Raw genomic sequence first — 57,671 nt, forward strand, 5'->3', positions numbered from 1 at the left:
TGCTCGACAGAGGACATATCAAACCTCATTCAAAAAGATCAAAAAGGAGCTACAGCTAAGTTGCAGCTCCTCACGATGAGACTACTCGGCTTTCTTATCTGCAGGGGCAGTGCTCTCAGAAGAGAGTGGTTTAGACTCCGCTTCTACCTTGCTTGTCTCTGTAGCCTTTTGAGCATAGGGACGCTGCACCTCTTGCGCCGCTTTCTTGAGTTCATCCACCGAAGACTTTAACTCTGGGGATAAATCTTCCATCCCCATTTGTTCAGCTTTGCGAAGGTTCTCTTGCAGCTCTTGGATCTTGAGTTCGTGACTGATTTCATCTTTCACGTTGTTTGCCATGCTTTTCGCAGATGAGATAAAGCGCGACACACTACGAATGGCGTGTGGCAAACGTTCAGGACCAAGCACTACGAGCGCGACGACAGATATTAATACCAGTTCCCAAAAACCGATATCAAACACGTGTTATGCCTGCTCTTTGTCTTTCTTAGTTTCAGCAGTTGCGTCTGTCTTCTGCTGCTCTAAATTTTTCGGTTCAAAGTCAGCATCTTTCTTCTCTTGCTGAGCTTCCTCTTCACTCATTGCTTTCTTGAAGCCTTTAACAGCACTTCCTAAGTCACCACCAATATTACGTAGTTTCTTTGTACCAAACAGCAAGACAACAATCACGGCAATAATAAGAAGTTGCCAAATACTAATACCACCCATTCTTTTTACCTCGGGTTCTATTAAACAAAATTATCGTTAAAGTCTAACGCCTAGCGGCGATAAGCTCGCCAACTGAACAACCAAAATGTGACACCAGCGATAGCACTGTAAGTCGATAGTTGTTCATAAGTGCTGTTGACCAATATTGCCGAGCATACGACTAATGTGGCACCAACACCAAATAAAAATTTACCAGTCGCTTGTTGACGCTTCGACTCTCGGTAACCTTGGTAAAGCTGATCCATACGCTGATTCATTGCTTTACCTTGTCTTAAGCTGTCATAAAGCAGCTCTGGTAACTCTGGTAATTTTTCTGCCCAAAACGGTGCGCGGTCTTTAACTGCATTGATCACCGCTTGAGGCCCAACTTGATTCATCATCCATTCCTCAAGGAATGGCTTAGCTGTTGCCCAAAGATCGAGCTGAGGATACAACTGTCTACCCAAGCCTTCAACGTACAACAGTGTCTTTTGTAATAGAACAAGCTGCGGTTGCACTTCCATTTCAAAACGTCGGGCAGTATTGAACAAGTTTAACAATACATGACCGAATGAAATTTCACACAATGGCTTAGCAAAAATCGGTTCACATACAATGCGAATAGCGAACTCAAACTCATCAATATTGGTTTCACGTGGAACCCAACCCGATTCGACGTGTAACTCGGCAACACGGCGATAATCACGGTTAAAGAAGGCTAAGAAATTTTCTGCTAAGTAACGTTTGTCATCGCTATTTAGGGTGCCAACAATGCCGCAATCGAGACCAATCCACATCGGATTATCAGGATGGTCAGGCTTAACAAACACATTGCCCGGGTGCATATCAGCATGAAAGAAACTATCACGAAATACTTGCGTAAAGAATACGCTCACACCACGCTCAGCTAACAGCTTCATATTGGTGCCATTAGCTTCTAATCCCTCAATATCAGAGACTTGAATACCATAAATGCGCTCAGACACCATCAAAGATTCACTGCTAAAATCAGGAAACACTTCGGGTACGTATAGCTCTTCACTGCCTTCAAAGTTGCGACGCAACTGAATTGCGTTCGCTGCTTCTCTTCTTAAGTCTAGCTCATCAAGTAGAGTCTTTTCGTACTCACGAACGACTTCAACGGGTTTTAAACGACGTGCTTCAGGTAATGCCCTCGCGACTATACGCGCCATGCGATACATCAGTTTTAGATCTGCATCAATCACAGGACGAATATCAGGGCGAATCACTTTTAAAACCACTTCTTGCCCGCTCTCTTTTAGACGAGCAGTATGAACCTGAGCAATGGATGCTGAAGCCAGTGGCTTGATATCGAAATCGCTAAACCAATTTTCTAGTGGTCCGCCAAGCGCTTTTTCCATGTGTAGCTTAGCCAGTTCACCATCAAAAGGAGATACTTGGTCTTGCAGCAGGGCGAGCGGATCGGCAATGTGTGGCGGAAAAAGGTCACGTCGGGTAGACATCATCTGACCAAACTTAATCCACACCGGACCTAGCTCTTGAAGGGCAAGACGCAGCCGATCTCCAAGCTGCTTATCACTATGCTGATTCTTAATCCAAAACAGTGCCTTACGAGCAAGCAACGGGGCTTTAGTCAGTTGATGATTTGGTAGTAACTCATCCAAGCCGTACTCAAGCTGGACTTTAATAATGCGATATAGGCGACGAAGTTCAGACGGCGTCATGCACGCTCCAGCAATTGGTTCAATCTAGCTTCAAGACGAGATGCGTGACTTTTCACATCATCCACTTGGTCGCAGAAGTAGGCGACTTCTAACGGGGCTGGGGTGAGTTTCCACTCTTCGGTAATCACCTGACCTAGCTGGTTTTGACGTTTAATCGCCTGCGACTTCATAAACTGACCAACTTGAGTCGCACCCTTCACTAAGGAGTGTGCCACCACATCACCTGTTGCGCGAGATAACCACTCTTCAATATCTGGCTTGCAGTCTGTCATCAGTTGAGCAAACTTTTGCGCAAGTTGAATATCACCTTCTAGGGTTAGCTTATCTTGCTTGATAAGCTTGGTAATATTGGCTTGCTCACGCAACTCGGGCAATACAGAGAGATTTAGCGAGAGGTAGCAATCAGGCTCACCTTCATAGTTAGCCAGAACATCAATTTGCTGACTAAACACAAAAGTTAGCGTCTTGTTGACCTCTTTTAGATGCACTTGGATCACTTGCCCTTTTAGGCGAGCAAGACGGCGACCCAACTCAGGATCGTCTTTGATTAAGGTGTTGAGCGTCGTTTCAATAACGGCGGTCACTAATGGTTCAAATGGCATAGTCACCCTATTTAGAACTTGTAACCACGGTGTAATGCAACAATACCGCCAGTTAGGTTGTAGTAGCTCGTCTGTTCAAAACCCGCGTCATCCATCATGCCTTTCAGCGTTTCTTGGTCAGGGTGCATGCGAATTGATTCAGCAAGATAACGGTAACTATCGGCGTCGTTTGCAACGAGTTCACCCATTTTTGGCAATAGGTGGAACGAGTATGCATCGTAAACCTTTGATAGTGGCTCAAGAATCGGCTTAGAAAACTCTAGCACTAGCAAACGACCACCAGGCTTAAGCACACGGAACATTGAGCGTAATGCCTTATCTTTATCGGTCACGTTTCGCAAACAGAAACTGATGGTAATCACATCAAAATAGTCATCTGGAAACGGCAGTTCTTCAGCGTTTGCTTGCACGTAGTGTACATTGCCCACTACACCAATATCACGCAATTTATCGCGTCCAACGTTCAACATTGAGTTGTTAATGTCAGCCAAAACCACATGACCTTTATCACCAACGATGCGTGAGAACTTCGCAGTTAAGTCTCCCGTACCGCCACCAAGATCAAGGATACGTTGACCAGGGCGAGCGCCACTGCAATCAATTGTGAAGCGCTTCCACAAGCGATGCACACCACCAGACATTAAGTCATTCATAATGTCGTACTTGGCAGCTACCGAGTGAAATACTTGAGCAACTTTGGCTACTTTTTCTTCTTTGGCTACGGTAGTGAAACCAAAGTGAGTGGTTTCTGTTGTTTCTAAAGCTGTATTTGACTGCACGCTTGTATCCGTCATGATGATTCCTCTTCGAGCAACTCAATAAAACTCTTAATACGTCATAGGTCTGAGCTGCGGTCGATTAGTTTACTTTATCCTCTGCCGGATGTCTTTCTAACTGCGGTGGATTTTCCGCCAAATATTCATTTTCTGACACATCTTGTCCGTGGGCAAGTTCCGCAATGGTTGGCGAGATTGGACGCTTCACTTCAACACCAAGTTGTTTAAAGCTCTCCGCTTGACGGATCACATTACCTCGACCTGTCGCGAGTTTGTTCATTGCACCTTGATAAGTCTGGTTCGCTCTATCTAATGCACCGCCGAGCCCTTCCATATCGTCAACGAATAGACGCAGCTTGTCGTAAAGTTTGCTGGCCCGCTCAGCAATAATCTGTGCATTTTGGTTTTGCCTGTCATTACGCCATAAGTTATCAATCGTGCGCAGAGCCACCAGCAACGTGGTTGGGCTGACAAGAATGATATTTTGCTCCATCGCATCTTTAACCAAACTTGGATCGGCCTGAATTGCCACTTGAAATGCGGGCTCAACGGGAACAAACATCAATACGTAATCAAGGCTGCGAATACCTTTAAGCTGATGGTAATCCTTATTACTTAGCCCTTTAATATGGTTACGTAGTGCAAGTAAGTGGTCACTTAGTGCGCGTTCACGCTCATGATCAGTTTCCGCATTGAAGTAACGCTCGTAAGCCACCAACACCATTTTTGAATCTATGACAACCTGCTTGTCTTGCGGTAAGTGAACAATCACATCTGGCTGATAGCGCTTACCTGCTTCATTTTGCAAGCTGACTTGAGTTTGATATTCATGCCCTTCACGCAACCCTGACTCTGCCAACACTCGCGCCAGAACCACTTCCCCCCAGTTACCTTGCTGTTTATTGTCGCCTTTAAGCGCTTGGGTCAAATTCACTGCCTCACGAGTCATCTGCTCGTTTAAGCGTTGCAAGTTTTTTAGTTCATGAACTAGGGTATGACGCTCTTTCGCTTCTAGGTTAAAGCTATCGTTAACTTGACGCTTAAAGCCTTCCAACTGCTCTTTTAATGGGCTAAGTAAACCTTCCAGACTCTGGCGGTTTTGCTGATCGACTTTAGCCGTTTTGGCCTCAAAAAGCTGATTAGCCAAGTGTTCAAATTGTTGCTTTAATCGCTCTTCCGCTTTTTCCAACAGTTGTAACTTTTCTTGGCTCGCGAGTTGCGCTTGTTGATGGCGCGCTTCTTGTTCACGCAATTGTGCTTCAAGTTGTGATTTTTGCTCACGCACTTGGGTTAAATCATCGGCATACTGCTGACGCTCTTGCTTTACCGCCTCGAAATAACGCAGTTTCTCCATCACCGCCATCAACTTGCCGTGTGATTGTTTGAGTTCATAAGCCGCTTTATCGCGATCTTCATCTAATTCATCCAGCTCTTGCTGCGCCTGACTAAGCGACTGTTTTAACTGGCTTATCTGTGAGTCTGCCAATTGCTGATTAGATTCCAATTGTTGTTCGAGCAGTTGGCTTTCTAAACCCAGTTTCTGTTTAACCCACCAACCAACTGCCACTCCGCTAATCGCGGCGCCACCAAGGGCACTAAATAACACGCTTTGGTTCTCGATAATCCATTGCATAATAAGGCGTTAACTCTTTTCTATTGCTTGCAAATAATGGTATTTCACCACTGGATAAATGTCCAGTTTGTCGGTTAGATAATCAGCAGATACACTTAGCTCCCCGTACACTGTGCGAATGGTTCGCTGGGTGCGTTTTTGCTTGCTATATAAAGGAACACTATGAACGAGCGCCGCGCGTTGGGGTTTGGTTTGTCTGCAGTTTTGCTCTGGTCGACAGTGGCAACCGCATTCAAGCTAACTCTAGCTGAATTTACCCCTATCCAGATGCTGACAATCGCCAGCATTGTTTCTGCTCTAGTCTTATTTATTATCTGTGGTGTACAAGGAAAGCTCACCTCCCTCTCCGCCATTTTTTTCTCGAATCCTTGGTATTACCTGCTGCTTGGCTTAATTAACCCATTGGCCTACTACATCATTCTGTTTAAAGCTTATGACTTGCTCCCTGCTTCACAAGCACAAGCAATCAACTACAGTTGGGCAATCACGTTGACTTTGATGGCCGCGGTCTTCCTTGGTCAACAGATCCGCAAGCAAGATTGGATAGCATGTGTGCTGAGCTATTTTGGTGTGGTGGTCATTGCAACTAAGGGCGACATTTTAGGGCTCAATTTTGAAAGCCCGCTTGGTGTTGGGTTAGCGCTACTTTCCACTCTACTTTGGGCAGGTTACTGGATTCTCAACACCAAGAATAAAGCTGACCCTGTGGTTGGGGTGTTATTGGGTTTCTTGGTTGCTATCCCTTTTGCTATTGGCTTAAGTATTTGGGAGGGCGCTAACTGGGAGCAAATTTCTTTTTCAGGTTGGTTGGCGGTGACTTACGTTGGGCTTTTTGAAATGGGGGTGACTTTCGTATTGTGGCTCACAGCATTAAAACTGACTCAAAATACCGCCCGTATCAGCAATCTTATTTTTGCTTCCCCTTTTATCTCGCTTGTTCTGCTCGCGACTGTGATTGGTGAAAGTATTCACCCTACGACTTTGCTTGGTTTAGTCCTAATCATCGCCGGACTCGTAATTCAGCAAATCAAGTTTAACAACAGAAAGACTGCCGAGCAGTAAATCTCGATTAAGGGTACATCATGTACCCTTATCCATTGCAAACAGAAACAAACTCTCCATCGTTCCCCAAGCAAGCCTTCGCCGATTCTTTCCATTTCCGATTACCCTTTTCAGATCACACTAAAACCACCTCAAACGAAAAATTTGCACTTTACCATTCACAAACCCAAAAGTTACGGGTAACATGTTACGCATAACAAAGAGTAATCTCTTTTTTGCTTACGAAGATTGATTCAGAGAATCAGTGAAAGGAACACTTATGCTAGGTAACTGTATTATCGTCATGGGCGTAACCTCGTCAGGGAAGTCTACTGTTGGCGATGCACTTGCAAAGGCAATTAACGCAAAGTTTATTGATGGTGATGATCTACATCCCAAGAGCAACATACTCAAAATGGCGAGCGGTCATCCGCTTAACGATGACGACCGCGCCCCTTGGTTAGAGAGGATTCGTGATGCGGTATTCAGCTTAACCAAGAAAAATGAAAGCGGTGTGATTGTGTGTTCTGCACTGAAGAAAAAGTATCGCGACATTATCCGGGAAGGAAATCCAAATGTGCGCTTTGTTTATCTTCGAGGCGATCAACAACTGATATTGGATCGCATCAAAGCGCGTAACGGTCATTTTATGAAGGAAAGCATGGTGGCGAGTCAGTTTGATGCGTTGGAAGAGCCAAATGCTGAAGAAACCGACGTGATTACAACCAATATCGCCGATAGCGTTGAGGATATTGTTGTTGGAGTGGTTGATCAAATCGCGTGTCGAAGCCAGAGCTTGAAATCACAACAGGGGTAGTAGTAATGATCCATCCGGTAGTACAACAGGTAACCAATGCCATTAAGGCACGCAGTGAAGCCTCTCGCCAAGCATTTGAACGGCGTATAAAGCAACAAAGTGGTCAGCCATCGAGTCGCAGCACACTCTCTTGTGGCAACCTCGCTCATACCGTCGCCACAACCTGTGGCTCAGAGCGGGAACGTATATTAGATTTAACCAAGTCTAACATCGGCATCATCTCTGCTTACAATGATATGGTTAGTGCTCACTTTCCTTACCAGTACTACCCAAACATCATCAAGGAAGAACTCGCTAAATTGGGCCATACCGCACAAGTTGCTGGCTGTGTACCTGCTATGTGTGACGGTATTACCCAAGGCCAAACAGGAATGGACCTCTCTCTGTTTTCACGTGATGTGATTGCTCAGGCAACGGCTATCTCATTGAGCCACAATGCTTTTGATGGAACGCTACTGCTAGGTATTTGCGATAAAATCGCCCCAGGCCAGTTGATGGGCGCTCTCTCTCACGCTCACCTTCCAACCGCTTTTGTCCCAGCAGGTCCAATGGCTACCGGGCTAAGCAATGAGGAAAAGGTCGCTGCACGACAAAAATACACGTCTGGAGAAATAGATAAAACTGAGATGTTAAACGTTGAGTGCCGCTCTTATCACTCTAGCGGAACATGCACTTTCTATGGCACTGCCAACACCAACCAACTGGTGTTTGAGGCCATGGGATTAATGCTTCCAGGTTCTGCATTTGTCTCCCCGCACTCATCACTCCGCGAAGCATTAACCAAAGAAGCAGCGCGTAATATCAGTTCACAGACCAAGCAATCCAAACAGTTCAAACCGCTTTATCAGGTGCTTTGTGCCGAAAACTTGGTCAATGGTGTCATCGCGCTACTCGCCTCGGGCGGCAGCACTAACCACACGATTCATATGGTTGCGGTGGCGCGCGCGGCTGGTCTCATTCTAACTTGGGATGACATTGACCAACTCTCGACAGTGACGCCACTATTGGTAAACATCTACCCTAATAGCAGTGCTGATATCAATGACTTTCAAGCAGCAGGTGGCGTTCCAACTCTATTGCAAGCTTTAGCCCAGCTCAATTTACTCCATCAAGATATCACGACTTCATTTGGCGATTTCCAATCGCAATTGATGATGCCTAGCCTAAAAGATGGCCAGTTAGTTTGGCAGCAAAATTGTGGTAGCAAAAACATCGATGTGCTTGCCGAAGCAACAACCCCTTTCAGTACCAGTGGCGGTATTAAAGTTTTAAAAGGCAATCTAGGCCAAGCTGTTATCAAGATATCTGCGATCAAAGCTAAGCATCAATTTGTTCAAGCCCCTGCCGTCGTTTTTGATAGTCAACACGATGTTGAAGCCGCTTATCATCGCGGTGAACTCGACAAAGATTGTGTTGTGGTTGTGCGCTTCAATGGTCCAGCTGCGAATGGAATGCCAGAGTTGCACAAACTCATGCCAATTTTAGGCAATATCCAAAACAAGGGGTTTCAGGTTGCGCTGGTCACAGACGGCAGGCTCTCTGGAGCATCTGGTAAAATTCCAGCAGCCATCCATGTCTCGCCAGAAGCGAAAATGGATGGAGCAATAGGCAGAGTTGTAAACGGAGATATTATTACTGTTGACTGCGTAACGGGTTCGTTAACCACCAGCCAAACTTATCCTCAAATAGCGATTGACGGTGACGAGGCACTGGATTCGGAACAAGGATGGGGACGAGAGCTCTTCCAAGTCGCTAGAAACAATGTCTGCGGCGCAGATCAGGGAGCAACATTCCTATTTTGATCTTACTCGAGCGCATTACGATAACTTTGCAATGCGCTCCTTTTTTACTTAAAGGCTATCGCCACTAGTGATAGTAAAGCCCAAATCAAATTTACGCTGAGAGCTGATATTGCCTTCAATTTCATTAAGTAAGACTTCAGCACTCTTCTCGCCTATCTCATACCTTGGTGTGTAAACACTTGTCAGCTTAGGTGTAATAGCTTGACCAATATTCAGAGCGTTATAACCAATCACACCTAATTGTTCAGGGATAGCAATTTGCCTATCTTGGCAGCCGAGCACCACACCGATTGCGATATCATCGTTAGTACAAAGAACGCCATCTAAATCCGGGCATTCGGTTAATGCGCGATCCAGCAACTCGCGTCCAAGGGTATAATTTGAAGGTTTATGAGTTAGAAAATGGTGCTTCTCTAAGCCATGCTCGACCATGGCTCGATCGTAACCGCGCATACGCATTTTGGTTCGGCTATCTAAGCGAGCACCAAAATAGCCAATATGTTTTTTACCCTTACTGATCATAAGCTTGACCGCTTCATAAGCGGCAGCTTCATGATCTAAGCCAACCATAAGGTCGATAGGATCATCACACAACTCCATTGCTTCAACCACCGGTACATTAGCGGTTTTTATCATTTGCAAAGTACGGGGAGTGTGAGATGTTCCTGTTAATATCAATCCATCCACTTGATAAGAAAGCAAACTCGCCACCTTACTTTCCTCAATCTCATCACTGTAGCTATAGTGGGTGATTAGCACTTCATACCCTCGTGTATTCGTCACCGCTTCAATACCTTGAACAAAATTTGCAAATACTTGGTTAGAAAGAGAAGGCAAAAGAATTCCAATCGATTTGCTCGAAGCTTTTGATAGCATTTGAGGGGCGCGATTATGTATGTATCCCGTTTCCTCAGCGACCGCAGCGATCTTTTCTCGAGTCGCCAGCGAAACAGATTCTGGATTACGCATATAGCGGCTGACCGTCATTTTTGTCACGCCGACTTTATCGGCAATATCTTTTAGGGAAGGACGCCCCTTCTTTTTACTCTGTGGCATTGTTTTCACACCAAAATATTGAAATTCACTGTTACTGTAACAACAGTTTAATCTAATTGCTCCGCCCTTGTCTAACCTGCAACAACGCATTTTGTCACTGATGTATCGAACCAGCGACAAGTGTCTCACAAAACCTCAAAAACACGCCAACCCACTCTCTAGAATTACGCAACAAACCTATGTTTATAAAAGACTTAAAGGATGAATAAGCTCTAAAAAAACAGATTTATCATTAGCCAAAAATGACGATCATGATCCAAGGCACACTTTTACACCAATTCAATTGTCATAAGCAAAAACTGGGGTAAACTCACCAATAGTTACCAGTAACATGTTCTGCGTAACATTATTAATGAATACTCGTTAAGGTAATTTTATGGAACTAGTAAATAAAGGAGTATCAGTCGCGACTAAAGCCTTAGAGCGGCTACTGGTAATCTTTATGTGGTTAATGGTGTTTGCCGTTGTTTGGCAAGTATTTACTCGATTTGTCATTAACTCACCCTCTGTATTTACAGATGAGCTTTCTCGCTATCTGATGATGTGGGTCGGTATTCTTGGTGGCGCCTATGTATACGCATTGAAGCGCCACTTAGCGATTGAAATTCTCAGTGAGAAAGTTAATCCGCGCCAGCAGTTAGTTCTTAATATCGTCATCAGCGGCTTCGTCATTCTTTTCTCTGCCATTGTTCTGCTTTACGGCGGAGTACATGTTGTCACGACAACTCTTGAATACAACCAAGTTTCTCCAAGCTTATCGCTGTTTGGTAACAATATTCCAATGGGATACATCTACATGGTCGCACCAATTTCAGGCGCGTTTATTGTCATGTGCGCGATTGCGGACATTTTGAATGCTATCACTGCTTTAAAGAACAAATAATACGAGCTAACTATGACGCTAATAGATATTTTATTCACCGAGAACTATATCGCCATAATGCCAGATATAGTTTATGACTCGCTGCCTGTTGCCATGCTCTTCGGCTCACTATTGGTTTTCTTAATCATTGGTATGCCTGTTGCGTTTGCGATTGGTTTCTCAGCACTACTGACTATTTTCCTAAACTTTCCAATTGATAAGTCCGCCATCTTAACGACCCAACAATTGCTTGGTGGCTTGGATAATTTTGGTCTACTGGCACTGCCGTTCTTTATCTTTGCCGGTAACTTAATGAACTCAGGGGGTATCGCTAAGCGTTTGATCAATTTCGCGATGCTTATCGGGGGCAAACTGCCAGGTTCCCTGTGCCATGTGAATGTAATTGCTAACATGATGTTTGGCTCACTCTCTGGTTCTGCAACAGCGTCTGCTGCCGCTGTAGGTGGCTTAATGGGCCCTCTACAAGAGGAAAAGAAATACCCTCGCGCATTTTCCAGTGCAGTCAATATCGCGTCTTGCCCTGCGGGTTTGCTTATTCCACCATCAAATGTACTTATCCTATACGCGTTGGTTAGTACAACTTCGGTGCAATACCTATTCTTAGCTGGTTATGTACCAGGCATCATTATGGGTCTTTGTGTCATGGTAGGCGTCTACCTGTTTGGTAAACGTTTTGGTGTGCCAGCAGAAACGATTAAGTTAGAACAGTCTGTATTTAAAACCGTGATCGACGCGTTACCTAGCCTATTTATGATTTTCATCATCATGGGCGGTATTGTTGGCGGCATCTTTACTGCAACGGAAGCTTCGGCAATCGCGGTTGTCTACAGCTTGATTCTTGGCTTCGCATACAAAGAAATCAAAGTAAAAGATCTTAACCGAATCGTCGTCGATAGCGTCATTATCACAGCCATCGTTCTGATGATGATCGGTACTTCTTCTTCGATGTCATGGGCCATGGCAAATGCGGATATTCCATCGTTTATCTCAAGCTTTGTACTTGAGTTTTCAGATAACCCTATCGTTATTCTGATTCTGATTAACCTTATTTTCTTGGTGGTTGGCACCTTTATGGATATGTCACCAGCCATTCTTATCTTCACACCAATCATGCTACCGATAGCCACGTTCATCGGAATGGATCCTATTCATTTTGGCATCATGATGGTTTTCAACTTATCGATTGGTATTTGTACGCCTCCTGTTGGTACTGCGCTTTTTGTTGGATGTAGCGTTTCAGGAAGCAAATTAGGTGAAGTTGTTCCAAAACTAATCCCGCTGTTCTTACTTCTAATCGTAGGTCTAGCAATTGTTGTCGCTTTCCCAAGCATTACTATGTGGCTGCCAAAACTGGCAGGTTACAACGGATAATTGAGAGTTTAATTATGAAAAAATCTGCCTTAGCAATTTCTATCGCATTGATGTCCGCGTTTAGCGTAAACGCTCAAGCTAAAGTTCTTAAGTTAGCTCACGCAATGCCTTTGGACCACCCTGTTCACAAATCACTACAGTGGTTTGCTGATCAAGTCACTGACCGTACCGACCATCGTGTACGTGTTTACCCAAACCTAACCTTGGGTAAGGAAGAAGCGACACTGCAAATGCTGCAAAACGGCACTCTCGCATTTACTAAAGTTGGCGGTGGTTTAACGGCATCATTCTCAGATCAATACAAGATTCTGTCTTTGCCTTACCTATATGACGATGAAGCAGACTCTAAGCGCGTTCTGCGTGGCCCAATTGGCCAAGAGATTCTGCAATCTTCAGAAAAAGATGGGTTTATTGGCTTAGCGTATCTATCGAGTGGTTCTCGTGGTTTCTACTCGAACACCAAGATCGAAACACCGGACGATCTGAAAGGCTTAAAGATCCGCGTACAGAACTCTCCGATCGACATCGACACAATGAAATACCTAGGCGCAAGTCCAGTGCCGATTTCATCAGGTGAAGTATACTCAGCTCTACAACAAGGTGTTGTAGATGGTGCGGAAAATAACATTCCGACTTACTACTCAACTCGTCACTATGAAGTTGCCAAATATTACTCTTTGGATCACCACTCAATGATTCCTGACATTTTGGCAGTATCAACTGAGATCTGGAACAGCCTATCAGAAGAAGATCGCAAAGTTATCAGCGAAATCGCTGTTGAGACTCTCGATGTTCAAGACAAATACTGGGACGAATATGTTGAAGAAGCAAAAACGCAAATCACCAAAGCAGGTGGTGAAATTGTTAATGCAGACGTGCATTCATTCCAAAAACTCGTTCAACCGGTTTATCAAAAATTCGCTCAAGACAACCCTCAACTAAGCGATCTATTAACACGACTACAAGCATACTAAGGAACAATCATGGGTCATTTAACAGGTAAAAAAGTATTTATTACAGGCGCAGAACAAGGGATCGGTTTTGCATCAGCAAAATCCCTAATTGAAGCTGGTTGTGATATTTACATTCATTACTTCAGTGGAACAGAAGGTCCTGAACAGCTTGTCGCATTAGCCCACTCTCTAGGACAACGTGCATCATTTGGTCAAGCCGATCTAACCAATCGTCAAGACTCTGAACAATGTGTTCAAGCTGCTGCTGAGTTCTTAGGTGGCATCGATATTCTAGTCAACAACGTAGGTGGCATCATTGCTCGTAAATGGCTGGGTGAGATTGATGAAGCATTCTGGAACACGGTTATCGATGTCAACATGACGACGATGCTCAACGTTACTCAGGCTGCACTTCCATTCCTCAAAGAAGCAAGCGCGGGTGCAAGTATTGTCAACCTAGCATCACTAGCAGGCCGCTCTGGTGGACACGCGGGTTCTTTGGTTTACTCCATGACCAAAGGCGCAGTACTAACTTGGACGCGCTCACTGGCAGCAGAGTTAGGCGGTGCAGGTGTTCGTGTTAACGCTGTCGCTCCTGGATTAATTCTTGGTACTCGCTTCCACAACCAACACACAACAAAAGAGTCCGCAGACGAAACGGTGCGCGGTATTCCTCTAGGCCGTGCTGGTACTTCTGAAGACGTAGCGGATGTCATCACCTTCTTAGCATCACAATATGATGGCTTTGTCTCTGGTGCGACGATTGACGTGAATGGCGGCGTGTACCGCATGTAACCAACCTAGGCAGCACACCTTGTGCTGCCTACTTTCTAGGATTCGTTATGATTAAGTCGAAAGTAATTCACCCTGAACTGCTGTTCCACCTCGCTCGTTGTGGGCACAAAGCGCAAGTTTTGATTGCCGACAGCAACTACTCTTTTGTGACTAACTCTGGTCCTAACGCCAATATCGTCTACCTCAACTTCCAACCAGGCATGATCAGTGGCACCGATATTCTAAACGGTATTAAAGAGACGATTAATGTTGAGTCTGCGACGATGATGCAGCACCCAGCTGATTTCGACAACACGATTCTGAGTGAGTACCAATCCATCTTACCGGCAGAAACTCCGTTTGAATTTCTTGAGCGTGAAGATTTTTACTCTGCAGTCAAGTCAGATAAAACCTTGCTGGTCATTGCCAGCGGAGAGCAACGACGCTTTGCGAACATCTTGCTCACCGTAGGTGCAGTCTTTTAATTCTTAACAAAGAGATAGCGTATGCCTTCGATCAATGAACAGCTTAGCGCATTAAAAATCATTCCTGTTGTATCTGTTGATAACGCACAAGACATTATTCCACTTGGCAAAGTATTGGTAGAAAACGGCTTACCCGCTGCAGAAATTACTTTTCGCTCCGATGCTGCCGTTGAGGCGATTCGTTTACTGCGTCAATCACAACCAGATATGCTGATTGGAGCTGGCACAGTTCTCAACCGTGAGCAAGTTATTGCCGCGAAGAACGCTGGAGCCACTTTTATCGTCTCTCCGGGTTTTAACCCAAACACGGTCAAAGCTTGCCAAGAAGTTGGGATTGATATCATTCCCGGCGTAAACACCCCAAGTGCCATTGAAGCTGCGTTAGAGATGGGGCTAACAACCCTCAAGTTTTTCCCTGCAGAGGCATCTGGTGGGGTAAACATGGTAAAAGCGCTACTTGGCCCCTACACCGATATTCATTTTATGCCTACGGGAGGCATAAGTCCTGCAAACGTTGAGCAGTACCTCCAGATACCACGAGTGCTTGCTTGTGGTGGGACATGGATGGTCGATAAAAAACTTATCGAAAATGGTGAATGGGCTAAGCTAGCACAACTCACTCGTCAAGCTGCAGATTTAGTCAGCCAATAATAAAAAACCTCTCGTATAGAGAGGTTTTCCGCTTAAGCGTGCTGACCCGCGACGAAACCGGAACTCCAGCACCATTGGAAGTTGTAGCCACCTAGCCAGCCGGTCACATCCATCACTTCACCGATAAAGTACAACCCTTTCACCTGTTTACACTCCATCGTTTTTGATGAAAGATGATCAGTATCGACACCACCTAAAGTGACTTCCGCGGTGCGATAACCCTCTGTACCATTCGGTGCAATCTGCCAATTCTCTAGGTATTCAGTGACCTGTTTAAGCTGTTTCTCATTAAACTGTTTAAGCGGTTTGTCTTCCAACTCTTTACGCTCAACCATCACTTCGACTAAACGTTTTGGCAGCACTTTCGCAAGGGTGTTTTTCAAACTCTGATTCGGGTGCTTCTCTCTCGAAACCGTCAACAACTGTTCAACATCGGCTTCTGGCACAAGATTAATCGTCACGTGTTGCCCAGCTTTCCAGAAAGACGAAATTTGCAACACCGCCGGGCCAGATAAACCACGGTGAGTAAATAGCAGGGCTTCTTTAAATACCGTGCCATCTTGCGCGGTGATTTCAGCCGGAATGGCAATCCCAGATAGTGTTTCGAAGTCTTCTTTATCTTGCTTGTGCAACGTAAACGGCACTAAACCTGCACTTGTTGGTATCACCGGCAAACCAAACTGCTCAGCGACTTTATAACCAAAGGGAGTCGCACCCAATTTCGGCATCGACAAACCACCAGTGGCCACCACCAGCGACTGACACTCAATAACCTGAGTATTAGCGTGCAAACTAAAACCTTGCTCCGTTTGCTCTATTTGATGGACATCTTGCTGGTAGCGTAGTTGAACTTTCGCGGCCTGACACTCATCCAACAACATGCTCACAATTTGTTTTGCCGAATCGAGACAAAACAGCTGACCATGATCGCGCTCTTCAAACTCGATGCCGTACTTGCTCACCAGTGCAATGAAATCCCAGTTGGTGTACTGCGACAGCGCGGATTTAACGAAATGTGGGTTGCGACATAGGTAGTTGTTCGCTGTCACATCGTAGTTGGTGAAATTACAACGACCACCACCGGAGATCAGAATCTTACGTCCTGGTTTTTTCGCATGATCAAGCACCAAAACTTTACGACCTCGTTTACCCGCTTCAACTGCACACATTAAGCCTGCAGCCCCTGCACCTATAATAACGACGTCAAACTTTTCACTCATGATCAACTTACTCAAACAACCTAAAACGCAATAAAAAAGGATGTGCAATTTTTGCACATCCTTGCTAATCGAGGCGCTATTCTAGCGATTCTTTGTCTGATTGCCAATTAATCACCCAAACCAAATTGGGCAGAGGACAAATCAAAGAATGAAGGCTGCGAGCAGCGTGACACCAATCAGAGCCATGGTAAGAATAAATAACTCTCTCACTCGAGAACACTTAGAGGTAAACACCTCATCATGATGGTGGTGATACTCTTTACTCTTGAGATAGGAATAGAGCTTAAACTGCTTACTCATATTGCCGTGAGTGGTAAAGAAACCTCCACCATCAACTTGTTGATACAACAAGGGGTGAGCCTCTCGCATGACAAAAATTAACGAACGTAATGCCGTAAGGTATCTCGCTAAGTTAACTAAGGTAACCAGCATAAGTACAAATAGAATGGTGTCTGCACTGATCATCTTTCCTCCCTACACCTTCTATGCATGCCCGAAGAAAAGACGATCTGTTTAGAGTGTCTTTGGCTGAACGTTACACAGCCGGGGCATCCATAACCGAAGATGAACCTTCTTTTGCTAAAGCTGCTAGATCTTTATCAATGAAAAACAGCGCTTTGCCGTCTTCACCAACCAGTTCCAGCTTATCTAATATCCCTTTAAATAACTTCTCTTCCTCGTGCTGTTCAGCAACGTACCACTGCAAGAAGTTGAATGTTGAGTAGTCTTGAGACGTAAACGCTAAATGAGCCAGCTTATTGATTTTTTCTGTAATCATTTGCTCATGCTCGTAAGTTTCACGGAATACGTGACCAAGGCTCTCAAACTGGTGCTGAGGCGCTTCAATCGCCCCTAGAATCGGCATCGCACCGGTTTCACTCACATAAGTGAACAAACGCTGCATGTGCTCCATCTCTTCTACGGCGTGGGCGCGTAAAAATTCAGCCGCCCCATCGAATCCTTTATCTTCACACCAAGCACTCATTTGTAAGTATAGATTGGATGAAAAAAATTCGAGGTTAATTTGTTCATTCAATTGATCAACCATTGCCTGTGACAGCATGTTCAACTCCTAAAATTCTTGCAAGTAACTAAACTATAACACGATCCTTAAAGAGATATGAGATCATTCCAGCATAATTATTACCCAACCGATGCTAACCTTAAATCAATGACCCACAGGAGATAGCATTATGAGTTATCAACATATTTTAGTTGCAATTGACCTCTCTGAAGACAGTAAACACTTGGTGGAAAAAGCCGTTGCTTTAGCCAAACCTCTCAATGCAGAAGTATCGTTTATCCATATTGATGTGAATTATGCGGAGCTCTACACCGGACTCATTGATATCAACATGGCTGAAACTCAACACAAGGCGACTGAGGCTTCACAAAATCAGCTCCAGAATCTCGCAGACCATGCTAACTATCCGATCAAGCATACCCTTGTGGGCAGCGGTGATTTAGGTAACGAGCTATGTGAAAATATTGGGGAATACAAAGTCGATCTCGTGGTGTGTGGGCACCATCAGGATTTTTGGAGCAAGCTGCTCTCTTCAACTCGTCAACTGATAAATTGTACTCCTGTCGATTTGTTGGTTGTACCACTTAAGGATTGATCGCACTGCGAATTAATCTCGTTTAGACTGACGGCTGGTATTGTTCATGAGTATTGGTTATGGGTTATTTATCAGCCGTTACGCTGCTTTGGGCGTTTTCATTTAGCCTTATCGGGGTCTATCTTGCTGGTCAAGTAGATTCCTGGTTCTCGGTATTAATGCGCGTTGCACTGGCCAGCGTGGTGTTCCTACCTTTTATTAAGTTCAAAGGGGTAAGCAAATCGCTTATCGCTAAACTGATGGTTGTCGGTGGTTTCCAGCTTGGGCTGATGTACTGCTTCTACTATCAATCGTTCTTGTTACTATCTGTTCCTGAAGTATTACTCTTCACCGTATTCACCCCTATTTATGTCACTCTGATTTACGATCTACTCAAAAGTCGTTTTTCTCCTTGGTATCTTGTTACCGCAGTCATCGCGGTTGCTGGCGCCGCCGTGATTAAGTTTGCTGGTATCAATGAGAATTTCCTCTTGGGTTTCTTGGTGGTACAAGGTGCCAACCTCTGCTTCGCGATTGGTCAAGTCGGCTACAAATACATAATGGAAACAGAGCAAGTCGAACTGCCTCAGCATGCGGTATTTGGCTATTTCTATTTGGGGGCTTTAGTGGTCGCGACTATCGCTTTCGCACTAATGGGGAATAGCGACAAGCTACCAACCACTACGACCCAATGGGGTATCTTGATTTATCTTGGTCTAATCGCATCTGGATTGGGGTATTTTGCGTGGAACAAAGGCGCAACGTTAGTCAATGCGGGGGCGCTTGCGGTGATGAACAATGCGCTCGTCCCAGCAGGCTTGATTGTTAATATCCTAATTTGGAACCGCGATGTCGACCTATTACGCCTTGGCTTAGGCGGGGCAATCATTATGCTTTCATTATGGGTGAATGAGACTTGGGTGAAACGTCGCGTAGAACGCGATTATGCGTCTCTTTAAATCGAAGCCAAACGAAAAATCCCGCTGTGTTAGCGGGATTTTTTTAAAACTAATGCGGTTAATTAATGCACCGACTCACGTCCTGTTGAATGAGAGCTCTGTGACCCCATCTGACTTAAGCTTAAGTTGATTTGCTCGAACTGCGCTTCTAGTTTACGTTGCTTACGTAATAACTTTTCTTGCTTGCTGACGGTTTTGCTTAGCTTTTTAAAGAATTTCTTCTGCTTTTTTGCCTGTTTCTTTGCTTGCTTAAGCTGAGACTGATTCCACACACCCTTTTCAGCGTCCGCCATCACTTGAGATTGATGATTCGCGATAACTGTCGGCGATGAGATAGGATCAATAACGCTTTTCTCAATGTTACCAACATCAGATTGAGCGGCACTCAACGCCATTGGTTTGCATAGCATACTCTTATCTTGGGATGCTCGAGCACATGAGCGACAAAGGTATTTGGGCGCACTCACAATCCGCTGAATTGCCCCTAGCTGTTCGCTAATATCATGGCGATTTAACTTACACAGACGCTTACTCATACCTCAATCCAGTAATAATGCGAATTATTATTAATAAGATATACAACTTTAGATAATGAAGCGCAAGCTGAATCTGTTGCCTTTACTTAGCGGCTGACCCTAGCTCATTGATGCCTTTACATAAACATCAAATCGGTTTTTTTTAGTTTCAATCGCCATGCTGGGTTTTTGCTGGTCGAGCCATTCTGCGTAGTCCGGTCTTTTCACCACCACGCGCTTACTGGCCAGCGCTAATGCTGGTTGCAATAAAGCATCTGCATCATTGTCTGCGCCCACTAACGACTGAAATACACGCATCTCTTTTTTCACCAATGCGGTTTTCTTTTTACTTTCCGGATGGGGGTACATTGGATCCAAGTACACCACATCAGGCGCGATAAAATCAGCATCACTCACCAGATCACTGAGTGCGGTATGACTAGACGCATGCAATAACGACATTCGCTCAGATACCCAAGCGCCTATTTCCTCATCCTGCTTGGCTCGCGCCAAACCATCATCAAGCAATGCCGCCACAACAGGATGACGCTCGACCATTTGCACTTTGCAACCTAACGAAGCCAATACAAACGCATCACGTCCAAGACCGGCAGTTCCATCCAATACTGTGGGTGTCACACCTTTGTTGAGACCGGCAGCTTTAGCAATAGCCTGCCCCTTACCGCCACCGAACTTGCGACGGTGAGCTACAGCACCAGAAACGAGATCAACATAAATTGCACCCAATTTAGGCTCATCTAGCTTACGTAGTTCTAGTCGTTGTTCAGTTAGAACAAGGGCAAACACGCTGTGTTCGTCTTGTTGTAAACCCCAGCGTTGTGCGATCTCATTAAGGTGATCGGTTTGTGTTAGATCTTCACACACAAGTTGTAGTTGCAAAGGCGTGCTCCATCAAAGCGCTAAAAAGAGGCCGAAGTGTAGCGAATTTTATAACACGCTACTACGGTCTATTGCATGAGTTTCCACCATCAGTTCATCAACGAGCTTCGCCAGTGGTTTAGGCTTACCAATCATATACCCTTGAGCGTAGTCGACCCCTAACTCCATCAGCAAATCAATTATCTGGCTGTTCTCCACAAACTCTGCGACGGTGTTTTTACCCATTTGCTTGGCTAAGTCGTTGATAGACCGCACCATCAAATGGTCCATTTCATTATTGGCAATATCACGTACAAACAACCCATCAATCTTGACGATATCAACGGGCAATTTCTTCAGATAGCCAAAAGACGACAAGCCAGAACCAAAGTCATCCAAGGCGATCAAACAACCAAGTTGTTTTAACTGCGTAAACAGCTCTAAAGCTTGATTCATGTTACTCATTGCCGCAGTTTCAGTTATCTCTAAGCAAATCTTTTCACATGGAACTGAGCTTTGGCGCAACGTCTCAATCAAGAAACGGATAAACTCTTGATTTCCCATTGATTGACCAGAGAGGTTTATGGCGCATAACGCAAGATTGTTCAGCTGCTCAGGGTGACTTTCTAGCCATGAGAGTGTTTTACTCACGACTTGTTTATCAAGTAAATGAGCGATGTTATATCGTTCAGATGCCGGCATGAAAATACCCGGCGAGATGTACTCATTGTCAGCATTGCGAATGCGGACAAGAATTTCAAAGTGCATACGAGGATCATCAACATTTAACCCCATAATACGTTGAGCGAATAGTTCAATTCGATCGTCAGCAAGAGCACGGTGAACTAAGTTGACGCAACTCATCTCCATCTCTCGACGACGCAACTCTTTGTCATCGGGACAGTAAAGGTTATAACGATTCCGTCCCTCTTCTTTTGCTGCATGACAAGCGGTGTCTGCTTGAGCATGAACCATCTGAGGTGATGTTGCGGTATGATCGATTAAACGAATGCCTATCGAACATGTCAGATTAAGTTTAATCTCATTCCAGATAAACTGATGTTCACTAAGCGTCATGATAATTGAGTCAGCGATGCTTTTCGCATCTCTCTCAGTACAGTCTTTCACTAATACTGCAAACTCATCCCCCCCCATGCGAGCCAATGTCGCATTGTAAGGCAGAACCTCTTGCAACATGCTGGCACAAAACTGGATAGCAGCATCACCCGCTTCATGACCAGCGGTGTCATTCAAAACCTTTAACTGGTCCATATCAAGAAACAGCATCGCATGAGTGCGAGTGTAACTCTCAACCTCTTTGAGTGCCTTATCCAGCTCCATTTCAAAGTAGTTTCGATTGTAGGTGTCGGTCAGTAAATCATACTGAGCTTGATAAGCGAGTTGCTCAGAGAGTTGACGCATTTCGGTAATATCTTCACCAGCGATGAGTAAGTGACCACTTTCAACTAATGGCCTGATATTCTCACGAATCCATAGTGAGTGCCCATCACGATGGCGGAATTCCACTTCTCGTCGCCAAACACCTTGAAGAGCCTGATTTGGTTGAAGCAATACTTGGCGCGGAATGATCGCGTTTTCATCCACGTAAAAGTCTTTCAATCGATGACCAAGCAGCTCCTTTTCATGGTAGCCCAGCAGTTGTTCAGCAAAGCTGTTCACTCGCTGAATTCGGTTCTGCTCATCCAAAGTAATCATCATCACAGGCTGTTGATTATAGTAGTAACTCAACGTCGCCTCTCGCTCAAACAAGCGCTCTTCAGTCAGTTTACGTGAAGTGATGTCACGAGCTTCCAACAACACGTGTGGGATATGATTGTCGTGTTTAGGTAAGACTCGTAAGGTCAGATCCAATACCATTGCACCATGCTCACGATGATAGATCTCGGCTTCAAATTGGCACACAGAGTCTTCCGTTAAATTCGTGAAATAACGTTCGATACGCTCTGCGGTTTTTTTCTGCCAATGACGATACTCCCATATTGGCATATTGCGGATAGCATCATCTTGGTACAACGCATTCTGTAGTTTGTTATTGGTCGAGATGAGCTGTCCGGTGTTATCCAATATACCAATCAAGTGATAGCTTTGGTCAAACACCATCTCAATCATCGTTTGATTGTCACGCGCAATTTGCTCACTCTTCTTTAAGCGACTGAGGTAATAAATCAAACTAACGATAACTAAGCTCAAGACAAAAAACACAACGCCCACAGTACGTATTTCATCATGATAACGTTGGGCAAAAGCTTCTGGTTTATTAATAAATGCCGCCAGCAACTCTTCTTCGACACCTAACTGCCACCCAATCACTTCCTGGTAATCCAGTTTAATTTCTTGCGCTCCCGCAATAACTGGCGGCAATGGTGAGTTTGGGTTGTTTATGACACTGATAAGCTGTTGTGCAACTTGATGACCATGCATACGACCATTTTGCATAATGCCACCAACCGCACCCAAGCCAAGCCCAAAGTTGTGCGCCATATAGATAGGTGCACCTGAAACTTGCGTGACTCGTCTTAGGTCTCGCGCAGTCGTCACCCAACCTTGTTTATCACGATAGAACACGGCCATTAAAACACTGGACTGAGCATCTAACTGCTTTACAAACTCAATCAGTTCCGCGAATGAATTAGGGACAATTTGCTCAACTTTATCGTTGAACTTCGGATGGCCAGCGAGGAACTGATCGACCTGAGAGCGCACTACATTCCCCGTAGTAGAGTGATCGGTAACAATGTAGATCTTCTTTCCTTGGGGTTGAACTCGTTCAATTAAATGCAGATTAGCTGCAACATCAATCTCTTCAGTGACACCGGTTGCCCTTAAGCCACGGTGCATTTCAGGCTGATAGTTGTTGATTCCGCCAAACACGATCGGGGTATCCCCCAACTCTGGCGCAAGACGCTGCATTAAGGTCAGTGCATTGTTATCACTGACGACAACGGCAGAGTAACTCTCTTCGTTGAACTTGGTTTTGAAAAGGCGATATAGTTGGTTTAAGTATTCTTCACTTTGCAGTCTTTTGGTGTCGAGATACAAAACACGGGGCGCAATATCCGTTCCCGCTAGTGATTCCGTTAAACCTTGCTGAAAATGGTCAGTCCAAAAAAAGCCATGGTGATAAGAATGAACAACCAGTACGTCTTTATTTTCCGCCACGGCTACGGAGCTAAATAAACAAATTATAAATATGAGACAAGAACGCACTTTTAGTTGCTCTTAATTAAAGGAAAAACGTTTCTCTCATAGTAACATTCTTGGTGCAAATTTGTACTTCCCTCAGTTCGAAAGGGCTAACCAATATAGGAAAAGTTATGCAAGTTCACGCAAATAAGTTGGATGATCTTGATAAAGCAATACTCAAAAGTCTTATGGCTGATGCGCGCAAGCCATACGCTGAAATGGCAAAGAACTTTAACGTCAGCCCTGCCACTATTCATGTTCGTATTGAAAAAATGAAAGCTGCGGAAGTCATTCAAGGTACAGAGGTGATCGTTGACACCAAAAAACTTGGCTACGATGTGTGCTGTTTTATTGGCATCAACTTAAATGCCGCTCGTGATTACCATTCTGCACTAGAGAAGCTCAATGCGCTGGAAGAGGTGGTTGAAGCTTACTACACCACCGGAGCTTATAATATTTTCGTTAAGCTGATGTGCCGCTCAATTGAAGAGCTACAACACGTATTGATCGACAAACTGCAAGCGATCGACGAAGTGCAGTCTACCGAAACGCTTATTTCGCTACAAAACCCCATCAACCGCAATGTAAACCCATAAAAAAGCTCGCCTTATTGGCGAGCTTCTTAAAGCAAACTAGCGAGAGGCTAAATACTCTTTTAGCTCTTCTACTGAGATTCCTTGTTCAGAAATCTGCTTTGCTAACAGGTCAACTTGCTCATCTTTACGCGAAACGATGACTTGTTGAAAATGGTAAACGATATCTCTCAGCATCGGCAGCGGAACTTGTTTCGCTGCGCTTTGAATGCGCTCGCCACTTTGGTTACCTAACTCATTAAGCAGTTTACCAAACATCACTTTTTCTGGAGAACTGTCCAGTTGCTCCATTAATCGAGCCATCTCGTACGTCGTTAGAGACATGTTTTATTCAAATCCACCCGTTACAAAAGGAAAGACTAAATATACACCGTTTTTTTAGTTAGGCATAGGTATCACCTTGATACTCATAACCTGTTATGACAATTACTGTGGTAAAGGTTGATGCCAAGCACGAGCAGGCTTAGTAAACAGAGCCACAAACCAAGGCAACACAATCAGCATTTGAATCGCTATCATCATTTTCGGTTCAAGACCTGATAGCTGTACAACACCAATCACTAACCCTGAACCACTCATTTGGAACAGGCCCAGCAATGCAGCAGCCGTGCCCGCTTTATCACCAAATGGCGCCAATGCTTTACCTGCAGCTGCACCGAGAATCCAAGCAAAGCCTATCGATGATAGAAAGACCGGCAACATAAAGGCTATAGCACTTTCGACACCCGCCAGAGACAACATCAAGATGCCAGCTACCATTAGTATGGCTAAGCCAATCAAAAGTGTTGCTCGAGTACCTAACTTATCCATACATTTTGGAGCTGTCATACTGGCGGTAATGTTTAACGCCGCATTGATTCCGAACCAGAAGGTAAACTGATTCATATCGAGCCCCAGTTGCCCCATCAGTACTACTGGAGCTGAAGTAACGTAAGCCAATATCACTGCCATTGCCAACATGCACAAACTTGCGTGGAATAAGAAAGACGGCGTCTTCAGAATGGTCATGTAACGACTAAACTTAAAAACCGACTCTTTACTCATTTGTGGGTTGGTCTCCTTCATGCTAACAAACAGCAATGCAAAAACGATTAAGGCGTATAGCGCCATAAAGCTGAAGTTGCTGCGCCAGCCAAATTGTTGTGTTAACCAACTCCCAAGGATAGGGGCAAGCGCTGGAATAAAACAGATCGCACCATTGAGATAGCTGATCATGCGACCACTCTTTTCCGGCCCAAAAATGTCGCGAACTGTTGCAAAGGCTGCTACCGATGTCGCGCACGCACCTAAGCCTTGTAGCATACGGGCAGTCAGCATCCATTCGATATTTTGAGCACCCCACGCCAACAGAGCGCTCAAGCCATAGATACCAATACCACACAATGCAACAGTTCGACGTCCTAGTTTATCTGCTAAAGGACCTGCGAAAAGCTGACCAACCCCCATAGCAAATAGAAACCAAGTAATCGTTCCCTGACTTAATGCATGTTCCACGTGAAACGCTTCTGATATCAGTGGCAAAGCTGGTAAGTAAATATCAATCGCCAGCGGACTGAACAGTACCAGCAAAGTGAGAAGTATCATTTGAGTTTTTTGAGGTGGGTTTGATGTATGCATTGAAAACAGAGCAAGTTAGTAATGAAATTATTGATAGTCTAAGCTAGGCTAGTTATTACATCCAATGACATTAAATCATCTGAGTTATTCTAATGAGGAATACCTATGAACATTGAAAAACTTGCGCGTATCGACCTCAATTTGTTGGTGTGCCTCAAGGTATTGATTGAAGAACTCAATGTGACTCGCGCCGCGAGTCGACTCTGCTTATCTCAGTCCGCAGTGAGTAAAAACCTCGCCAAACTCAGAGCGCAGTTTGATGACCCTCTTTTCGTCCGGACCTCTCATGGTCTAACCGCGACGCCAAAGACCTTGTTCCTCAAACCAAAATTAGATTCTCTGATCCATCAGTTAGAGTTACTCACTCAACCGGAACAGTTTACTCCAGATACCAGTGATTACCGCTTTCAGATAGCCGCAGTTGAAAGCGTTTACCCATTAATCCTGCCTCATTTTTTACCACACATTTTCAATCAAGCGCCAAATGTAACTATCAGCACTCACCCTTGGAGTGAGCAAACATTTTCTTTGCTGCAACGTGGCGAGCTTGATCTTGGTATTACCGGCAAGGATATCGATATCAACGATGCCAAATTGACGATGCTGCCACCCCACGATATATGTGAACAAGAGATCTATCGTGATAACCAAGTCTGTCTGATACGCAACAATCACCCAGCCCTGCAACGTGCTTGGAATCTGGAAAATTATCTTAAACAGCGTCATGTACAAGTACGCTGTGATGGAAATGATCGTTGGCTGTTGGACTATCGACTCGCTGATATGGGCAAAGAGCGTGATATTGCGATTACAGTCCCTGACTTTAATAGTGCTGCAAGTCTATGTAGCTACACCGACTTCGTCTTTACTGCACCAAGTCACTTTGTCCACTTGGCGGCAAAGCAACTTAACTTAGCCGTGCTTCCATTGCCACTAGAATTTCCTCCGATGGCATACACACTATTTTGGCATCGAGATAGAGAAAATGACCCCGCACTTTCATGGCTTAGAGCGATGATTCGCGACAAAACAGACTCTCTGAGGTAGTTCCCTTTACACCTTGTAGATAGGTCAAAATCAAAGCGTAGTAATCCTCTCAGTGAACGTTTGCAGCCTCGCGCCAAAAAGAGTAGCTTATTCTCCATTGTCGCTTTTGGCGCGACCAGAACAATTGAAGGATTAAAACGATGCTAACAACTACTGAACAGCGTTTAACCGCCATTAGACAATGGCTTGTTCAGCAAAACCTTGATGCTTTACTCGTCCCACATGAAGATGAGTACTTGGGTGAGTATGTGCCAGAGCACAATGAGCGCCTCCATTGGCTAACTGGATTTACAGGTTCTGCGGGCGTTGCCGTGATTACTCGTGAAGCTGCCGCTATTTTTGTTGATGGCCGATACACTGTTCAAGTCACCAAGCAGGTGCCAGCCGAGTTATTCGAGTATCGCCATCTTATTAATGAACCAGCTCTTGATTGGATTACGGAGCGAGTAGCTCAAGGTGGTAGCGTTGCCATCGACCCACGAATGCACAGCGGCGCTTGGCTAGAGAGTGCGCAAGCCAAGCTTAGTAAAAACCACCAGTTGCAAATTCTTGACGCTAACCCAATCGATGAACTTTGGTCTGATCGCCCAGCACCAGTATTGTCTGATGTACGTCTAATGAAGACCGATGCAGTCGGCCAAGCCAGTATTGAAAAGCGCCAACAAATTGCCGAGTTAGTGGTAAAGCAAGGGGCAGATAGCGCTGTGATCACTGCTCTAGATTCCATCTGCTGGTTACTCAATATTCGCGGCCTTGACGTATCTCGTCTTCCAGTACTGCTTTCACACGCGATTCTCCACAGCAACGGTAATGTAGAGTTCTTCTTAGATCCTTCTCGAGTACCAGAAGATTTCGCACAGCACGTTGGTGATGGTGTGTCTGTATTTGCACCACAACAATTAGAGTCGCGACTAGAGTCTCTTGCCGGAACCAAAGTGCTTGTTGACCCTGCTACAAGCAATGCTTGGTTCAAACTGGTACTACAGAATTCAGGTGCACAAGTAATCAGTGCTGCTGATCCTTGTCTAATGCCGAAAGCGGCCAAAAACGCCACTGAGATTGCAGGCATGAAAGCGTGCCATATTCGAGATGGTGTCGCGATGGTGCATTTCTTAAGCTGGTTAGATAGTGAAGTCGCTAAGGGTAACTTACACAACGAAGCTGTGCTAGCAGACAAGCTAGAGTCTATTCGTCGCCAAGATCCTACCTTAATGGATTTGAGCTTCGATACTATTTCTGCAGCTGGCAGCAACGCCGCGATGTGTCACTACAATCATGAAAACCAGCCTCAACCTGGTCAGTTAACTATGGATAGCTTGTACCTAGTTGATTCAGGCGGTCAGTATTTAGATGGTACGACTGATATTACCCGTACTATTGCGATTGGCCAGCCAAGCTCTGAAATGATCAAGCAGTTTACCTTAGCGTTGAAGGGCCATATTGGTGTTGCTCGTGCGCGCTTCCCACAAGGAACACGCGGCTTCCAACTTGACACTTTAGCCCGTCAACATTTGTGGGCTGAAGGTTTTGACTATGACCACGGCACTGGTCATGGCGTTGGGCATTTTCTAAGTGTTCATGAAGGTCCAGCAAGCATCTCTAAAAAACTGATTGATGTACCTCTAGTCAAAGGTATGGTGCTGTCGAACGAACCTGGTTACTACCGTGCTGATCAATTTGGTATTCGTATTGAGAACCTCGAGTTGGTTGTTGAACAGTCTACACAAGGTGATTTCTCCGTACTGGCTTTTGAATCGTTAACTCGATGCCCTATCGATCTACGTAATATTGATGTCAATCTGCTGACTCGCCCTGAACTCGCTTGGCTTAATAGCTACCATGAGAAAGTCTGGCAAGATCTCAACCTATTGATCGATGATGAACAAGTTAAGCAATGGCTGCGCGAAGCGACTCGTGCCCTAAGTCATTAACAACTATCCGGATTAGAGAATAGGCATAACCGGCCTGTGATTTGATAAACAAAAGGCTCCGTTAGGAGCCTTTTATGTTTCACGTGAAACACTATTTAACCTGAGTATGCGGAGTGCCAATCTCGCCAAATTGGGTCAAACCCTTTACTCCGAATCATCGCTTCCACGGTAGCCGCACTGCGCTCGTCACTAATCTCAAATTGCTCTAACTCAGCATCTTGCATTGCATAGCCGCCAGGTTGAGTTTTGGAAGCCGCCGAAAGGCTGGTAATACCAAGCGGTAAAACATGATCACGAAACACTTCGCTCTCGCGAGTTGAAAGTGAGAGTTCAACTTCCGGATTTAACAATCGATAAGCACAAATGAGTTGTACTAGTTGTCTGTCCGTCATGATCGACTTCGGCTGCAAACCACCGGTACAGGGTCTCAAGCGCGGAAACGATATCGAGTAACGCGTTTGCCAATAAGTTCGCTCTAAATAGTCAAGATGAGCAGCAACATAAAAACAATCAGTACGCCAATCTTCCAATCCTATTAGTGCACCAATCCCAATCTTGTCGATACCTGCCCTTGCCAATCTATCTGGTGTTTCTAGGCGATATTCGAAGTTGGTCTTATTGCCTCTTAAGTGATGCTCTGCATAGGTAGAAGGATGGTAGCTTTCTTGATACACCATCACAGCATCTAGTCCTAATCTCTTCAGTTCCTCATATTCGACTTGGTCGAGTGGCTGCACTTCCATCGCGAGATAGTTGAAATGTGGCTTTATCACTGGCAGCATTTCGCGAAAGTAACCCATCCCTACTTTGGTTTCATGCTCTCCAGTGACGAGCAAAACACTATCAAACTTCATCGCTTTTATTGCACCAACTTCAGCTTCAATTTCTGCCTTGTTTAAAGTACGACGCTTAATGCGATTTTCCATCGAAAAGCCACAATAGCTACAAGCATTAGCACACAGATTTGAAAGGTAAAGTGGTATATAAAGCGACATGGTGTTGCCAAACCGCTTACGAGTTAAAGCAAAAGAAGCTTGTGCCATCTGCTCTAAGTAAGGTTCCGCAGCAGGTGAAATAAGTGCTTTAAAATCCTCAAGATCGCGTTTAGACGAGTTCAGCGCGCGCAATACGTCATTTGCGGATTTACTCCTAATAGATAACGAAATGTCATCCCAGTTGAGTTGCCTAAATGATTGTAAAAAGCTCATGCACTGCCTCACTCATCAAGAAATGAAGTCAATGGGCTCGAGGCAACCGCATATGAGGCTTTCCCTGCCAGCCCAGAAACATACGCAAGGTGCCCCGCTTCTACCGCCAGTTTGAATGCCCGTGCCATCGCGACAGGTTGTGCAGCAGTGGCGATCGCCGTGTTAACTAACACCGCATCAGCCCCCATCTCCATCGCCATCGCCGCATGGGAAGGCGCACCTATTCCCGCATCAACAATCACCGGAACCCTCGCTTGAGCAATTATGATTTCAACAAAGTCATGAGAGACAATGCCTTTGTTTGATCCTATGGGAGCACCAAGCGGCATAACTGCTGCGCAACCGACCTCTTCCAGTTTCTTGCACAAAACTGGGTCTGCATGGCAGTAAGGTAGAACAACGAAACCATCTTTAACCAATTGCTCGGCAGCAATAAGAGTCTCAACAGGGTCTGGCATCAAGTACTTGGGATCAGGATGAATCTCAAGCTTAAGCCAATTAGTGCCAAGGGCTTCACGAGCCAAGTGAGCAGCAAAAACGGCATCTTTAGCGTTTTTTGCGCCCGAAGTATTGGGTAGCAAATTAACACCTGAGCTCACTAATGGTTGAAGGATATCATCGTGTTTGTCGTGCACATCGACTCGCTTTAATGCCATGGTTGCCAGTTGTGAGCCCGATGCCTCAATTGCTTCAGACATAATCGTGCTATTTGCAAACTTACCCGTGCCAGTAAACAAACGGGACTCAAAGGTTTTATCTGCTATTTTTAACGGCTTAGTGAAACTCATGGCTAACCTCCCGCGATGGCTTGAAAGAGTGAAATAGCATCCCCTTGGCTTAGCGTCGTCGCCGACCATTTAGTGCGTGGGATGATTTGATTATTGATAGCAAAAACACAGCCTTGTTGCGGTAACGACAAAAGGTCGATCACTTGTTCGAGATTGCTTTCCGCTTTTATGCTCTGTACTTGCTGATTAATCGTGATAGTGATTTCAGTCATAGTTCGCTTCCTTGATCTTATCTCCACAAATAGCGCACTCTTCATCTTGGGGAATAGCGAGTCTTTGCCACTGCATAGACTTACCATCAAATAAGTGAATCTCACTGGTTTCAAACAGGAACTGGCCTAAGGAAAGCTTTTGAATTGCCGCTAAGGCTTGATAGTTCCCTAGCGTTCCCACAACCGGACCAATGACACCGCTATTGACGCAAGAGTGATCGGAATTTAGTTCATCAAATGGATATAGGCAGCGGTAGCAACTCTTGTCTTGTTGATAATCGAAGACTGAGAACTGGCCTTGCCAGCCAATTGCTGAAGCAGAGATTAGTGGCGTGCGTTGAGTGTAGCAGACGCGGTTAACAACTTGGCGCGTGGCAATATTGTCACTGCAATCCAGCACGACATCCGCCAGCATCACCTCGAGGCTAAGCTGAGATTCATCCATCCGTTTAGCGATACTACGCAAGCTCACTTCCGGATTAAGCTGAGATAATTGACGCGAAATGGCGCAGACCTTGTTAGTGCCAATGTCATAATCTCGGTAAGCCACTTGCCGCTGTAGGTTGCTCTGATCCACATGGTCGTCATCAACTAATACCAGTCGCCCAACACCGGCTGCGGCTAAGTAGAGCGCAGCCGCACTACCTAGACCACCACAACCGATGATAAGGACATGGGATTGAAATAGACGCTGCTGACCCGCCTCGGTAATTTCTGGCAGAGCTACTTGACGTTGATAACGGAGAAACTGTTCATCAGTTAACATCCATCACCTCCTCTGTCGACAAGACTCCACTTTGCATAATGTCATCAAACTGTCGAATAACATCTTGGGGTGATTCAGCCTGTGTCAACGCTCTTACCACCGCTAAACTGGTCACGCCACACCGCCATACCTGTTCAGCATTAGTCAGATCTATCCCTCCGATTGCCACGGTGGGATAACCAAACTGACACTCTGTGTTTACCTTCGGTATAGTGTTAATCAACGCCTGATATAAGGCTAACCTGACTAAACCTTGCGGTTTTGAGGGCATCTGTTTGGTTGTGGTAGGGAAAATATGACCAAGAGCGATATAGCTAGGCTTAAGTTGCACAATACGTAGCAACTCATAGTAGCCATGCGTCGATAAACCTAAACGAATATCAGCCCTGTGCAATTGAGAGATATTGGCAACTTCAAGATCTTCTTGCCCCAAGTGAACACCATAAGCTCGGTGTTTAACCGCTAGTTGCCAGTAGTCATTGATAAAGACTTGAGCTTGATGTCGCTTGCCGAGTTCAATCACGTCTATGATTTGCTGTTCTAAATCTGGAACATTGGGGTCTTTAACCCTTAATTGGATGGTCTTAATGCCTAACTTCAGCAGTTTTTCCACCCACTCAACGTTATCCACGACAGGATACAACCCCAACTGAGTCTCATCGACATTACCAAATGGCTGTTGGAATGAGGAGGCAATCCATCCCACAGAAATGCCTAACGCTTTGTGTTCAAGCACTGGTTGGGGAAAATATTGGTAGTCACTTGGCCATGTTTCACGTGAAACATTCATCTTGCTACGAGCAAGAGTCAGAGAGTCTTCAAGGGGGAAATCAAGACTAAGTAAAGCCACTATCCAAGCTAGATGGCAATCGTATTCTGATGGTTGTGATTCAACCATATAAGCAAGAGCACGAGTTTTCACACTCTGCGAATGAGTCCAAATATCTAGCCAGCGAGCACCATCGCGCATACCTAGATAAACCGTATTCGATTTAATTGGATGGTTTAATTGATCGCTGTGATACTCGATATAACAGTCACAATCCCTTGATGAACATGACCAAAGATCACTGCCAATAACAAGTTCTGACTGCTCGGTTTGAATCAACAGATATTGAGTCGAGCTTACTCCCAGTTCAATATGACCAATAGCCAAACCTTGCTGTTTGGCTAATATAAGGGCTTGTTGAATCTCACCAGTTAACTCAATCTTACTCGATGGAACCAGTATAGAGACCGTCATTACTCTGCCTCTGAACTGACTGCTGGATGATAAAGTTCCGAGCCAGTCGCACGGAACTCCGCTGACTTCTGGCGCATACCTTCCAATGGATCGTTGAGCATTTTTATCTCAATAGCTTGATCAGCCGCGACCTGCTCCGTGTCTTTCGCATATTCACGAACTTCTTGAGAAATCTTCATTGAACAGAATTTGGGGCCACACATAGAACAAAAATGCGCAACTTTACCCGACTCTTGTGGGAGTGTTTCATCATGGAAGCTACGCGCCGTCTCTGGATCAAGTGACAGATTAAACTGATCTTCCCAACGGAACTCAAAACGAGCTTTTGACAAAGCATTATCACGTACTTGTGCACCAGGATGCCCTTTCGCTAGATCCGCAGCATGTGCAGCCAACTTGTAAGTAATCAAGCCCGTCTTAACATCTTCTTTGTTTGGTAAACCAAGATGCTCTTTCGGGGTGACATAGCAAAGCATGGCACAGCCATACCAACCAATCATCGCCGCCCCAATCCCAGAAGTAATATGGTCATAGCCCGGAGCAATATCTGTAGTCAGAGGACCAAGAGTGTAAAATGGCGCTTCATGACAGTGCTCAAGCTGTTCTTCCATATTTTCTTTGATCATATGCATAGGCACATGCCCTGGACCTTCAATGATCACTTGCACATCATACTCCCAAGCTATCTTGGTTAGCTCTCCCAGCGTTCTGAGCTCGGCAAATTGCGCTTCATCATTCGCATCAGCGATTGAACCCGGTCTAAGGCCATCACCAAGAGAGAGTGCAACATCATACTTAGCGCAAATTTCACAAATCTCGCGGAAATGGGTGTAGAGAAAGCTTTCCTGATGATGAGCTAAACACCACTTAGCGATAATAGATCCACCGCGAGAAACAATCCCAGTCACACGTTTTGCCGTCATCGGTACATAGCGTAAAAGCAGACCTGCATGGATAGTAAAGTAATCGACCCCTTGCTCAGCTTGCTCGATAAGCGTGTCTCTCATCACTTCCCAATTGAGGTTTTCGGCGATACCGTTCACTTTTTCAAGAGCCTGATACATTGGAACCGTGCCAATCGGTACCGGGCTATTGCGTAGAATCCACTCTCGCGTTTCATGAATATTGCGACCAGTAGAGAGATCCATAACGGTGTCGCCTCCCCAACGGGTAGACCAAACCAGTTTCTCCACTTCTTCTTCAATCGATGAGGTGACCGACGAGTTACCAATGTTAGCGTTAACTTTGACTAAAAAGTTACGCCCAATAATCATGGGTTCCGACTCTGGGTGGTTAATATTAGACGGAATAATTGCCCGCCCTTCTGCAACCTCATTACGTACAAACTCAGGAGTAATATCTTTGGGTAAGTTAGCGCCGAAACCTTGACCTGCGTGTTGTTGAACTAAGACTTCATCTCGATAACGAGCGCGCCCCATATTTTCACGCAAAGCGATATATTCCATTTCTGGTGTAATAATGCCTTGGCGAGCATAGTGAAGTTGAGTTACACATTTACCGTCACTAGCACATCTTACTCGTGGTAGATTACCGTAACGAAGTTGATCAAGAGTTTCATCAGCTAAGCGTTCTTTGGTGTAAACCGAACTCACATCATCAAGGATTTCTGTATCATTACGCTCTTCAATCCATCGCTCACGAAGCTTCGGTAAGCCACTGTAGAGGTCAATTTGATGCTCAGGATCGGTATAGAGGCCAGATGTATCATAAACACGTATAGACTCGTTAGGCTCGAATACAGGGGCTTCTTTGCTGCCTCCTACAAGGCTATCTGCCAATGAGATTTCACGCATTGGTACTCGAATATCAGGGCGGGAACCCTCAACGTACACCTTATGTGAATTTGGGTAAGGCTGTACTGAGAGAGTATCAATAAATTGTTTAGCTTCCAGTCTCGCTTGCTTGCGACTCGACATAGCATTTTTCCTTGCTCATTTTATATAAACGTATGGGATAAAAATGCTTGGCGGAACGGTATGACAAGAGGTATCGAAAATTAGGTTATAGCAACCTAAGCACAACATCGATATGTTGATAGGAACACTAGGGGAAATAGAAAACTCCCTAGGTATAATATCTTCTCCTGTTCCCTTCGCAGATTCTAATCTGATCAGGTTCAACGGATCCCGAATTAACGGTCTCAGCCCAATGGCACTCCGACAAGTGATGCAATTATAAGCATTTGGTCGGTCTAAACCAAGCCGACCTGTGCGAAAATATTTAAATTATTGTTAAGATTTCATCAGCAATTGAAAACCCAGCCACGCCGCTGAAATGCTCAAAAACACGTTAAGCAGTACGTTTAGGCCCATCTTAAAGAATGCTCCTTGCTGCATTAGCAAAACATTGTCCATTGAGAAAGTCGAGAATGTAGTTAGCGCCCCAAGAAACCCAAGGCCAATGATCTGGCGCCAAGGTTCTATCGACATAATCTCACTTTCAAAGGCTGCGATCAGCAAACCCATAATGAACGAGCCCACTACGTTAACGGTCAACGTACCGTATGGAAAACCACGTCCTAATAATGTGACGCATAGTTCTGAGACTAAGTATCGTGAACATGCACCAAACGCACCACCCAGTGCGATAAACCCTAAAATGGAAAGCTGTCCCATAAATCCCCCAAAACTGTTAGTGGCTATATTGTAGCCATAACAGACAGAATTTCGAGCCTACAAACTAAATATTCACCCGATAAAAGCTTATAGATTGAAAAAGTTACAGTAGTCACTTTAACGGGAATATAAAGGCGAATGTATGGTTTGGAAAGCTGCGCGACGAATTTGGCAGAAGAACTAGAGAATGTAGAGATGGGAATTAAGAGTCGAAAAACAAAGTACCACAGATACAGAGTGTTCCAATTTATTTTCTAATAGATACGAAAAAGCCCCGACATTTCTGCCGAAGCTTTCGAAGATGGTAGGGGTGAAGAGATTCGACCGGGCTGGCGCCCCAGCTCCCAACACTCGCTTTGAAAAAGCGATAGATGCGAAAAAGCCCCGTCTTTCGACGAGGCTTTCGTATATGGCAGGGGTGAAGAGATTCGACCGGGCTGGCGCCCCAGCTCCCAACACTCGCTTTGAAAAAGCGATAGATGCGAAAAAGCCCCGTCTTTCGACGAGGCTTTCGTATATGGCAGGGGTGGAGAGATTCGAACTCCCAACACGCGGATTTGGAATCCGCTGCTCTGCCAATTGGAGCTACACCCCTAAATGTCTCTACATCGTGATAGTTAGATTCGAACTCTCAGCACGCCCTAATTCAACGACTGGGGGAATCCGCTACTCTTATTCTTTCGAATTGGAGCTATAACCCTGTAGAAATTACAGTTTATCACATCGTAGATTCAAAAAAACCTCGCAAAAGCGAGGTTTCTTAATAAGTGGCGGAGTGGACGGGACTCGAACCCGCGACCCCCGGCGTGACAGGCCGGTATTCTAACCAACTGAACTACCACTCCGCAGTGGCTTACTCGCTATCAAGCAAGTGTCCATAATATAAAGCCTGGCGATGTCCTACTCTCACATGGGGAAGCCCCACACTACCATCGGCGCTAATTCGTTTCACTTCTGAGTTCGGCATGGAATCAGGTGGGTCCAAATCGCTATGGTCGCCAAGCAAATTCTTTAATTCGGAAAGCTGTTTTTGTGTTCTCTACACAATCAAGTTTTGTTCTTTCTTTGAGTCCATCAAAACCCCTTGGGTGTTGTATGGTTAAGCCTCACGGGCAATTAGTATCAGTTAGCTCAATGCCTCACAGCACTTACACACCTGACCTATCAACGTCGTAGTCTCCGACAACCCTTTAGGATACTTAAAGTATCAGGGAGAACTCATCTCAAGGCTCGCTTCCCGCTTAGATGCTTTCAGCGGTTATCGATTCCGAACTTAGCTACCGGGCAATGCGTCTGGCGACACAACCCGAACACCAGAGGTTCGTCCACTCCGGTCCTCTCGTACTAGGAGCAGCCCCTTTCAATTCTCCAACGCCCACGGCAGATAGGGACCGAACTGTCTCACGACGTTCTAAACCCAGCTCGCGTACCACTTTAAATGGCGAACAGCCATACCCTTGGGACCGACTTCAGCCCCGTGGATGTGATGAGCCGACATCGAGGTGCCAAACACCGCCGTCGATATGAACTCTTGGGCGGTATCAGCCTGTTATCCCCGGAGTACCTTTTATCCGTTGAGCGATGGCCCTTCCATACAGAACCACCGGATCACTATGACCTACTTTCGTACCTGCTCGAATTGTCATTCTCGCAGTTAAGCGGGCTTATGCCATTGCACTAACCACACGATGTCCAACCGTGTTTAGCCCACCTTCGTGCTCCTCCGTTACTCTTTGGGAGGAGACCGCCCCAGTCAAACTACCCACCGGGCACTGTCCGTAACCCCGATTAGGGGTCGACGTTAGAACATCAACACTACAAGGGTGGTATTTCAAGGACGGCTCCACACATACTGGCGTACGTGCTTCAAAGCCTCCCACCTATCCTACACATGTAGGGTCAATGTTCAGTGCCAAGCTGTAGTAAAGGTTCACGGGGTCTTTCCGTCTAGCCGCGGGTACACTGCATCTTCACAGCGATTTCAATTTCACTGAGTCTCGGGTGGAGACAGCGTGGCCATCATTACGCCATTCGTGCAGGTCGGAACTTACCCGACAAGGAATTTCGCTACCTTAGGACCGTTATAGTTACGGCCGCCGTTTACCGGGGCTTCGATCAAGAGCTTCGACCTAAGTCTAACCCCATCAATTAACCTTCCGGCACCGGGCAGGCGTCACACCGTATACGTCATCTTACGATTTTGCACAGTGCTGTGTTTTTAATAAACAGTTGCAGCCACCTGGTATCTGCGACTCTCAATAGCTCCATCCGCAAGGGACTTCACCGTCAAGAGCGTACCTTCTCCCGAAGTTACGGTACCATTTTGCCTAGTTCCTTCACCCGAGTTCTCTCAAGCGCCTTGGTATTCTCTACCCGACCACCTGTGTCGGTTTGGGGTACGATTCCTTACAATCTGAAGCTTAGAGGCTTTTCCCGAAGCATGGCATCAATGACTTCACTACCGTAGTAGCTCGACGTCGTGTCTCAGCCTTAGAAAGAGCCGGATTTACCTAACTCTTAAGCCTACGCACTTGAACCTGGACAACCGTCGCCAGGCCCACCTAGCCTTCTCCGTCCCCCCCATCGCAATTGTAAGAAGTACGGGAATATTAACCCGTTTCCCATCGACTACGCCTTTCGGCCTCGCCTTAGGGGTCGACTTACCCTGCCCCGATTAACGTTGGACAGGAACCCTTGGTCTTCCGGCGAGGAGGTTTTTCACCCCTTTATCGTTACTCATGTCAGCATTCGCACTTCTGATACCTCCAGCATGCTTTACAACACACCTTCAACGGCTTACAGAACGCTCCCCTACCCAATAACTAAAAGTTATTGCCGCAGCTTCGGTTTATAGCTTAGCCCCGTTACATCTTCCGCGCAGGCCGACTCGACTAGTGAGCTATTACGCTTTCTTTAAATGATGGCTGCTTCTAAGCCAACATCCTAGCTGTCTAAGCCTTCCCACATCGTTTCCCACTTAGCTATAATTTGGGACCTTAGCTGGCGGTCTGGGTTGTTTCCCTCTCCACGACGGACGTTAGCACCCGCCGTGTGTCTCCCGGATAGTACTTACTGGTATTCGGAGTTTGCAAAGGGTTGGTAAGTCGGGATGACCCCCTAGCCTTAACAGTGCTCTACCCCCAGTAGTATTCGTCCGAGGCGCTACCTAAATAGCTTTCGGGGAGAACCAGCTATCTCCAGGTTTGATTGGCCTTTCACCCCTAGCCACAAGTCATCCGCTAATTTTTCAACATTAGTCGGTTCGGTCCTCCAGTTGATGTTACTCAACCTTCAACCTGCCCATGGCTAGATCACCTGGTTTCGGGTCTATATCCAGAGACTGAACGCCCAGTTAAGACTCGGTTTCCCTACGGCTCCCCTAGATGGTTAACCTTGCCACTGAATATAAGTCGCTGACCCATTATACAAAAGGTACGCAGTCACAGGACAAAGCCTGCTCCTACTGCTTGTACGTACACGGTTTCAGGTTCTATTTCACTCCCCTCACAGGGGTTCTTTTCGCCTTTCCCTCACGGTACTGGTTCACTATCGGTCAGTCAGTAGTATTTAGCCTTGGAGGATGGTCCCCCATATTCAGACAGGATAACACGTGTCCCGCCCTACTCGATTTCACTGAACACACATCGTCAACTACGGGACTATCACCCTGTATCGTCGGACTTTCCAGACCGTTCGTCTAACGCGTGTAAAGCTTAAGGGCTAGTCCAATTTCGCTCGCCGCTACTTTCGGAATCTCGGTTGATTTCTTTTCCTCGGGGTACTTAGATGTTTCAGTTCCCCCGGTTCGCCTCGTTATGCTATGTATTCACATAACGATACTTACTTATGTAAGTGGGTTTCCCCATTCGGAAATCCCAGACTCAAGTGGCTTTTACTGCCTAATCTGGGCTTATCGCAAGTTAATACGTCCTTCATCGCCTCTGACTGCCAAGGCATCCACCGTGTACGCTTAGTCACTTAACCATACAACCCGAAGGAGTTTCGAGTTGATGAACAAGTCACCAAAGTTGTCTGCAATTTTTATACATGATGCAGACTCGATTTTGCCGGACTCAAATTCCAAGAACACTTGAATGTGTTTTTGTGTATTCATAAATGAATACTTTGAGAACTTTACAAACAACAATAAATTGTTGTTTTGTCAGCTTTCCAAATTGTTAAAGAGCTAGATTTTACTTTCTACTTAAAGAAAGAAACCATTTTTAAAAGCACTCATCGAATGCGCTTAAAGATGGTGGGCGATACCGGGCTCGAACCAGTGACCCCCTGCTTGTAAGGCAGGTGCTCTCCCAACTGAGCTAATCGCCCACATTATTTTACTTCTTGTGGAAGAAGTCTCGAATGGTGGAGCTAAGCAGGATCGAACTGCTGACCTCCTGCGTGCAAGGCAGGCGCTCTCCCAGCTGAGCTATAGCCCCATCGAGAAAATGGTGGGTCGTGCAGGATTCGAACCTGCGACCAATTGATTAAAAGTCAACTGCTCTACCAACTGAGCTAACGACCCAATGGTATCCCGTAGGGGAGTCGAACCCCTGTTACCGCCGTGAAAGGGCGGTGTCCTGAGGCCTCTAGACGAACGGGACACTGGATTGAAGAGTATGGGTACTCTTCTTCTCTTAAACTTTATAAACCATCAATCTGTGTGAACACTCATCGCAATAATCATCGTATAAGGAGGTGATCCAGCGCCAGGTTCCCCTAGCGCTACCTTGTTACGACTTCACCCCAGTCATGAACCACAAAGTGGTGAGCGTCCTCCCGAAGGTTAAACTACCCACTTCTTTTGCAGCCCACTCCCATGGTGTGACGGGCGGTGTGTACAAGGCCCGGGAACGTATTCACCGTGGCATTCTGATCCACGATTACTAGCGATTCCGACTTCATGGAGTCGAGTTGCAGACTCAATCCGGACTACGACGTACTTTTTGGGATTCGCTCACTTTCGCAAGTTGGCTGCCCTCTGTATACGCCATTGTAGCACGTGTGTAGCCCTACTCGTAAGGGCCATGATGACTTGACGTCGTCCCCACCTTCCTCCGGTTTATCACCGGCAGTCTCCCCGAGTTCCCGACATTACTCGCTGGCAAACAAGGATAAGGGTTGCGCTCGTTGCGGGACTTAACCCAACATTTCACAACACGAGCTGACGACAGCCATGCAGCACCTGTCTCATAGTTCCCGAAGGCACCAAAGCATCTCTGCTAAGTTCTATGGATGTCAAGAGTAGGTAAGGTTCTTCGCGTTGCATCGAATTAAACCACATGCTCCACCGCTTGTGCGGGCCCCCGTCAATTCATTTGAGTTTTAATCTTGCGACCGTACTCCCCAGGCGGTCTACTTAACGCGTTAGCTCCGAAAGCCACGGCTCAAGGCCACAACCTCCAAGTAGACATCGTTTACGGCGTGGACTACCGGGGTATCTAATCCTGTTTGCTCCCCACGCTTTCGCATCTGAGTGTCAGTATCTGTCCGGGGGCCGCCTTCGCCACCGGTATTCCTTCAGATCTCTACGCATTTCACCGCTACACCTGAAATTCTACCCCCCTCTACAGTACTCTAGTCAGCCAGTTTCAAATGCAATTCCGAGGTTGAGCCCCGGGCTTTCACATCTGACTTAACTAACCACCTGCATGCGCTTTACGCCCAGTAATTCCGATTAACGCTCGCACCCTCCGTATTACCGCGGCTGCTGGCACGGAGTTAGCCGGTGCTTCTTCTGTCGCTAACGTCAAATCCATACGCTATTAACGCATGAACCTTCCTCACGACTGAAAGTACTTTACAACCCGAAGGCCTTCTTCATACACGCGGCATGGCTGCATCAGGCTTGCGCCCATTGTGCAATATTCCCCACTGCTGCCTCCCGTAGGAGTCTGGACCGTGTCTCAGTTCCAGTGTGGCTGATCATCCTCTCAGACCAGCTAGGGATCGTCGCCTTGGTGAGCCCTTACCTCACCAACTAGCTAATCCCACCTAGGCATATCCTGACGCGAGAGGCCCGAAGGTCCCCCTCTTTGGCCCGTAGGCATTATGCGGTATTAGCCATCGTTTCCAATGGTTATCCCCCACATCAGGGCAATTTCCTAGGCATTACTCACCCGTCCGCCGCTCGCCGCCCATAAACGCACCCGAAGGATTGTTTATGTCGCTGCCGCTCGACTTGCATGTGTTAGGCCTGCCGCCAGCGTTCAATCTGAGCCATGATCAAACTCTTCAATTTAAGATTTTGTCGACTCAATGAATACTGAACATTACATAGTAATGTTTGAATTGACTGTGCTGCTATTTCTAGCAATGGTCACTTCGTTTCATTGAAATCTAATTTGAAGCCTAAGCTTCTAATTTGGATTATCATCAACGAGTGCCCACACAGATTGATAGGTTTATATTGTTAAAGAGCGTTCCGTTTGAGTTTCCTCAAAACGGACGGTCATTTTAGCGAGTTAAAGTTTAGTGTCAACCACTTTTTTCAAACTTTTTTCAAGCATTTCGCTTGGCTAAGTGACCTTGCTAACTCGACAATATTTTGTTTCGAAACCGAAGCTTCGAAGCTTTGCCGTGTCAACGAGGGCGCATTATAGAGAACGAGATCTCTTTGGCAAGACCTTTTTGAAAGTTTTTTGCGTTTTTTTATCGTTCGGTGAATAAATAGACTAAAACCGCCAAAAGAGGCGGTTTTGTTTACAATTGTTTAAACTTATCGGCAAATAAAGAGACTTTTTCCCAGTTGGTATACTCGACTTCTTTACTGGTATCCGTCTCGCCTCCAGTTAAAGTCATAATCAGCTTAATCATCATTTTGTCGAACCAACCATACCTTGGATAGTACAGCGCACCAGCAAAGACACCGATTAAACTTGGTTGCCAAGGAGATAAACGCAAAAACTTCTTAATATAGACACTTCCTTCCGGGGTATCTTTTCCTTGATCTTCTTTTCTTGCAGTGAGGTTTACACAAAAGAATGCCACTTTACTCTGTTCAAGCTGTTCTATATTGCGATTAATAAACTGATAGAGCTTTTTATTCAGCTTGCCATAACGAATAGAAGCACCAATCAACACTCTTTCATATAAAGAGAAGTCAACGCTATCCACTTTATGCAGATCGATTAGCTCACATTGATAGTCAGCCAAATGCTTTTCGATATACTCGAGAATCTTAACTGTCTGCCCTTCCTGGGAAGAGTATAGAAATAAAACCTTTTTCACTTAATATCCTTAGCTACGCCAAAATGTTGGTGTAAGCAAAATTAGCAGCGTAAAAATCTCTAGGCGCCCAAACAACATTGATACAACTAACACCCACTTCGCTTTGTCGTTGATTTCACCAAAATGCAATGCCACTTCTCCAAGGCCTGGCCCTAAGTTATTAAGTGTCGCGGCTACCGCAGAGAACGCACTTAACTCGTCCATGCCTGTCGCTATCAATGCCAGCATACAGACGACAAAAACCAATGCATAGGCAGAGAAGAATCCCCACACCGCATCCACAACCCGCTGTGAAAGCGCACTACCACCGAGCTTAATGGTGTAAACCGCACGAGGATGAACCAAACGTTTCAGCTCTCGCGCACCTTGTAATGTCAGCAAAAGGATACGGATAACCTTCATCCCGCCGCCTGTCGACCCTGCACAGCCTCCTATAAAAGAGGAGAATAATAACAACACTGGCAGAAACAATGGCCACTCAGCAAATCCCGTGGTTGTAAAACCTGCAGTGGTTGATATTGAAACTGTTTGGAATAACGCCTGATCAAATGCCTCATAAATGGTGTCATATGAGTGGTGATTAAGCAGCATTAAAAAACAGACTAAGAACAACAGCACTTGGATAAAGACAAATGCGCGAAACTCAGGGTCTTTCCAATAATACTTAGGGTGAACACCACCGGATGCAAATGCAGCAAAATGCAATGAGTAGTTACACGCCGATATCAACAAGAACACCACAGTAATCATATTGATCGCATAGCTATCAAAGTAACCCATACTGGCATCATGGGTAGAGAAACCACCAATCGCTATCGTCGAAAAACTATGCCCTATCGCATCAAACGGTGTCATCCCCGCTAACCAGAAAGCAACGGCACAAGCAACGGTTAAACTCAGATAGATATACCAAAGTGCCTTTGCGGTTTCAGCAATACGTGGCGTCATTTTGCTGTCTTTTACCGGGCCTGGAATTTCTGCTCGGTAAAGCTGCATACCACCGATACCTAACACTGGGAGAATCGCTACAGCAAGCACAATGATCCCCATACCACCAAACCATTGTAGAAACTGGCGATAAAACAGAATCGCTTTTGGTAAGTGGTCAAGTCCAACAATGACTGTTGCCCCCGTTGTTGTCAGTGCAGAAAAGGATTCAAAAAAGGCGTCAGTCACTGAAATATTGGGGTTGTCGGAGAGTAAGAAAGGCAGGGAACCTGCACTGCCTATTACTGTCCAGAACAGAACAACAATTAGAAAGCCATCACGAGCTTTGAGTTCATGCTTATGCCTTCGGTTGGGAAACCAACAAACGACACCACAGAACAGTAGAACGAAAAAAGTCGTGACAAATGGCACGCCTGCACCATCTCGGTAGATTAAAGCTACCAAGGCTGGGGCGAGCATAGAGACGCTAAACAGGGCAAGTAACAACCCTACGATGCGGATAATTGATCGAAATTGCATTGCTTAATGATGTGTGAAGCTAGGCTTCCGACTTCCTATTCAATCCCTTTAACAGGGGTAATTACGGCTTTAGCACCGCTTTTGTTAATGATGGTCTGAGTAAATGCCTCTAACTCTCGCACTTCAATTTCGAGCGTTAGTTCAACCTCATCACTGTATTGTGCCTCAACTTCCAGTACACCAAATTGGCTAAATAATGATTGTGCGACTGGCATAAAACCATAGTCTAACTGGAGCTTAATCAATGTGGTGATTTTTTTCTCCATAGTTTGAAGCAGCTTAAGCGCTTGCTGCACGCCCCCACCATACGCTTTGACTAATCCCCCTGTACCGAGACGTATACCGCCATAGTAACGGGTAACGACTGCACTAACTTCGCCCACACCAGAACCCGAAAGCTGCGCCAATATCGGCTTACCCGCGGTTCCTGAAGGCTCACCGTCATCACTAAAACCCCACATCATTGAGTTCTCTGGTCTGCCTGCGACAAACCCCCAACAATTATGCCGAGCATCCGCGTGCTTTTTCTTGATCTCATCAACAAATGTTTTTGCTGCGGCAACATTTGGTGTGTGAGCCAAATAGGTAATAAAGAGACTTTTCTTAATCTCTTCCTCAAAAATCACCGGAGCCGCGGGGATTAAATAGGGCGTATCGTTCATGATTTACTTAAAAAATTACCGAAGACACGCAAGTTTATCACGAGCGATTTGCAATAACAGAGTGGAACACGCAAATCACAATGTTAAACACTTGTTTGAAATTTGTATTGAAATTAAACATTCACAAGTCCACACTAAAAGCGAAACAAGAAGTACCACAACAAAAAAACTCTAATAGTAGATTAAATGTCACGGAGATAGACATGATTTACCAAGCCAATACCCTACATGTAAAGGAAGTGCAAAATGGTATCGCCGAGCTTTGTTTTAGCTCTCCAAACTCGGTGAACAAACTCGACTTAGCGACATTGGAGTCGCTCGACGCTGCACTCAATGCTGTACAACAAACACCCAACATTCGTGGATTAATGCTTACCAGCGATAAAGATGCCTTTATTGTTGGCGCTGACATCACGGAGTTTCTTGGTCTGTTCGCCAAACCAGATCAAGAACTTGACCAATGGCTCCAGTTTGCCAATCGCATTTTTACCAAACTGGAAGATTTACCTTTCCCAACAATTTCAGTCGTAAAAGGCCATACATTGGGAGGGGGATGTGAGTGTGTACTCGCTACCGACTTCCGAATTGGTGACAAAACCACCAGCATTGGTTTACCAGAAACGAAACTAGGTATCATGCCGGGCTTTGGTGGTTGTGTGCGCCTACCCCGCTTAATCGGTGCAGATAGTGCGATGGAAATCATTACTCAAGGCAAGATCTGCCGAGCTAATGAAGCCCTCAAAATTGGTTTACTCGATGCTGTCGTTGATCAAGAGGCTCTCGTTCAGTCTGCACTCTCAACACTTAACCAAGCCATTACAGAAAAAATCGACTGGCAGGCAAAGCGCAAGCAAAAAACATCACCGCTTACGCTCAGTAAGCTCGAAGCAATGATGAGCTTTACTATGGCAAAAGGGCTGGTTGCCCAAAAAGCAGGCCCGCATTACCCAGCGCCAATGACATCGGTGAAAACGATTGAAGAAGGTGCACGTTTTGCACGTGACGAAGCGCTCGATGTAGAACGTAGCCACTTTGTCCGATTAGCGAAATCCCCAGAAGCCAGTGCTCTGGTTGGCCTATTTTTAAATGATCAATATATCAAGGGCATCGCCAAGAAAGCAGCTAAGTCAGCCAGCAAGGACACTAACAGAGCTGCAGTTCTGGGCGCTGGCATTATGGGGGGCGGTATCGCATATCAATCCGCTCTTAAAGGTGTACCGGTATTAATGAAAGATATTGCTCAAGCATCGCTAGATTTGGGCATGAATGAAGCCTCAAAACTTCTCAACAAACGTCTTGAACGTGGGCGAATTGATGGCTTTAAGATGGCGGGAATTCTCGCATCCATCACACCAAGCCTTCATTACGCAGGTATTGAACAAGCCGATGTCATTGTTGAAGCCGTGGTTGAAAACCCAAAAATCAAAGCGGCGGTACTGTCTGAAGTTGAGCAAAATGTCAGTGCAGATACAGTGATCACCTCAAATACATCCACCATACCCATTGATCTGTTGGCGAAATCACTTAAACGTCCAGAAAATTTCTGCGGAATGCACTTCTTTAACCCAGTTCATCGCATGCCGTTAGTCGAAATTATCCGTGGACAACACACGTCCGAAGAAACCATCAATCGTGTTGTCGCCTACGCCGCCAAAATGGGTAAGTCCCCTATTGTCGTCAATGACTGTCCGGGTTTCTTTGTCAACCGCGTATTGTTCCCATATTTTGGCGGTTTTAGCCTGTTACTGCGTGATGGGGCTGATTTCACTCACATAGATAAAGTCATGGAGCGTCAGTTTGGTTGGCCGATGGGCCCCGCTTACCTGCTTGATGTGGTTGGAATAGACACCGCTCATCATGCTCAAGCAGTTATGGCTCAGGGCTTCCCCGAGCGGATGGCAAAACAAGAACGCGACGTTATTGATGCTTTATTTGAAGCTGAAATGTTTGGTCAGAAAAACGGTCGCGGTTTCTACAGCTATAGCGTTGATCGTAAAGGTAAACCTAAAAAACATTTTGATGATGCGATCCTGCCATTGATCGAGAGTATCAGCAGCGAGCAGCAAGACTTTGATGATCAAACCATTATCGCGCGCACCATGATCCCAATGATCAATGAAGTCGTCCTATGTCTTGAACAAGGCATCGTCGCTTCGGCACAAGAAGCTGACATGGCACTTATTTATGGTCTTGGTTTCCCTCCGTTTAGAGGTGGCGTATTCCGTTATCTTGATAGTTTAGGCATCGAAACCTTTATTGAACAAGCGAAGCAGTACCAGCACCTAGGTGCTATGTATCAAGTGCCGCAACTGCTGATAGATATGGCAGAGAAAGGCGAGCGTTTTTACAGCCAACAGCAACAAAGTTCAATTTAATCGGGGGAATCGAAAATGACCATAGAGACAAGAAAAGTAGTCGTTGTTGACTGTATTCGTACCCCGATGGGGCGTTCGAAAGGCGGAGCTTATCGTCATGTCCGCGCAGAAGATCTATCCGCACATTTAATGAAGGGTCTGCTTGCACGTAATCCTCAAGTCAACCCCAATGAAATTGAAGATATCTACTGGGGCTGTGTGCAACAAACTTTAGAGCAAGGCTTTAATGTTGCACGTAATGCCGCCTTACTCGCTGGCTTACCAATTGAAATTGGCGCGGTTACGGTTAACCGATTGTGTGGCTCATCAATGCAAGCCCTGCATGATGGTACACGTGCCATTATGACTGGTGATGCGGACATCTGCTTGATTGGTGGTGTCGAGCACATGGGACATGTACCAATGAATCACGGTGTTGATTTTCACCCTGGCATGGCAAAAAACGTTGCTAAAGCGGCAGGAATGATGGGGTTAACCGCTGAAATGCTAGGAAAACTACATGGTATTAGCCGCGAACAGCAAGATGAATTTGCTGCACGCTCCCACGCCAGAGCGCATGCCGCTACCGTCGAGGGCCGATTTAAAAGTGAAATTCTCCCTACAGAAGGACACGCTGCAGATGGTACTTTGCAGTTACTCGAACACGATGAAGTGATCCGCCCAGAGACAACGGTTGAGGGGCTATCACAACTTCGTCCGGTATTTGACCCAGCCAATGGTACGGTAACGGCAGGCACTTCGTCTGCACTCTCTGACGGTGCATCGGCAATGCTTATCATGAGTGAAGAAAAAGCCCTGCAACTTGGCTTGACTATTCGCGCATACATTAGAGGTATGGCGATTGCTGGATGCGACCCTTCCATCATGGGTTATGGGCCTGTTCCAGCGACGCAAAAAGCACTTAAACGAGCAGGTTTGACTGTAGAAGATATGGATGTGGTTGAACTTAATGAAGCGTTTGCAGCACAAGCCTTACCGGTTGCCAAAGATCTTGGGCTACTCGAAGTGATGGATGAGAAAGTGAACTTAAATGGCGGTGCGATTGCTCTCGGCCACCCACTCGGCTGCTCTGGCTCACGCATCTCAACCACGCTCATTAACCTGATGGAAGCGAAAGATGCCAAGTATGGATTAGCCACTATGTGTATCGGTCTAGGCCAGGGTATTGCAACCGTATTCGAGCGTCCCTAATAGCAACGCACTGGACTAGAGAATAAAACCAAAAGCAAACGCCAGCTACTTGCTGGCGTTTTTTATGAGCGTAACCAATCGTTATACAACTGCTCGCTTGAGCCCAAATAATCCACCATCCACTCAATCATTTTGTGGTTCTCATCTTTGCGCCATACTAAGCAGCAGTAACTTAACGGCTTCTCCTCTGGCAGAATCTTCTCCACCAGCACACCTTCCTCAATCAGTGGCTGAGCGATATGACGCGGCATATAACCGACACCCACGCCATTCTTTAAGCACTCTATGGCACTATACCAGTTGGGCAGTAACAAACGTCTTTGCTGCGGGTAGTGCACGGTATGACGCTTAGGCAAAACATTAGAGGTATCATCAAGACATATCGCGGGAAACTGGCTAACAAATGCTTCAGTAAGTACTTGCTCACGTACACATGGGTGGCTTGGTGACATCACAAATGCCCAATCAAGCACGCCCATCTCTTTCACTTCAAAGTCCCCTCCGACCGGTATCGCGGCGGTTGCACCGATAACAATATCCGCACGCCCCTGTGAGATAGCCTCCCATGAACCATTAAACACCTCCATATTGATTTGCAATTCAGCGTGTTCAAATGTGGCATAAAACGCTTCTATCAAAGGTTTCATCTGATCCAAGCGCACTACGTTATCTAGGGTCAGTTTTAGGGTTTTCTGCCAGCCATGTGCCGCCCGTCGGGTTTGGCTTTTCACCTCTTCCATATGACGCAACATAGCACGAGCTTCAGCAAGGAAAACCTCTCCAGCGGGCGTTAGCTCAACTTTCCTTGGTAACCGTTTAAATAGTACGACATCAAGGTCTTGCTCCATCTGACGCACGCTGTAGCTAATTGCCGAAGGAACTTTATGTAAGACCTCAGCCGCAGCGGTAAAACTGCCTAATCGAGCGACTGTATCGATCATTTTTAACGAACTGCGCGAAAACACACTCATAACTGCCTTCAAATTTTTTGATTTATAACTACAAATATTAACGTTTCATTTTATCAATTTCCAAAAATAGAATGCGAGACATAGATAAGCTATGACCTGTAAAAAGAATGTAGCAAATTTTAATGTATGAATTTTTTTGAATGGAAATAAGATGAACACTGAAAATAAAGTTTCCAAACTGCAGCTGTTTTACTTGTCAGCACTCTCAATGCTCGGCTTCATCGCCACCGATATGTATCTACCCGCTTTTAAAATGATGGAAGTCGATTTCGCCACAGGCCCTGAGCAAATTGCACTCTCTTTGACGGTATTCTTAGTCGGCATGGCAAGCGGTCAACTGTTGTGGGGATTGGCTTCAGACAAATTTGGCCACCGTAATACTCTCGCGGTTGGTTTGGCGCTATTTACCGTTTCTTCTCTTGGTCTCGCGTTTAGCGATCAAGTTTGGCAACTGCTAGCACTGCGCTTTGTTCAAGCCATTGGTGTTTGTGCACCTGCGGTAATTTGGCAAGCGATGGTCATCAAACGCTACAGCAGCACTAGCCAACAAATCTTTGCCACTATTATGCCGCTTGTTGCGCTTTCTCCAGCACTCGCCCCACAACTAGGTGTACTACTGGCAGATAGCTTTGGTTGGCACAGCATCTTTTATGCGTTAACGCTTATGGGTGTATTGCTTGTGATGGCAACGTTGCGTCAACCACAAGAGCAAATAGAAACTAAGCAAACCTCTGTCGCTGCAGATATCCGCGCTTTAGTGAGTTCAAAAACTTACATTGGTAACGTGATGATGTTTGCAACCGCTTCAGCCGCATTTTTTGCCTACCTAACAGGTATGCCTGAAATCATGGCACAACTAGGCTATGAAGCGAAAGATATTGGTCTCAGCTTCGTTCCACAAACCATCGCATTTATGGCTGGTGGTTGGCTGGGCAAAGTTATGGTTGCAAAGTACGGTGATGAAAAAGTTCTTCGTCAGTTGATCGGCCTATTTAGTGTTGCCTCATTAATGATTTTTGTCGCTTCTCAATGGGAGTTAAGTTCAATTTGGCCAATCCTAACGCCATTTTGTTTAATTGCGGTAGCAAACGGAGCAATGTACCCAATCGTGGTAAACCGAGCGCTAGCAAGTGCGAAACAAAGCCCAGCCACCGCAGCAGGATTGCAAAACAGCTTACAAATCAGTGTTAGTAGCCTATCAAGTGCTTTGGTTGCTGCACTCGCAAGCCAAGCTCAGCATGCAACTGGCATTGCGATTGTGATTTGTATGTTGGGTATGTGGGTTGGCTACGTAGTGTCAAACAAAGACCTATCGAAGCACTTTACCACACCTGATAACGCACGAGTTGTTAGTGAAGAATAGATAATAAGAGCCGCTCAATGCGGCTCTTTTTCTATCAAAGACTTTGCAGCCCCCACTTTTCTGCTGTCGCTTTAAAGAAGCCTTGAGTTTTCTTTAGCTCAACCCAGTGGTTAATATAGTTAATCCACACCTGATCGTCTTGCGGTAGCAACATCGCGATTGGGGTTGGTTTACGTGGCTCTTCCACAGGTACGATGGCGAGTTGATTAAACTTCTCCACCAGCGTCGCCGCCTCAACATTAGAAGTCACTGACACATCCGCACGACGAGCAAGCAGCTCTTGGAAGTCTCGCGCCGGAGCTTCAATGACAATGTGCTTTGCCGATGGGAAGAACTCCTTGACCATTTTCTCTTGCACTGTGCCTAAAGTCGCTGCGACTTTGACTTCAGGTTTATCAAAATCCCCCCACTCACTAAACTTGGCTAAGTCTTTCTTTTGCACCACAGGCACAAAAGCAAGATAGAAATAGGGTTGGCTGTAACCAGCAACTTTGGCGCGTGACATATTGAGTGATGCACTACCTGTGATGTCATATTTATTCGCCGTAATCCCATTCACCAATGTTTTCCAATCGGTGGCGACATATTCAACTTGAACACCAAGATCTTTTGCCAACTCGGTGGTGACATCAATATCAAAACCACGGTAACTATTAGTCGCGGGATCCTTCATCGTCATTGGATTCCAATCCCCAGTTGTGCCCACTCTTAATACACCTTTATCTAAAATGTCATGCAAGCGACTTTGCGCATAAGCAACCTGGGTAAACGCGAGTAAGCTGAACAGTATGATGGTTACGAAATGTCTCATTCTCTTTCCTTTGAAAAATGATTTGATTCATTAATTATTGACCATTCGGCAGATTTTGTTGATAACATACTAATAACAAATGGCATTTTTCATCAGTTTAGGGAGTAACTGTGAACTATCGACAATTTTGGCCATTAAGCGTTTTGCTGATGACAGGATGTACGGATTACCAATGGGGCTGGTACGTACTCGATCCAAGTACTGAACAAGGGAGAACGAATCTTTCTTTCCTACTTGCTGGATTTAACGACACGATTCAAATCTCGTTAATTAGCATGGTATTAGCGATGTCTTTGGGACTCATTGTTGCCTTACCTGCCCTATCAAAGAGCAAACCTCTTCTGTGGTTGAATCGAATCTATGTCGAAGTCATTCGGGCCATTCCTGTATTGGTACTGCTGTTATGGGTCTACTACGGTATGCCGACACTTATGGATATCTCACTTAACCATTTTTGGGCCGGCGTGATAGCGCTTACTATCGCGGAAAGTGCTTTTATGGCGGAAGTATTCCGTGGAGGGATTCAAGCCATTAATCGCGGTCAGCATGAAGCTGCCGAATCACTCGGCTTAGATTATTGGCGTAAGATGCGGTTGATTATTTTACCTCAGGCACTACGACAAATTTTACCGCCGCTGGGTAATCAATTTGTCTATATTCTCAAGATGAGTTCTCTAGTCAGCGTGATTGGTTTAAGCGATCTCACTAGACGCGCCAATGAGTTAGTCGTTAATGAGTACTTACCTTTGGAAATCTATACTTTCCTCGTATTGGAATATCTCGTGTTAATACTGCTTGTATCTCAAGCTGTGCGCTGGCTTGAAAAACGTATTGCGATTCCTAGCTATTAACAAAAAAACCGCTCATAAGAGCGGTTTTCGTCAATATTTCACCGGTGTGATAATTACTTGTTTTTCACTGGTCGCTGCCAACCCGTAATTTTACGCTCTTTAGCACGAGTAATCACAAGCTCTCCCTCAGCGACGTCTTTACTCAATGTCGTACCAGCACCAATGGTTGCACCATTGGCAATGCTTACAGGCGCAATCAGTTGGCTATCAGAGCCAACAAACACGTCATCACCGATGATGGTTTTAAACTTATTGGCACCATCGTAGTTGCAAGTAATCACACCTGCACCCACATTCACGCGTTGACCAATTTCAGCATCACCTAAATAAGTAAGATGGTTGGCTTTTGAACCTTCACCAAGACGAGTGTTCTTCACTTCAACAAAGTTACCCACGTGCGCATCGTTAAGTAGCTCAGCGCCAGGGCGCAGACGTGTAAATGGACCAACGGTACACTCTTCACCAACCGTCGCGCCTTCAATCACGCTGTATGGGCGAACGATGGTGTTGTCGTCAATCTCACAATCTTTCAGTACACAACCTGCACCAATCTTCACGTTATCACCCAATGACACCGAGCCTTCAATAATAACGTTAACATCAATCTCGACATCTAGACCGCATTGCAGTGCACCACGTAGGTCAAAACGCGCCGGATCGCGCAGCATCACACCTTGTTCTAGCAGTTTTTGCGCTTGCATGGATTGGAACGCGCGTTCAAGACGAGCGAGTTGTGCACGATCATTTACCCCTTCAACTTCAATCGGGTTAACTGGGTGCACCGCTTCAACTGCGCGACCTTCATCATGCGCCGCAGCGATAATATCCGTTAGATAGTATTCACCTTGCGCATTGTTGTTGTTTAGGCCAGCCAGCCAGCGTTTAAGATCCCCACCTGTTGCAACCATTACACCAGTGTTGATCTCTTTAATCAGTTTCTGTTCATCCGTCGCATCTTTTTGTTCAACGATCGCTACCACCGGACCATTCTTACGAACGATACGTCCGTACCCCATTGGGTTGTCCAGAACAACGGTTAGTAAGGCAATACCACCCGTTGGTTGCGCATCTAACAAGTTCTCTACCGTTTCAGAAGAGATCAATGGCACATCACCATAAAGAACTAGGATCTTTTCATCATCTTCAAATTGAGCCGAAGCTTGATCCACGGCGTGACCGGTGCCGAGCTGCTCAGCTTGCAACACCCAATTGACGGGTTCGTCGGCGAGTACTGTTTGCATTTGATCGCCACCGTGACCGTAGACCAAATGAATATTCTGCGCACCCAAGCCCGCACATGTATCAATTACGTGTTTCGCCATCGGTTTGCCAGCGAGTGTGTGCAAAACCTTAGGCATGTTTGAATACATGCGAGTCCCTTTGCCCGCAGCAAGAATTACAGCACTAAATTTCATCGTAGAACCTATGACATTGTATTTTTGAATGGCGGATATTGTAGACAGCAACGCACCATTAGTTAATGCCTGAAAGACATAAATAAACAAAAAGGCGACCAAACGGTCGCCTTTCTCACATATTAAACACCACTAAATGGATTAACGGTGTTTTTTGGTCAGCTCGATAACTCGTAGCTGAGCAATGGCTTTAGCCAGTTCACTGGCCGCTTGTGCGAAGTCCATGTCGCCGTGCTGATTCTGGATATTCTCCTCAGCGCGACGCTTAGCTTCTTCTGCCTTCGCTGCGTCTAGATCTTCACCACGGATAGCGGTATCAGCCAGTACAGTCGCTGTACCAGGCTGAACTTCTACCATACCACCAGAGACATAAATGAACTCTTCGTGGCCGTGCTGTTTCACAATACGCACCATACCAGGCTTAATAGCGGTCAGCAGCGGAGTGTGGCCGTGGAAAATACCCAGCTCACCTTCGCTACCGGTCACCTGAAACGTTTCTACGCGACCAGAGAAGAGTTTCTTCTCAGCGCTTACTACGTCTAGATGAAAGGTTATTGGTGCCATATCGCCTCCTAGTTAGCCTTATAGCTTCTTAGCATTCTCGATAGCGTCATCGATCGTACCGCAGTACATGAACGATTGCTCTGGAATGTCATCGTAATCACCAGCTAGTAGACCTTTAAAGCCACGTAGAGTCTCTTTAAGAGGTACGTAGATGCCTGGGTCGCCAGTAAATACTTCCGCTACGTGGTAAGGCTGAGTTAGGAAACGCTCAATCTTACGTGCACGAGATACAACTTGCTTATCTGATTCAGATAGCTCGTCCATACCTAGGATCGCAATGATATCTTTCAGCTCTTTGTAGCGCTGAAGAGTTTGCTGAACGCCACGCGCAACATCATAGTGCTCTTGACCAACAACCAAAGGATCTAGCATACGAGATGTAGAATCTAGTGGGTCGATCGCAGGGTATAGACCCATCGCTGCGATGTTACGGCTAAGTACAACCGTTGCATCCAAGTGCGCGAACGTGGTTGCTGGAGATGGGTCAGTCAAGTCATCCGCAGGTACGTATACCGCCTGTACAGACGTGATAGAACCTTGCTTAGTTGACGTGATACGTTCCTGTAGAACACCCATTTCTTCCGCTAGCGTTGGCTGGTAACCTACCGCTGAAGGCATACGACCTAGAAGTGCCGAAACCTCTGTACCAGCAAGTGTGTAACGGTAGATGTTATCGATGAACAGTAGTACGTCACGACCTTCGTCACGGAAACGTTCTGCCATCGTTAGACCCGTCAGTGCAACACGTAGACGGTTGCCTGGTGGCTCGTTCATCTGACCGTAAACCATCGCTACTTTTGATTCTTCTGGCTTCTCAACGTTAACAACGCCAGCTTCCTGCATTTCGTAGTAGAAGTCGTTACCCTCACGAGTACGCTCACCTACACCGGCAAATACTGAAAGACCAGAGTGTTGTAGTGCGATGTTGTTGATAAGTTCCATCATGTTAACGGTCTTACCTACACCTGCACCACCGAATAGACCGATTTTACCACCCTTAGCGAATGGACAAATTAGGTCGATTACTTTAACGCCAGTTTCAAGAAGTGCTGTTTCGTTTGATTGCTCTTCGTAGCTTGGCGCTTCACGGTGGATAGAGTAAAGCTCTTCCGCACCGATTTCGCCACGCTCGTCAATTGCGTCACCTAGAACGTTCATGATACGACCTAGGGTTTTAGTACCTACTGGTACTGAGATTGGAGCGCCAGTGTTAACTACTTCAACTCCACGACGTAAACCATCTGAGCTACCCATTACGATACAACGAACTACGCCACCGCCTAGCTGTTGTTGAACCTCAAGAACTAGACGTTCTTTTGATTCCGTAACGTTTAGAGCGTCATATACACTAGGTACTTCGCTCTGTGGGAACTCTACGTCGACTACCGCACCGATGATCTGTACGATCTTACCTGTAGCCATCGTTAATCCTCTAAACTATTTCGTTTTACCTAAACTTAAACCGCAGCAGCGCCGCCAACGATTTCCGATAGTTCTTGTGTGATCGCAGCCTGACGGGCTTTGTTGTACACAAGTTCTAGATCTTCAATCAAGCTGGTCGCGTTATCCGTTGCAGCTTTCATCGCAATCATTCGGGCCGCTTGCTCACAAGCAAGGTTTTCTACTACACCTTGGTAAACCTGAGACTCTACGTAACGCACTAATAGTGTGTCCAATAGAGGCTTTGGCTCAGGCTCATAGATGTAGTCCCATGAGTGCTCACGCTGCATCTCTTCGCTGTCCGATTTAGGCAAAGGTAGCAATTGATCGATCGTTGGTTGCTGAATCATGGTGTTTACAAACTTGTTGTAAACCACATATAGACGATCCAGTTCACCATCATCGTATTTCTTCAGCATTACGCTTACAGAACCGATAAGGTCTTCTAGACTTGGTTGATCACCAAGGCCAGATACCTGAGCGGCAACTTTTGCGCCACTGCTTTTGAAAAAGCCAGTGCCTTTAGAACCAACTAACGCCAGTTCCACTTCAGCACCTTTCTCTTTCCATGCCTGCATATCAACTAGGGCATTTTTGAACACGTTAATGTTCAAGCCACCACACAGGCCACGGTCTGTAGAAATAATGATGTAACCAACACGCTTAGCTTCACGCTCTTCTAGGTACGGATGACGGTACTCTAGGTTTGCGTTAGCCACATGACCGATCACTTTACGCATTGTTTCAGCGTATGGACGAGAAGCTCCCATTGCATCTTGAGAACGACGCATTTTTGAAGCTGCTACCATTTCCATCGCTTTCGTAATTTTCTGCGTGCTTTTAACACTACCGATTTTATTACGTATCTCTTTTGCGCCGGCCATCGTTACTCTCCATTAGTTGGTGGCATTACTGCCACCGACCTATTACCAAGTTTGGGTTGCTACGAAGTCGTCAGTCAGTTTCTTCAACTGAGCTTCGATTTCATCGTTGTAAGCACCCGTCTTGTCGATCTCAGCTGCAAATTCAGCGTATTGACCGCGAGCGTACGATAGTAGAGCCGCTTCGAAATCTAGCAGTTTGTTTAGTTCAACGTCTGCTAGGTAACCGCGCTCTGCCGCGAAGATAACTAGAGATTGATCAAATACTGAGAATGGAGCGTATTGCTTCTGCTTCATTAGCTCAGTTACTTTTTGACCGTGGTCTAGCTGTTTCTTCGTTGCGTCATCAAGATCAGACGAGAACTGTGCGAATGCCGCTAGTTCACGGTATTGAGCTAGTGCAGTACGGATACCGCCAGATAGCTTCTTGATGATTTTCGTCTGTGCCGAACCACCTACACGAGATACTGAGATACCTGGGTCAACTGCTGGACGTACACCTGCGTTGAATAGCTCAGTTTGTAGGAAGATCTGACCATCAGTAATCGAGATTACGTTAGTCGGTACGAATGCTGAAACGTCACCTGCTTGAGTTTCGATGATAGGAAGAGCAGTTAAAGAACCAGTCTTACCTTTCACTTCACCGTTAGTGAAACGCTCTACATACTCTTCGTTTACACGAGCTGCACGCTCTAGTAGACGAGAGTGTAAGTAGAATACGTCACCTGGGAATGCCTCACGGCCTGGTGGACGTTTTAGTAGTAGAGAGATCTGACGGTAAGCTACTGCTTGTTTCG

Annotated in this window: 51 protein-coding genes, 6 tRNA genes, 3 rRNA genes and 1 riboswitch (2 of these 61 running past the window's edge); of the genes, 18 read left to right on the forward strand and 42 right to left on the reverse strand. The window is 45.8% G+C overall.

What is annotated here, in order from left to right:
* The 7 genes from tatC to rmuC form a co-directional block, all read right to left on the reverse strand.
* On the reverse strand, window positions 1-17 hold the 5' end (the start) of the coding sequence (gene tatC, locus GZK95_RS14580) for a twin-arginine translocase subunit TatC (RefSeq protein WP_075706395.1). 736 nt of this gene lie to the left of the window's left edge; only the first 17 of its 753 coding nucleotides appear in the window; it begins with the start codon at window positions 15-17; its stop codon lies off the left edge, out of view.
* A gap of 64 nt (window positions 18-81) precedes the next feature.
* Complete coding sequence (gene tatB / locus GZK95_RS14585; RefSeq protein WP_075715998.1) at window positions 82-462, reverse strand: Sec-independent protein translocase protein TatB; 381 nt, start codon at window positions 460-462, stop codon at window positions 82-84.
* A gap of 3 nt (window positions 463-465) precedes the next feature.
* Complete coding sequence (gene tatA / locus GZK95_RS14590; RefSeq protein WP_075706397.1) at window positions 466-708, reverse strand: Sec-independent protein translocase subunit TatA; 243 nt, start codon at window positions 706-708, stop codon at window positions 466-468.
* Window positions 709-758: 50 nt separating this feature from the next.
* A complete protein-coding gene (gene ubiB / locus GZK95_RS14595; RefSeq protein ID WP_075706398.1) occupies window positions 759-2,393 on the reverse strand; it encodes a ubiquinone biosynthesis regulatory protein kinase UbiB in 1,635 nt (544 codons plus the stop codon).
* Complete coding sequence (locus GZK95_RS14600; RefSeq protein ID WP_075706399.1) at window positions 2,390-2,995, reverse strand: ubiquinone biosynthesis accessory factor UbiJ; 606 nt, start codon at window positions 2,993-2,995, stop codon at window positions 2,390-2,392. The genes ubiB and GZK95_RS14600 overlap by 4 nt, the downstream gene beginning before the upstream one ends.
* An 11-nt stretch (window positions 2,996-3,006) precedes the next feature.
* Window positions 3,007-3,789: a bifunctional demethylmenaquinone methyltransferase/2-methoxy-6-polyprenyl-1,4-benzoquinol methylase UbiE gene (gene ubiE / locus GZK95_RS14605; RefSeq protein WP_075706400.1), complete on the reverse strand. Its 783-nt coding sequence runs from the start codon at window positions 3,787-3,789 to the stop codon at window positions 3,007-3,009.
* A gap of 64 nt (window positions 3,790-3,853) precedes the next feature.
* Window positions 3,854-5,404: a DNA recombination protein RmuC gene (gene rmuC, locus GZK95_RS14610; protein ID WP_075706401.1), complete on the reverse strand. Its 1,551-nt coding sequence runs from the start codon at window positions 5,402-5,404 to the stop codon at window positions 3,854-3,856.
* Window positions 5,405-5,566: 162 nt separating this feature from the next.
* Here rmuC and GZK95_RS14615 point away from each other — a divergent pair, with 162 nt between their 5' ends.
* From GZK95_RS14615 to edd, 3 genes are all read left to right on the forward strand, one after another.
* Window positions 5,567-6,466 (forward strand): DMT family transporter, encoded by a 900-nt coding sequence (locus GZK95_RS14615; RefSeq protein WP_075715999.1) that lies wholly within the window; start codon window positions 5,567-5,569, stop codon window positions 6,464-6,466.
* Between the two features lie 259 nt (window positions 6,467-6,725).
* Window positions 6,726-7,262, forward strand: coding sequence for a gluconokinase (locus GZK95_RS14620; protein ID WP_075706403.1), 537 nt, complete (start codon window positions 6,726-6,728; stop codon window positions 7,260-7,262).
* Window positions 7,263-7,267: 5 nt separating this feature from the next.
* The gene (edd, locus tag GZK95_RS14625) at window positions 7,268-9,064 is read left to right on the forward strand and encodes a phosphogluconate dehydratase (protein ID WP_075716000.1); all 1,797 of its coding nucleotides are present in this window, start codon (window positions 7,268-7,270) and stop codon (window positions 9,062-9,064) included.
* 48 nt (window positions 9,065-9,112) lie between these two features.
* Here the strand turns inward: edd and GZK95_RS14630 are convergent, their stop codons facing one another.
* Window positions 9,113-10,120, reverse strand: coding sequence for a substrate-binding domain-containing protein (locus tag GZK95_RS14630; protein WP_075716001.1), 1,008 nt, complete (start codon window positions 10,118-10,120; stop codon window positions 9,113-9,115).
* Window positions 10,121-10,496: 376 nt separating this feature from the next.
* On the opposite strand from GZK95_RS14630, the gene GZK95_RS14635 reads away from it, so the two are divergent.
* Genes GZK95_RS14635 through GZK95_RS14660 form a run of 6 tightly spaced genes read left to right on the forward strand, consistent with a single transcriptional unit; the run spans window position 10,497 to window position 15,237 of the window.
* A complete protein-coding gene (locus GZK95_RS14635) occupies window positions 10,497-11,003 on the forward strand; it encodes a TRAP transporter small permease (protein ID WP_083626346.1) in 507 nt (168 codons plus the stop codon).
* Window positions 11,004-11,060: 57 nt separating this feature from the next.
* The gene (locus GZK95_RS14640; RefSeq protein WP_075706433.1) at window positions 11,061-12,374 is read left to right on the forward strand and encodes a TRAP transporter large permease; all 1,314 of its coding nucleotides are present in this window, start codon (window positions 11,061-11,063) and stop codon (window positions 12,372-12,374) included.
* Between the two features lie 14 nt (window positions 12,375-12,388).
* A complete protein-coding gene (locus GZK95_RS14645; RefSeq protein WP_075706406.1) occupies window positions 12,389-13,348 on the forward strand; it encodes a TRAP transporter substrate-binding protein in 960 nt (319 codons plus the stop codon).
* 9 nt (window positions 13,349-13,357) lie between these two features.
* Window positions 13,358-14,122: an SDR family NAD(P)-dependent oxidoreductase gene (locus tag GZK95_RS14650; protein ID WP_075716002.1), complete on the forward strand. Its 765-nt coding sequence runs from the start codon at window positions 13,358-13,360 to the stop codon at window positions 14,120-14,122.
* Window positions 14,123-14,169: 47 nt separating this feature from the next.
* Window positions 14,170-14,586, forward strand: coding sequence for an RbsD/FucU family protein (locus GZK95_RS14655; RefSeq protein WP_075706408.1), 417 nt, complete (start codon window positions 14,170-14,172; stop codon window positions 14,584-14,586).
* Between the two features lie 21 nt (window positions 14,587-14,607).
* Window positions 14,608-15,237 carry a bifunctional 4-hydroxy-2-oxoglutarate aldolase/2-dehydro-3-deoxy-phosphogluconate aldolase gene (locus GZK95_RS14660; protein WP_075716003.1) on the forward strand — a complete coding sequence of 210 codons (630 nt, stop codon included), beginning with the start codon at window positions 14,608-14,610 and terminating at the stop codon, window positions 15,235-15,237.
* A gap of 32 nt (window positions 15,238-15,269) precedes the next feature.
* Here GZK95_RS14660 and GZK95_RS14665 read toward each other — a convergent pair whose 3' ends face one another.
* The 3 genes from GZK95_RS14665 to ftnA all read right to left on the reverse strand — a co-directional run bounded on the left by GZK95_RS14665 (window position 15,270) and on the right by ftnA (window position 17,520).
* Window positions 15,270-16,457 carry a BaiN/RdsA family NAD(P)/FAD-dependent oxidoreductase gene (locus GZK95_RS14665; protein ID WP_075706410.1) on the reverse strand — a complete coding sequence of 396 codons (1,188 nt, stop codon included), beginning with the start codon at window positions 16,455-16,457 and terminating at the stop codon, window positions 15,270-15,272.
* Window positions 16,458-16,598: 141 nt separating this feature from the next.
* Window positions 16,599-16,922 carry a universal stress protein UspB gene (gene uspB / locus GZK95_RS14670; RefSeq protein WP_075706411.1) on the reverse strand — a complete coding sequence of 108 codons (324 nt, stop codon included), beginning with the start codon at window positions 16,920-16,922 and terminating at the stop codon, window positions 16,599-16,601.
* A gap of 70 nt (window positions 16,923-16,992) precedes the next feature.
* Window positions 16,993-17,520, reverse strand: a complete 528-nt coding sequence (ftnA, locus tag GZK95_RS14675; protein WP_075706412.1) for a non-heme ferritin — start codon at window positions 17,518-17,520, stop codon at window positions 16,993-16,995.
* Window positions 17,521-17,650: 130 nt separating this feature from the next.
* On the opposite strand from ftnA, the gene uspA reads away from it, so the two are divergent.
* Window positions 17,651-18,076: a universal stress protein UspA gene (gene uspA / locus GZK95_RS14680; protein ID WP_075706413.1), complete on the forward strand. Its 426-nt coding sequence runs from the start codon at window positions 17,651-17,653 to the stop codon at window positions 18,074-18,076.
* 59 nt (window positions 18,077-18,135) lie between these two features.
* Window positions 18,136-19,014, forward strand: a complete 879-nt coding sequence (locus GZK95_RS14685) for a carboxylate/amino acid/amine transporter (protein WP_075706414.1) — start codon at window positions 18,136-18,138, stop codon at window positions 19,012-19,014.
* Between the two features lie 62 nt (window positions 19,015-19,076).
* Here the strand turns inward: GZK95_RS14685 and GZK95_RS14690 are convergent, their stop codons facing one another.
* The 3 genes from GZK95_RS14690 to GZK95_RS14700 all read right to left on the reverse strand — a co-directional run bounded on the left by GZK95_RS14690 (window position 19,077) and on the right by GZK95_RS14700 (window position 23,636).
* Window positions 19,077-19,550: a hypothetical protein gene (locus GZK95_RS14690; protein ID WP_075706415.1), complete on the reverse strand. Its 474-nt coding sequence runs from the start codon at window positions 19,548-19,550 to the stop codon at window positions 19,077-19,079.
* Window positions 19,551-19,649: 99 nt separating this feature from the next.
* Window positions 19,650-20,429 carry a class I SAM-dependent methyltransferase gene (locus GZK95_RS14695; RefSeq protein ID WP_075716527.1) on the reverse strand — a complete coding sequence of 260 codons (780 nt, stop codon included), beginning with the start codon at window positions 20,427-20,429 and terminating at the stop codon, window positions 19,650-19,652.
* Window positions 20,430-20,477: 48 nt separating this feature from the next.
* The gene (locus tag GZK95_RS14700) at window positions 20,478-23,636 is read right to left on the reverse strand and encodes an EAL domain-containing protein (protein WP_075716526.1); all 3,159 of its coding nucleotides are present in this window, start codon (window positions 23,634-23,636) and stop codon (window positions 20,478-20,480) included.
* Between the two features lie 107 nt (window positions 23,637-23,743).
* Between GZK95_RS14700 and asnC the strand changes: the two genes are divergently transcribed.
* A complete protein-coding gene (gene asnC, locus GZK95_RS14705; protein WP_075706418.1) occupies window positions 23,744-24,208 on the forward strand; it encodes a transcriptional regulator AsnC in 465 nt (154 codons plus the stop codon).
* A 36-nt stretch (window positions 24,209-24,244) separates the two neighbouring features.
* On the opposite strand, the gene tsrA is transcribed toward asnC, so the two are convergent.
* Together tsrA and GZK95_RS14715 are read right to left on the reverse strand one after the other, a co-directional pair.
* The gene (gene tsrA / locus GZK95_RS14710; protein WP_075706419.1) at window positions 24,245-24,529 is read right to left on the reverse strand and encodes an H-NS-like global regulator TsrA; all 285 of its coding nucleotides are present in this window, start codon (window positions 24,527-24,529) and stop codon (window positions 24,245-24,247) included.
* Window positions 24,530-24,631: 102 nt separating this feature from the next.
* Entirely contained in the window at window positions 24,632-25,822 is a 1,191-nt protein-coding gene (locus GZK95_RS14715; protein ID WP_075706420.1) for a multidrug effflux MFS transporter, read from the reverse strand.
* 105 nt (window positions 25,823-25,927) lie between these two features.
* Between GZK95_RS14715 and GZK95_RS14720 the strand changes: the two genes are divergently transcribed.
* A complete protein-coding gene (locus tag GZK95_RS14720) occupies window positions 25,928-26,869 on the forward strand; it encodes a LysR family transcriptional regulator (protein ID WP_075706421.1) in 942 nt (313 codons plus the stop codon).
* 140 nt (window positions 26,870-27,009) lie between these two features.
* The gene (locus GZK95_RS14725; protein ID WP_075716524.1) at window positions 27,010-28,800 is read left to right on the forward strand and encodes an aminopeptidase P family protein; all 1,791 of its coding nucleotides are present in this window, start codon (window positions 27,010-27,012) and stop codon (window positions 28,798-28,800) included.
* 95 nt (window positions 28,801-28,895) lie between these two features.
* On the opposite strand, the gene thiH is transcribed toward GZK95_RS14725, so the two are convergent.
* From thiH to GZK95_RS14820, 19 genes are all read right to left on the reverse strand, one after another.
* Window positions 28,896-30,008: a 2-iminoacetate synthase ThiH gene (thiH, locus tag GZK95_RS14730; RefSeq protein ID WP_075716523.1), complete on the reverse strand. Its 1,113-nt coding sequence runs from the start codon at window positions 30,006-30,008 to the stop codon at window positions 28,896-28,898.
* Between the two features lie 8 nt (window positions 30,009-30,016).
* On the reverse strand, window positions 30,017-30,796 hold the full coding sequence (locus GZK95_RS14735) for a thiazole synthase (protein ID WP_075706424.1): 780 nt from the start codon (window positions 30,794-30,796) through the stop codon (window positions 30,017-30,019).
* 2 nt (window positions 30,797-30,798) lie between these two features.
* Entirely contained in the window at window positions 30,799-31,008 is a 210-nt protein-coding gene (gene thiS / locus GZK95_RS14740; protein WP_075706425.1) for a sulfur carrier protein ThiS, read from the reverse strand.
* A complete protein-coding gene (locus tag GZK95_RS14745) occupies window positions 31,001-31,774 on the reverse strand; it encodes a HesA/MoeB/ThiF family protein (protein WP_075716522.1) in 774 nt (257 codons plus the stop codon). Before GZK95_RS14745 ends, thiS begins: the two co-directional genes overlap by 8 nt.
* On the reverse strand, window positions 31,764-33,017 hold the full coding sequence (locus GZK95_RS14750; RefSeq protein WP_075716521.1) for a thiamine phosphate synthase: 1,254 nt from the start codon (window positions 33,015-33,017) through the stop codon (window positions 31,764-31,766). Before GZK95_RS14750 ends, GZK95_RS14745 begins: the two co-directional genes overlap by 11 nt.
* Entirely contained in the window at window positions 33,017-34,954 is a 1,938-nt protein-coding gene (gene thiC / locus GZK95_RS14755) for a phosphomethylpyrimidine synthase ThiC (protein WP_075716520.1), read from the reverse strand. Before thiC ends, GZK95_RS14750 begins: the two co-directional genes overlap by 1 nt.
* A gap of 154 nt (window positions 34,955-35,108) precedes the next feature.
* Window positions 35,109-35,207, reverse strand: a riboswitch (TPP riboswitch).
* A 62-nt stretch (window positions 35,208-35,269) separates the two neighbouring features.
* Entirely contained in the window at window positions 35,270-35,653 is a 384-nt protein-coding gene (gene crcB, locus GZK95_RS14760; RefSeq protein WP_075706429.1) for a fluoride efflux transporter CrcB, read from the reverse strand.
* A gap of 518 nt (window positions 35,654-36,171) precedes the next feature.
* Window positions 36,172-36,248: transfer RNA gene (locus GZK95_RS14765), tRNA-Trp, on the reverse strand.
* A gap of 173 nt (window positions 36,249-36,421) precedes the next feature.
* Window positions 36,422-36,498 (reverse strand) — tRNA-Asp (locus GZK95_RS14770).
* A gap of 42 nt (window positions 36,499-36,540) precedes the next feature.
* A 5S ribosomal RNA gene (rrf, locus tag GZK95_RS14775) occupies window positions 36,541-36,656 on the reverse strand.
* 92 nt (window positions 36,657-36,748) lie between these two features.
* A 23S ribosomal RNA gene (locus GZK95_RS14780) occupies window positions 36,749-39,637 on the reverse strand.
* A 269-nt stretch (window positions 39,638-39,906) separates the two neighbouring features.
* Window positions 39,907-39,982 (reverse strand) — tRNA-Val (locus GZK95_RS14785).
* Window positions 39,983-40,016: 34 nt separating this feature from the next.
* Window positions 40,017-40,092: transfer RNA gene (locus tag GZK95_RS14790), tRNA-Ala, on the reverse strand.
* Window positions 40,093-40,102: 10 nt separating this feature from the next.
* A tRNA-Lys gene (locus GZK95_RS14795) sits at window positions 40,103-40,178 on the reverse strand.
* A 2-nt stretch (window positions 40,179-40,180) separates the two neighbouring features.
* Window positions 40,181-40,257: transfer RNA gene (locus GZK95_RS14800), tRNA-Glu, on the reverse strand.
* A gap of 87 nt (window positions 40,258-40,344) precedes the next feature.
* Window positions 40,345-41,894, reverse strand: a 16S ribosomal RNA gene (locus GZK95_RS14805).
* The 16S, 23S and 5S rRNA genes sit together here with 6 tRNA genes alongside, the layout of an rRNA operon.
* A gap of 461 nt (window positions 41,895-42,355) precedes the next feature.
* Window positions 42,356-42,883 carry a menaquinone-dependent protoporphyrinogen IX dehydrogenase gene (gene hemG, locus GZK95_RS14810; RefSeq protein ID WP_075713481.1) on the reverse strand — a complete coding sequence of 176 codons (528 nt, stop codon included), beginning with the start codon at window positions 42,881-42,883 and terminating at the stop codon, window positions 42,356-42,358.
* A gap of 9 nt (window positions 42,884-42,892) precedes the next feature.
* A complete protein-coding gene (locus tag GZK95_RS14815) occupies window positions 42,893-44,350 on the reverse strand; it encodes a TrkH family potassium uptake protein (protein ID WP_075707220.1) in 1,458 nt (485 codons plus the stop codon).
* 35 nt (window positions 44,351-44,385) lie between these two features.
* On the reverse strand, window positions 44,386-45,012 hold the full coding sequence (locus GZK95_RS14820; RefSeq protein ID WP_075707218.1) for a YigZ family protein: 627 nt from the start codon (window positions 45,010-45,012) through the stop codon (window positions 44,386-44,388).
* Window positions 45,013-45,215: 203 nt separating this feature from the next.
* Between GZK95_RS14820 and fadB the strand changes: the two genes are divergently transcribed.
* Both fadB and fadA read left to right on the forward strand, forming a co-directional pair.
* Window positions 45,216-47,387 carry a fatty acid oxidation complex subunit alpha FadB gene (gene fadB, locus GZK95_RS14825; protein WP_075713479.1) on the forward strand — a complete coding sequence of 724 codons (2,172 nt, stop codon included), beginning with the start codon at window positions 45,216-45,218 and terminating at the stop codon, window positions 47,385-47,387.
* Window positions 47,388-47,402: 15 nt separating this feature from the next.
* On the forward strand, window positions 47,403-48,578 hold the full coding sequence (gene fadA / locus GZK95_RS14830) for an acetyl-CoA C-acyltransferase FadA (protein ID WP_075707214.1): 1,176 nt from the start codon (window positions 47,403-47,405) through the stop codon (window positions 48,576-48,578).
* A gap of 62 nt (window positions 48,579-48,640) precedes the next feature.
* On the opposite strand, the gene punR is transcribed toward fadA, so the two are convergent.
* Window positions 48,641-49,543 carry a DNA-binding transcriptional activator PunR gene (gene punR, locus GZK95_RS14835; protein WP_075713483.1) on the reverse strand — a complete coding sequence of 301 codons (903 nt, stop codon included), beginning with the start codon at window positions 49,541-49,543 and terminating at the stop codon, window positions 48,641-48,643.
* Between the two features lie 157 nt (window positions 49,544-49,700).
* Between punR and punC the strand changes: the two genes are divergently transcribed.
* On the forward strand, window positions 49,701-50,912 hold the full coding sequence (punC, locus tag GZK95_RS14840; RefSeq protein ID WP_075716533.1) for a purine nucleoside transporter PunC: 1,212 nt from the start codon (window positions 49,701-49,703) through the stop codon (window positions 50,910-50,912).
* Window positions 50,913-50,946: 34 nt separating this feature from the next.
* On the opposite strand, the gene GZK95_RS14845 is transcribed toward punC, so the two are convergent.
* Entirely contained in the window at window positions 50,947-51,723 is a 777-nt protein-coding gene (locus GZK95_RS14845; RefSeq protein WP_075716532.1) for a transporter substrate-binding domain-containing protein, read from the reverse strand.
* Window positions 51,724-51,872: 149 nt separating this feature from the next.
* On the opposite strand from GZK95_RS14845, the gene GZK95_RS14850 reads away from it, so the two are divergent.
* Window positions 51,873-52,574, forward strand: a complete 702-nt coding sequence (locus tag GZK95_RS14850; RefSeq protein WP_404817636.1) for an amino acid ABC transporter permease — start codon at window positions 51,873-51,875, stop codon at window positions 52,572-52,574.
* A gap of 53 nt (window positions 52,575-52,627) precedes the next feature.
* Here GZK95_RS14850 and glmU read toward each other — a convergent pair whose 3' ends face one another.
* The 5 genes from glmU to atpA form a co-directional block, all read right to left on the reverse strand.
* A complete protein-coding gene (gene glmU / locus GZK95_RS14855; protein ID WP_075707206.1) occupies window positions 52,628-53,989 on the reverse strand; it encodes a bifunctional UDP-N-acetylglucosamine diphosphorylase/glucosamine-1-phosphate N-acetyltransferase GlmU in 1,362 nt (453 codons plus the stop codon).
* Between the two features lie 141 nt (window positions 53,990-54,130).
* Window positions 54,131-54,553 carry a F0F1 ATP synthase subunit epsilon gene (locus GZK95_RS14860; protein ID WP_075707204.1) on the reverse strand — a complete coding sequence of 141 codons (423 nt, stop codon included), beginning with the start codon at window positions 54,551-54,553 and terminating at the stop codon, window positions 54,131-54,133.
* An 18-nt stretch (window positions 54,554-54,571) separates the two neighbouring features.
* Window positions 54,572-55,975 (reverse strand): F0F1 ATP synthase subunit beta, encoded by a 1,404-nt coding sequence (atpD, locus tag GZK95_RS14865; protein ID WP_075716530.1) that lies wholly within the window; start codon window positions 55,973-55,975, stop codon window positions 54,572-54,574.
* Window positions 55,976-56,010: 35 nt separating this feature from the next.
* Window positions 56,011-56,877 carry a F0F1 ATP synthase subunit gamma gene (gene atpG, locus GZK95_RS14870; RefSeq protein WP_075707200.1) on the reverse strand — a complete coding sequence of 289 codons (867 nt, stop codon included), beginning with the start codon at window positions 56,875-56,877 and terminating at the stop codon, window positions 56,011-56,013.
* 42 nt (window positions 56,878-56,919) lie between these two features.
* On the reverse strand, window positions 56,920-57,671 hold the 3' end of the coding sequence (gene atpA, locus GZK95_RS14875; protein ID WP_075707198.1) for a F0F1 ATP synthase subunit alpha. It continues 790 nt past the right edge of the window; only the last 752 of its 1,542 coding nucleotides appear in the window; the start codon falls outside the window, past its right edge; the stop codon is at window positions 56,920-56,922.

Source organism: Vibrio panuliri (genome assembly GCF_009938205.1).
In the GTDB taxonomy this organism is placed as follows: domain Bacteria; phylum Pseudomonadota; class Gammaproteobacteria; order Enterobacterales; family Vibrionaceae; genus Vibrio; species Vibrio panuliri.

Bases quoted from the DNA above. Each gene is read 5' to 3' on its own strand.
- tatA (WP_075706397.1), bottom strand. From the start codon at position 708: ATGGGTGGTATTAGTATTTGGCAACTTCTTATTATTGCCGTGATTGTT.
- ubiB (WP_075706398.1), bottom strand. From the start codon at position 2,393: ATGACGCCGTCTGAACTTCGTCGCCTATATCGCATTATTAAAGTCCAG.
- GZK95_RS14600 (WP_075706399.1), bottom strand. From the start codon at position 2,995: ATGCCATTTGAACCATTAGTGACCGCCGTTATTGAAACGACGCTCAAC.
- ubiE (WP_075706400.1), bottom strand. From the start codon at position 3,789: ATGACGGATACAAGCGTGCAGTCAAATACAGCTTTAGAAACAACAGAA.
- rmuC (WP_075706401.1), bottom strand. From the start codon at position 5,404: ATGCAATGGATTATCGAGAACCAAAGCGTGTTATTTAGTGCCCTTGGT.
- GZK95_RS14615 (WP_075715999.1), top strand. From the start codon at position 5,567: ATGAACGAGCGCCGCGCGTTGGGGTTTGGTTTGTCTGCAGTTTTGCTC.
- GZK95_RS14620 (WP_075706403.1), top strand. From the start codon at position 6,726: ATGCTAGGTAACTGTATTATCGTCATGGGCGTAACCTCGTCAGGGAAG.
- edd (WP_075716000.1), top strand. From the start codon at position 7,268: ATGATCCATCCGGTAGTACAACAGGTAACCAATGCCATTAAGGCACGC.
- GZK95_RS14630 (WP_075716001.1), bottom strand. From the start codon at position 10,120: ATGCCACAGAGTAAAAAGAAGGGGCGTCCTTCCCTAAAAGATATTGCC.
- GZK95_RS14635 (WP_083626346.1), top strand. From the start codon at position 10,497: ATGGAACTAGTAAATAAAGGAGTATCAGTCGCGACTAAAGCCTTAGAG.
- GZK95_RS14640 (WP_075706433.1), top strand. From the start codon at position 11,061: ATGCCAGATATAGTTTATGACTCGCTGCCTGTTGCCATGCTCTTCGGC.
- GZK95_RS14645 (WP_075706406.1), top strand. From the start codon at position 12,389: ATGAAAAAATCTGCCTTAGCAATTTCTATCGCATTGATGTCCGCGTTT.
- GZK95_RS14650 (WP_075716002.1), top strand. From the start codon at position 13,358: ATGGGTCATTTAACAGGTAAAAAAGTATTTATTACAGGCGCAGAACAA.
- GZK95_RS14655 (WP_075706408.1), top strand. From the start codon at position 14,170: ATGATTAAGTCGAAAGTAATTCACCCTGAACTGCTGTTCCACCTCGCT.
- GZK95_RS14660 (WP_075716003.1), top strand. From the start codon at position 14,608: ATGCCTTCGATCAATGAACAGCTTAGCGCATTAAAAATCATTCCTGTT.
- GZK95_RS14665 (WP_075706410.1), bottom strand. From the start codon at position 16,457: ATGAGTGAAAAGTTTGACGTCGTTATTATAGGTGCAGGGGCTGCAGGC.
- uspB (WP_075706411.1), bottom strand. From the start codon at position 16,922: ATGATCAGTGCAGACACCATTCTATTTGTACTTATGCTGGTTACCTTA.
- ftnA (WP_075706412.1), bottom strand. From the start codon at position 17,520: ATGCTGTCACAGGCAATGGTTGATCAATTGAATGAACAAATTAACCTC.
- uspA (WP_075706413.1), top strand. From the start codon at position 17,651: ATGAGTTATCAACATATTTTAGTTGCAATTGACCTCTCTGAAGACAGT.
- GZK95_RS14685 (WP_075706414.1), top strand. From the start codon at position 18,136: ATGGGTTATTTATCAGCCGTTACGCTGCTTTGGGCGTTTTCATTTAGC.
- GZK95_RS14690 (WP_075706415.1), bottom strand. From the start codon at position 19,550: ATGAGTAAGCGTCTGTGTAAGTTAAATCGCCATGATATTAGCGAACAG.
- asnC (WP_075706418.1), top strand. From the start codon at position 23,744: ATGCAAGTTCACGCAAATAAGTTGGATGATCTTGATAAAGCAATACTC.
- tsrA (WP_075706419.1), bottom strand. From the start codon at position 24,529: ATGTCTCTAACGACGTACGAGATGGCTCGATTAATGGAGCAACTGGAC.
- GZK95_RS14715 (WP_075706420.1), bottom strand. From the start codon at position 25,822: ATGCATACATCAAACCCACCTCAAAAAACTCAAATGATACTTCTCACT.
- GZK95_RS14720 (WP_075706421.1), top strand. From the start codon at position 25,928: ATGAACATTGAAAAACTTGCGCGTATCGACCTCAATTTGTTGGTGTGC.
- GZK95_RS14725 (WP_075716524.1), top strand. From the start codon at position 27,010: ATGCTAACAACTACTGAACAGCGTTTAACCGCCATTAGACAATGGCTT.
- thiH (WP_075716523.1), bottom strand. From the start codon at position 30,008: ATGAGCTTTTTACAATCATTTAGGCAACTCAACTGGGATGACATTTCG.
- GZK95_RS14735 (WP_075706424.1), bottom strand. From the start codon at position 30,796: ATGAGTTTCACTAAGCCGTTAAAAATAGCAGATAAAACCTTTGAGTCC.
- thiS (WP_075706425.1), bottom strand. From the start codon at position 31,008: ATGACTGAAATCACTATCACGATTAATCAGCAAGTACAGAGCATAAAA.
- GZK95_RS14745 (WP_075716522.1), bottom strand. From the start codon at position 31,774: ATGTTAACTGATGAACAGTTTCTCCGTTATCAACGTCAAGTAGCTCTG.
- GZK95_RS14750 (WP_075716521.1), bottom strand. From the start codon at position 33,017: ATGACGGTCTCTATACTGGTTCCATCGAGTAAGATTGAGTTAACTGGT.
- thiC (WP_075716520.1), bottom strand. From the start codon at position 34,954: ATGTCGAGTCGCAAGCAAGCGAGACTGGAAGCTAAACAATTTATTGAT.
- crcB (WP_075706429.1), bottom strand. From the start codon at position 35,653: ATGGGACAGCTTTCCATTTTAGGGTTTATCGCACTGGGTGGTGCGTTT.
- GZK95_RS14815 (WP_075707220.1), bottom strand. From the start codon at position 44,350: ATGCAATTTCGATCAATTATCCGCATCGTAGGGTTGTTACTTGCCCTG.
- GZK95_RS14820 (WP_075707218.1), bottom strand. From the start codon at position 45,012: ATGAACGATACGCCCTATTTAATCCCCGCGGCTCCGGTGATTTTTGAG.
- fadB (WP_075713479.1), top strand. From the start codon at position 45,216: ATGATTTACCAAGCCAATACCCTACATGTAAAGGAAGTGCAAAATGGT.
- fadA (WP_075707214.1), top strand. From the start codon at position 47,403: ATGACCATAGAGACAAGAAAAGTAGTCGTTGTTGACTGTATTCGTACC.
- punC (WP_075716533.1), top strand. From the start codon at position 49,701: ATGAACACTGAAAATAAAGTTTCCAAACTGCAGCTGTTTTACTTGTCA.
- GZK95_RS14845 (WP_075716532.1), bottom strand. From the start codon at position 51,723: ATGAGACATTTCGTAACCATCATACTGTTCAGCTTACTCGCGTTTACC.
- GZK95_RS14850 (WP_404817636.1), top strand. From the start codon at position 51,873: ATGACAGGATGTACGGATTACCAATGGGGCTGGTACGTACTCGATCCA.
- glmU (WP_075707206.1), bottom strand. From the start codon at position 53,989: ATGAAATTTAGTGCTGTAATTCTTGCTGCGGGCAAAGGGACTCGCATG.
- GZK95_RS14860 (WP_075707204.1), bottom strand. From the start codon at position 54,553: ATGGCACCAATAACCTTTCATCTAGACGTAGTAAGCGCTGAGAAGAAA.
- atpD (WP_075716530.1), bottom strand. From the start codon at position 55,975: ATGGCTACAGGTAAGATCGTACAGATCATCGGTGCGGTAGTCGACGTA.
- atpG (WP_075707200.1), bottom strand. From the start codon at position 56,877: ATGGCCGGCGCAAAAGAGATACGTAATAAAATCGGTAGTGTTAAAAGC.